Below are 49,566 nucleotides of genomic sequence, written 5' to 3' on the forward strand. Positions count from 1 at the left end.
ACCCACCCCCCCCCCCCCCCCACCCCGGCGCGGACATGGCCCCTACAACATAAAACTCCCCCCACCCCGGGCGCCCCCCCCCGCGCCCCCCACGAAGATGATTGCCGTGCGTTCCATCGGATCGGCGGCCAATTGCGCCTCGATGGTGGCCAGCGTGCCGGTCAGCACGCGCTCGTCCGGCCAGGAGGCACGGAAGACGACCGCGACCGGGCAGTCGGCGCCGTAATGCGGCGTCAGCTCGGCGACGACGCGGTCGATGGCGTGGATGGCAAGGTGGATGGCCAGCGTGGCGCCGGTGCGGCCGAAGCCGGCCAGCGTTTCGCCGGGCGGCATTTTCGAGGCGCGGCCGGAGATTCGGGTCAACACCAGGCTTTGCGCGACTTCTGGAATGGTCAGCTCGCGGCGCAGCGCTGCCGCCGCAGCGGCGAATGACGGCACGCCCGGCGTCAGCGTATAAGGAATGCCGTGCTTTTCCAGCCGGCGGATCTGCTCGGCAACGGCGCTCCACACCGAAAGATCGCCGGAATGCAGGCGGGCAACATCATTGCCGGCCGCGTGGGCGGCCAGATATTCGGCCTCGATCTCATCGAGCGACATCGGCGCGGTGTCGATCAACCTCGTTCCGGGCGCGCAGTGCTGTAACAGCTCCGGCGCGACGATCGATCCGGCATAGAGGCAGACGGGACAACTGCCGAGCAGTCGGCTGCCGCGCAAGGTGATGAGGTCGGCAGCACCGGGGCCGGCACCGATGAAGTGAACGGTCATGCCGCATCTCCGCTGATGGCGATGGCGCAAGTGACGGCACCGAGCACGGTGCGCGGCCCGAGCAGTTTTGCGCCTTTGCCGGCGGCGGCAAGCGCCGACGCTTCGGAAACCGACGGCGTGCCGGCATGCTCCTGCGATAGGTCGGAACGGCTGGTCGTAGATGCGGCTTTGAGTTCATCCTGCTCGACGACGATCACCGGAAGGCGGAGTTCGCGTCCGGCGGCGAAGATTGCCGCTTCATCCTGCTTGAGAGACGTGGTCGCGAGGGCTGAAAGCGCGGGCAGGGCAACCCCGTGCGCTTCCAGAGCGGTTTCTACCGCGGCAAGCACGTCGCGCGCGCTGACGCCTTTGCGGCTGCCGATGCCCGCGACCATCATGGCTTCACCCAGCTCCATTGGGTAACCGGCATGGCCGGCCGCCACGCCTGCATCGAACCGACCGGCGAAGCACGGGATACAGCGATGCGGGTGAGCTGGCCGCCGTGCGCGGCGTGACGGGAAAGCAGCAGCGCCTCCATCTCCAGGGTCACCGCATTGGCGACGAGGCGGCCGCCGGCAGGCAAGGCATCGATGGCTCCTTCCAGCACGCCGGCATCGCTGCCGCCGCCGCCGATGAAGATCGCCGCGGGCGTCTCCAGCCCGGCAAGAGCTTGCGGTGCCGAACCTTCGACGACGGTGAGACCGGGAACGCCGCAAGCCGCGGCGTTGCGTCGGATGCGCGCGGCGCGGGCCGGATCGGCCTCAACGGCGATCGCGCGCATGGAAGGATGGGCCAGCATCCATTCGATGCCGATGGAGCCCGATCCGGCGCCGATGTCCCACAGCAGTTCGCCGCGCCTTGGCGCGAGAGCGGACAGGGTGACGGCGCGCACTTCGCGCTTGGTGATCTGGCCGTCATGCTCGAACAGATGATCGGCAAGTCCCGCTGTCAGCGGCACGATGCGCGCTTGCGAAGTCGATTCAACTTCGATCGCGAGCACGTTGAGTGGGTTGATCTTTTCGAGGTCGAAGGCGCCGGCGCTCGCCGAGCGCAGCCCTCCGTTCGGTCCGCCCAGCGCCTCCAGCACCGTCAGCCGCGAAGCGCCGAAGCCGAGCTCGGTCATAAGACGGGCAATCGCTGTTGGCGCATCGCTGTCCGAGGTCAGCGCGAGAATGCGGGTGCAAGGATGCAGCAACGGCCGGATCAGGTCGAGTGAGCGGCCGTGCAGCGAAATGGTCTCGACGTCCTGCAACGCCCAGGCCAGGCGTGAGGCGGCCAGCGAAAAGGCCGAGGGCGCGGGGATCACCCGCATATCCTCTGCCGCGACCTTGCGGGCGAGGGTGACTCCGACACCGTGGAAGAGGGGATCGCCGGAGGCCAGCACGCAGACGCGTCTGCCGGAGAGCGCCAGCACGCCGCGCATCTCGGCATCGAAAGGTGTCGGCCAGGCGCGCGCTTCACCTTTGGCGAGCGACGCGACGAGGGCAAGGTGGCGCTTGCCGCCGAAGACGAATTCGGCCTCCGCGATCAACCGCTTGGCCTCGTCGCCGAGACCCGCTACACCGTCCTCGCCGATGCCGATGATCGTGAGCCACTTTGAGGTGAGCTTGGCGCCGCGCGGAGCTTCAGCAGGCATAATGACCCACCGCATACTGATCCTCGGCGGAACCACCGAAGCCCGGCAAATGGCCGGAAAGCTGGCCGCGCGCGCGGATATTTCGGTCATGCTGTCGCTGGCCGGCCGCACCGAAAACCCGGCCGCGCAGGGGGTGCCGGTGCGGGTCGGGGGCTTCGGCGGTGCCGGCGGGCTGGCGGCGTATCTCCGCCAGAACAAGATCGACCTGCTGATCGACGCCACGCATCCCTATGCGGCGCGAATCTCCGCCAATGCGGCGGAAGCAGCGCGCATGACCGGCGTGCCTATCGTTGCGCTCAGGCGTCCCGGATGGGAGGCGGTCGAAGGTGATCACTGGATGTTGGTCGACACCGTTGCCAGCGCGGTGACGGCTTTGGGACCGGTGCCGCGCCGCGTGTTCCTGGCGCTCGGGCGACAGGAGGTCGCTGCCTTCAAGGCCGCTCCCCAGCATCATTATCTCATCCGCAGTGTCGACCCGGTCGAGCCCAGGCTCGCTGTGCCCCGCGCGAGCTATCTCTTGGCGCGCGGGCCGTTTCGGGAAGTCGACGAACATGCACTGCTTCTGCAACACCACATCGAATTCGTTGTTTCCAAAAACAGCGGCGGCGAGGCGACCTACGGCAAGATCGCGGCGGCGCGAGCGCTGGGAATCGAGGTGGTGATGATCCGCAGGCCGGCGCTGCCGGACGTCACGTCGGCTGAGACCGTCGAATCTCTTGCCGCGATGGTCGATCATGTTCTGGTCGGTCATGTTCTTGGGCCCGCTGCCGAACGCGGCGTGTAGACCAGCGCGGCCTTGTCACCCCGCTTGATGATCCTGGTTTCCGGCGAGCCGATGATGATGCAGGTCGACATGTCGGCCTTCGCGGCATCGGCGTCGGCCAGCAGAAAAACCTCGATGCGCTCGTCGGGACGGCCGGCGGCACGGCCGAAGATCACCGGCGTGGTGCCGGGCAGGATCGCAGCAAGGCATTCGAAGGCGCGGCCTAGCTGCCATGGGCGCGCCTTGCTGATCGGGTTGTAGAGCGCGATTACGAAGCCAGCGCCGGCTGCCGCCAGCAGGCGTAGCTCGATCAGATCCCACGGCTTCAGATTGTCGGACAGGGAGATGGCGCAGAAATCATGGCCGAGCGGCGCGCCGATGCGGGCGGCGACGGCGAGCATGGCGGTGATACCGGGCACGATGGCGATGTCGACCGCGCGCCATTCGGGTGGGCCCGCCTCCATCGCCTCGCAGACGGCCGCGGCCATGGCGAAGACGCCGGGATCGCCGCCCGACACGACGGCGACATCGTGGCCTTCCGCAGCCTTGAGCAGCGCGTCCCTGGAGCGCGCGAGTTCCTCGCGATTGTCGGAAGCGACGCGAATCTGGTCGGGGCGCAGATCGAGCCGGTCGAGATAGGGTTTATAGCCGTAGAAGAATTTTGCCTCGGCAACGGCGCGGGTTGCCTCCGGCGTCACCTGGTCGGCGTTGCCGGGCCCGAGGCCGATGACAGTGAGGCGGCCGCTCATGCTTCGGCTTTCAATGCGCTTGGCCGGCCCGACCAGCCGGCCACCAGCACGATGGCGAAATAAGGCGCCTGGTCGTCCTTTTTATCGGCCAGCCGCATCGAGACGCCGCCCGGCATGGTGCCGCGCTCGACATAGATGGCCCGCGCCAGCTTGTCGGTTGCCTCCAGCGCGCGCCTGATCTTGGGCAGGTTGCGGCCGACCTTCATGATCACCGCAGCGTCGGTATCGGCGAGGCGACGCGTCAGCTCGAATTCGCTCATGGTGCCCGGCAGCACCGTCAGCACGTCGTCACCCTGGACGATAGGCAGGCCGGTCGCCGACCAGCAGCCGGACATGGCGGTGACGCCGGGAATGACTTCGCTCGGAAAGCGGTGCGCCAGCCGGACATGAAGATGCATGTAGGAGCCGTAGAAAAGCGGGTCGCCTTCCGAAAGCACAGCGACCATCCTGCCGGCGCTGAGGTGCGCGGCGACCTTTTCGGCCGATTGCTCGTAGAAATCGGTTATCTGCGAGCGGTAATCGCTGTGGTCCTTGTCGATCTCGGTCGTCACCGGGTAGAGCAGCGGCAGTTCGATCAGATCAGGGCGAAAATGCGCGCCGACAATGGCGCGCGCATTGCTGTTGTTGCCGCGCTTGGCGAAATGCGCGACGACATCGGCCTCGGCGAGCGCGCGCGCTGCCTTCAGCGTCAAGAGTTCCGGGTCGCCGGGTCCGGTGCCGACGCCGACAAGCCTGCCTTTTGCAATCGTATTCATAGGCCCGGCCTCGCCAATGCATTGAGTGCGGCGGCGGTCATGGCGCTGCCGCCCAGCCGGCCGCGCACGATGGCGTAAGGCACGCCATAGGAATTTTCGGCCAGCGCATCCTTCGATTCGGCGGCACCGACAAACCCGACCGGCATGCCGATGATCGCCGCCGGCTTCGGCGCGCCGTCGCGCAGCTTTTCCAGCAGATAGAAAAGGGCTGTCGGCGCATTGCCGATGGCGACGACCGAACCGGCCATGCGCTCGCCCCACAGGTCGATCGCGGCGGCCGAGCGGGTGTTGCCGATCTTTTTCGCGATGTCGGCGGTCCGCGGATCGCGCAGCGTGCAGATCACCTCATTGCCGGCCGGCAGCCGGGCGCGCGTGACGCCATGCGAGACCATCTGCGCATCGCAGAAGATCGGCGCGCCGGCCGCCAGCGCCGTGCGCGCGGCGGCGACGAAATCGCTCGAGAAAACGAAGTGCCTGCAAGCATCGACCTGGCCGCAGGCGTGGATCATGCGGATAGCGATTTCGGCCTCGGCTTCGGAAAAGCGCGAAAGGTCGGCCTCGGCGCGGATAATGGCGAAGGAGCGCTCGTAGATCGCCGTGCCATCATGGATGTAGTCGTAGGCGTTCTGGGCGGGCATGCTCATTCCTGTCGGTAGATTTCGGTGATGCCGGCCGCGCCGAGCCTTGCCAGGCAGGCGGCAGCAGTCTCGCCGGAATGTCGTGCGCTGCGGATCGCCGCTGCAACGCGGCCGATGCCGTGCGCGGCGTCGTAGCCCGGCCTGTATCCGGCGGGCAATGCCTTTGCCGTCCCGTCCACGACAAGTCCGGCTCCGTTTTCGCCACCGACCAGGGTCAGCGCCGCCGGACCGGGATGGGCACAGCCCTTGGCGCAGCCGGAGATGTGCAGCGTCAGCGAGGAATCAAGGATGTCGCGGTTTTCTGTAGCGATGATCTCGGCGATGTCGCGGGTGGCGATCCGGCCGGAGGCGCAGGCGGGTGCACCGGGGCAGGCGGCGATCCTGGTGCGCGGATCGGCTGCGTCGGTGACAAAGCCGAGGGCTGGGGCGGTTTTCTGGAGGGAAAGACATGCGGCTGGGGAGAGGCCAAGCAAAAGCAGCGCGCGACCCGGCGCCAGACGGATTTCGGTGGTGCCGAGGGTGAGGGCGTATTGGGTGAGATCGATAAGTTTTGGCGCTGGTATGCTGCCGAACGGCAGGCCGATGCCGAGGGAGGTACTGCCGGCTGCCAGATCGAAAATTCCGATGGGCCGGCGATCCGTCGCGCCCCCCTCTGTCCTGCCGGACATCTCCCCCTCCAGGGGGGAGATTGCGCCTTCGTCTCCGCTTTCGCCAATCGCCGAAGGTGCTGGGGGGAAGCCGCCGGCGAAGCTGCAGATCTCCCCCCTGGAGGGGGAGATGTCCGGCAGGACAGAGGGGGGCGCGACGGATCGCCAACTTGCGAGAGATCTCAGCTGCCTCGCCGTCAAATCCCGCGCATGGGCATCGCGGCCTTTTTCGGCAACCATCCTGAGAATGGCGACGGCGATGTCACAAGCCGCATCTTCCTCGGACATCGCCAGCGGCGTGGCACCCTGCGCATCTCCGGCGAGCGATACCCGCCACTTAATTCCGTCGGCGGCCCGCACCCCGACCAGTCTGACATCGGCCGTAACCGCATCCATTGTCAGCTGCCCGCGGCCGTCAACAATCACCGACACCTTCGGGCCAAGGCGTTGCGTAACACCGGCGTCCTCAATTGCCGCCCGAATCCGCTGCGCCATTGGGCGCGGGTCGGCTATCTCCTCCTGGTCGAGCCCGGCCAGCGGGCCGGTCTCGACCGGCACGCCGGTGCGCACCGCGATGCCGAGCACATCGACCTCCATCGCCAGCAGCCGCGCGCTTGCCGGGGTCAGGCCGCGGATCTGCAGGCTGCCGCGGGCGGTCACTTCCATGATGCCGTTGCCATGGCGCAAGGCGGATTCGCAGAGTCCGATCAACGACTTCGGCAACAGTCCTCCAGCGACCGGATTGAGCCGCACCAGCAGCCCGTCGCCGGTCTGCATCGGCGCGGACAAGGCAGGGCAGGCGCCACGGCGCGAGAAAGCGTTCATGCCGCCACTCCCAGAGCTTGCGCTTCGGCAATCAGTGCGGTGAGATCGTCATCGATCGAATTGCGCAGCGGATGCCAGAGCCCGCGCCGCCGTGCCGACAGCAAACGCTCGGCAATCACCTTTGCCGCCGCCGGGTTCTCGCGCAGGATGAAGGCGCGCACCACGGGGTCGCCAAGATAGGCGTCGTGCATCGCCTCGATCAGCGTGCCCGATATGGCATGGGTAGTCTCAGCAAAGCCGACCAGCCGGTCGACCGTCTCGGCGAATTCCGAGGCGCCGCGCGGGCCATGACGCATCTGGCCGGCGATGAAGCGCGGGTTGACCGCGCGTGCCCGCACGACGCGCGACACGGCCTCCCTGATCGAGCGCGGCTTCGGTCTTTGCGGGTCCGTGGTGTCGAGCACGATCACGTCGGCGTTCTTGCCGAGCGCGGCAAGCGCTGCCGAAAAGCCGCCGATGAAGGCGACGTCGGCCGAGCCTTCGAGGATGTCGCGGCCGGGGTCGTCGCCGGTATGAACCAGAAGGTCGGCCTCGGCGAGGCGATCCTCGAACGCGCCGGGCGCCGAAATGCCTTCGCCCTCGGAGCCGCCATAGGCGTGCGAGGTGGCGGCGAGATACGTGCGGCCGATCTCTTCGCGCGCGGCCCAGTCGCCGCTCGACAACAAGTCCTCGATGCCCGCGCCGTAAGTGCCCGGCGAGGTGCCGAAAATGCGCGGGCTGATCTTGCCGTCGATGCGGGTCCTAGCGGCGAGCGGGTTTTCCGAATCGTCCTCGTCGCGGGTCGCCACCGCGTTGGCCGCGGCGTCGATCAGCGCGATCTGGGTCGGGAACATGTCGCGGAACAGGCCCGATATGCGCCAGGTGACATCGATGCGCGGACGGCCGAGTGTTGCCGGCGGCAGCACGTCTATGCCGGTAATGCGGCCGGTGGCGGAATCCCATTGCGGCCGGCAGCCCATCAGCGCCAGTCCTTGCGCGATCTCCTCACCGCCGGTGCGCAGCGAGGCCGAGCCCCACAGGTCGATGACCAGCGAGCGCGGCCAGTCGCCATGCGATTGCATGTAGCTGCGGACCACTTCTTCCGCTGCCATCTTGCCCAGATCATAGGCGGTCGGCGTCGGCATGGTACGCGGGTCGGCGGTAAACAAATTACGGCCGGTCGGCAGCACATCGCTCCGGCCACGCGCCGGCGCACCGGCCGGACCGGCAGCGACGTGGCGGCCGTCGAGGGCGGCAAGCAGCGCGGTTTTTTCAGCTGCCGCGCTTTGCCGCCACAACGGATCAGCCTCGCCTTCCGGCGAGCGGCCGTAAATGTGCAGGCCGTCCTTGATGGCGAAATCCTTGAGATCGCAGAGCCAGGCGTCGATGCGGCGCAAAGCCTCGTCGGCCGCATCGGTCCTGGCGACGCCTGCCTCTGAGGCGAGGCCGGTCTTTTCCGCCGTCTCGACGATCAGCTTCGCCAGGCGGTCGCGGCGGCGGCGGTCGAGCCCGTCGGCCTGGGCATATTCGTCAACCAGTCGTTCAAGCCTGTGCTGGTTTTCGTCCAGCCCGGCGCCGGTCAGCGGCGGCGGCAGATGGCCGAGCGTGACGGCGGCAATGCGCCGCTTGGCCTGCGCTGCCTCTCCCGGGTTGGAGACGATGAAGGGATAGATGACGGGCAGGGGACCGGTGACTATCTCGGGAAAGCAGTTTTCGCTGAGCGCCACGGTCTTGCCGGGCAGCCACTCCAGCGTGCCATGGGCGCCGACATGGACAATTGCATGGATGCCGAGCGACTTGCGCAGCCAGAGCCCAAAGGCGACCAGCGCATGGCGCGGCGGCAGCGTCGGGTCGTGATAGTCGGCGCGGCGGTCGGCTGAGCGCCCGCGGTCAGGGGCGAGTGCCACGGTGACGTTGCCGAAGATGGCTGTGCGGAAGGCGAATTGTTTTTCGCTGACCAGCAGCGAAGGTTGGCGTTCTGTCGCGCCCCCCTCTGTCCTGCCGGACATCTCCCCCTCAAGGGGGGAGATTGCGCTGTTGTCTCTACTTTCGCCAATTACCGAGGGCCTTAAGGGAGAGCCGGTGGCGGAACTGCCAATCTCCCCCCTTGAGGGGGAGATGTCCGGCAGGACAGAGGGGGGTGCCTCGCACAAACCTGTCTCATCTTCTGGATTTCCCCATGCGGCTTCCACCGCAGCGATGGCCGACGGCGGCAATTCCGTCGAGAAGGTCAAATACTCCTTCAATGCCAGCCCATGGCCGCCCTTTTCCAGCGTCTCCAGCAACTCGCGCGGCGTTTGCGGAATGCTTTCAACGGCGTAGCCCTGTTCGCTGAGGTCGTGCAGCATTGCCAGGACGCTGGACGGCACGTCGAGACCAACCGCGTAGCCGGTGCGACCGGGGGCGCTCGGATAGTCGGGGATCAGGATGGCGAGCTTGCGCTCCGCACGCGGCGTCCGCTGCAGGCGCACGAAGGCCTCGACACGGTTCGCCACTTGCGCCACGCGGTCGGGCTCAGGCCGGTTGGCGAAGGCGCGGAAGGCCAGCGCCGGGTCGGTTTCGCTTTCGCCCTTGAATGAAATGGCGCCGGCCAGGATGCGGCCGTCGAGCTCGGGCAGGACGACATGCATGGCAAGGTCGGCGGGCGCCAGGCCGCGCTGATTGGTTTGCCAGATGTCGCGGCGGGTGGTTGCGACGATGACCTGGAACACGGGCACGCCGGCGCGGTCGAACAGGGTTTCAACGCCGGGCTCGGCACCCGAGGCGAAAGCTGTGGCGGTGATGATGGCGGCAGGCTTCAGGGTTGCGAGCGCGGTTGCGACAAAGGCGAGCGACGCCGGGTCCTTGAGGCTGGAGACGAACATAGGCACGGGAGCCATGCCGCGGTGGCGCAGGGCTTCGAAAAGCGCGTCGATGGGCGCGACATCGGCCGCGAGCAGCATCGAACGGTAGAAGAGAATTGGCACGACGTCCCCCTCCCCCTCGAGGGGACCCGCAGGGCCGGGTGGGGTCGTCACGGCAGTGCTCGACGTTTTGTGCAGGCGCGCTTCGGAGAGGACCCCACCCCCGGCCTGCGGCCGGGCCCTCCCCTCGAGGGGGAGGGGGACACCGCGTTCTACGACCCCCAGTCCCGGCTCGTAAAATCCCGCCTTTGGCACGCTAACAGGTTCGGCTACCGCCGCACCCGATCCAGCGAGACTTGCCAGCCTCTGCACCAGCGCCGTCATATTTGCCGGCCCGCCCTCGCGGAAGTAGCCAAGCAGGGCGTCCAACTCCTCGCGCGGCAGCGTCGAGCCTTCGATCAGCCGCAAATCCTCGTCGTGGCTCTCGCCCGGCAGCAGCGCCAGCTTGATACCGCGATTTCGCGCGATAGCGGCGAGCTGGTCGCAGCCATAGCGCCACCAGTCATAGCCGCCGAGGATGCGGACCAGAATGACCTTGGCGTGGCGGGCGACGCTGTCGATCCACAGGTCGACGGACATCGGATGGCGCAGGTCGCGCAAGGCGGCGAGCCGCATCGACGGCAGGCGGTGCGCATCTGCCTTCCACGCCGCCGCCAGCCCGGCCAGGTCGCTGTCGGTGAAGGACAGCGCCACGACATCCGCAGGCGTTTGCCTGAGATCGACAGGCTCGGCGAGATCGTCGAGCGAGGCGGATGTGGTGGTGAGGATGTGCATCGCGGCTCGTACCTGGGGTCAGCCGGCGAGGATACGCTCGATGGCCGGGCGGTTCAGCCCTTTCAGGCCGATGACGACGAGGCGCGAGCGGCGGTCGTCTTCAGCGGTCCAGGCGCGGTCGTAATAGTGGTTGACGCGCGGACCGACGGCCTGCAGCAGGAGCCGCATCGGCTTGCCGCCGACTTCGACGAAACCCTTGACGCGCAACACGTTTTCTTCCTCCGCCGCCGTGGCGACGCGTTGTGCGAGCTCGTTCGGGTTGGACACAGATGCGATGTCGATGACGAACGAGTCAAAATCGTCATGTTCGTGGTCGAGCTCGTCGTCGTGGTGGGTCTTGCGGTTCTCGATGTCGTCCTCGACGGCGAGGCCGAGGCCGAGCAGCACCGAAGGGTCGACCTTGCCTTGCGAAGTCGGTACGATCTTCACCGCCCGCGCAACGTGCTTGCCGATGACGGCATTGGCACGGGCCGAGCCGGCTGCGTCCATCAGGTCGCTCTTCGACAGGATGATCAGGTCGGCGCAGGCGAGCTGGTCTTCGAACACTTCCTCGACCGGATCGTCATGGTCGAGCGTCTCGTCCTGCGCCCGCTGCGCCTGCAGGGCGTCCATGTCGTTGGCTACGCGGCCATCAGCCAGCGCCGGTCCGTCGACCACGGCAATGACGCCGTCCACCGTCACGCGGCTTTTCACCGACGGCCACTGGAAGGCCTGGACCAGCGGCTTGGGCAAAGCGAGGCCGGATGTCTCGATCAGGATGTGGTCGACCCTCGGCGTCAGCGACAGGATCTGGTCCAGCGCCGGGACGAAATCATCGGCGACGGTGCAGCAGATGCAACCATTGGCCAGCTCGACGATGTTTTCCTCGGGGCAGGTGTCGATGCCGCAGCCCTTCAGGATCTCGCCGTCGATGCCGATGTCGCCGAACTCGTTGACGATGATGGCCAGGCGCTTGCCTTTGGCGTTTTCGAGCAAATGGCGGATCAACGTCGTCTTGCCGGCGCCGAGAAAGCCGGTGACCACGGTGCAGGGAACGCGCGAAAGGGAGGCAGCGGTCATGTCAGGTCCTTCAAAAGGTCAAGGGGAGGGATGCGGGCAACCAGGCCGCGCTTCAGGCAATCGGGACGGCCGCGCCATGGAATGAGCCCATCCGTCGAGGTGGCGAACAGCTTTGCCCCGGTGACGAGATCGGCGCCGCTGGTCGTGGTCAGATCACCGAAGACGTAACTCCAGCAGCCGTCGCGCAGCATGGCCGCGCTGAGCCGGCGCTTGCAATTGCCGAGGCATTCGACGGTGCGGATTTTGATGTTTTCGCTGGAAGCAGCGCGGCGCGTGTCCTCTGCGAGCAGTTCGCCAGCGCGCGGATGAGCGTCCGAACCGGTCTCGTCACGGCAGGACGAGCAGACGATGACGGTAACGCCGGCCGGGGAATCACCATGGCCGGACAATAAATCCGCTGTCTCAGCCGGAAAACTGCTGTCGCGTTCCAAATCAGGCTCCTTGCCCGGAAAACCCGCCAGGCGATCGGATTCTTAGGTCCTAGACGGCAGGTCTCCTGGCTCGCGGGTCATCGCCTGGGTGCCGCCTTCCCGGGAATATCCCAGTGGTTTTCGGCCTTGGCTCGTCGCTTACAGTTGCGGGGACAGCCGCGGATTTGAAATCGAGATTTCGCACCGCATTCCCTCTTGGCCCCTGCCGTTGCGGGCAGGGGACCGTCTGGAACGGATTTAGGCTTGTGGAGGCAGTTGTGTCAACGCACGTCTATGGCGCGGCGATATCCGCGAGCGGCCGGCCCAAATCGCCGGCAGCGGTCACCTCGATGCGTTCCAGGCCGAGCCAGCCCTGCATCTGCTTCAATTCCTTGAAGAGTTCGGCAGCGGTTTGTGGCGGGGCGCCGGGCTCCGCATAGGCGGCATGGACGCGCAATACGCCGGCCGGACGGTCGGCCCTGAGGTCAACGCGCCCGACGATGCTGTCGCCGAGCAGGAATGGCAGCACATAATAGCCATACCGCCGCTTTTCGGCCGGCGTGTAGATCTCGATGCGGTAGTGGAAGTCGAACAACCGCTCGGTGCGCGATCGTTCGAAGACGACAGGATCGAACGGCGCGAGCAAGGCGCGCGCCTCGATCCTGCGCGGCAAACGGGCGTCCTTGTGGAGATAGGCTGTTTTGTTCCAGCCGTCGACGCTCACCGGCAACAGCTCGCCGGCCTCGACCAGCTCCTCGATGCGGCCCTTGATGTCGGCGGGCGAGAGGCGGAAATAGTCGCGCAGGTCGCCTGCCGTGGCGATGCCGTGGGCACGGGCCGAGATGCGCAGCAATTCGCGGTGAGCGTCTTCGGGGGAGGGCGTTGGCAGACTCAGTATTGTTGGCGGCAGCACGCGCTCCGGCAGATCGTAGAACCGTTCGAAGCCGCGGCGATGCGCCGTGGTGATGCGGCCGGCCCAGAACAGCCATTCGAAGGCGTGCTTGGCATGGCTCCAGCCCCACCAGCCACCCGAACCCTTCTGCCCTTCGAAAGCCGACGCCGCGATCGGGCCTCGTTCGGCGACCTCGCGATAGATGTCTTCGATATAGGCGGCGTGCTCGCGGCCCCATTTGGCCAGTCCGCTGTACATTTCGTCGCCGCACTCGGCCCGCTGCATGCGCCAGCGCATCAGCGGATAGGTCTCGACCGGCAAGAAGGAGGCTTCGTGCGCCCAATATTCGAAGACCATGCGCTTGCGCGTTACGGCGGCGTCGTCGAGCAGCGCCAGCTTGTAGGGGCCAAGCCGCGAATAGAGCGGCATATAGTGGGCGCGCACCACGGCGCTGACGGAATCGATCTGCAGCAGGCCGGTACGGGCAAGCACGCGGGCCAGATGCCGGCGGTCAGGCGTGCCGGTGGGGCGCGGGTCATTGAATCCCTGTGCCGCGAGCGCAATGCGGCGGGCCATGGCGAGCGAGATTTTTTCCTTCATGAAGGCAGCATCCGGACGATTTTAGACAGAGAAAATGACCTGCGATTCCGTGCCATGCTAACAGGGTTTTGGCGGCATCCATGTCAGGAGAGAAAAGTGGAGTAAAAAGTGAAGGAAATCAAACAGGAGCGGATCGGACCAGTTTTCCCGGATATGCCGTCCAGCACCGCGATTTGAACAAGGTTTGACTTGCTTCGCCGAAAGCGCTGCGCTAACCCTCGCCGCGTTGCAGCATAGAGCCCCCTTAAAACGGTTCAGTGGTTAAACTGTCACGCTTCCGCAAGTGGGTCCGGTGCTGTAATCAGAGTGGATTGGCCGCCAACGGAAACTGCAGCATGAACGCACTTTTAGGTTCGTACCTGCCCATCGTCCTGTTCATCGGCGTGGCGCTGATCGTCGGGCTGGCGCTACTCGCCGCACCGTTCCTGGTGGCCTACCGCAACCCCGATCCGGAAAAGCTTTCCGCCTACGAGTGCGGCTTCAACTCGTTCGACGACGCCCGCATGAAGTTCGATATCCGCTTCTACCTGGTGTCGATCCTGTTCATCATCTTCGATCTGGAGGTGGCCTTCCTGTTTCCGTGGGCGGTGTCGTTCAGCCAGATCGGCATGCTCGGTTTCTGGTCGATGATGGTGTTTTTGGCGGTGTTGACCATCGGCTTTGCCTATGAATGGAAAAAAGGAGCGCTGGAATGGGATTGAACGACAGTTCCGGTACGCTCGTCGCGCCGAAGCCCAAGGGCCTCATCGATCCCAACACCGGCAGGCCGGTCGGGTCCGACGATCCATTCTTCCTGGAGATCAACAACGAGCTCGCCGACAAGGGCTTTCTCGTCACCTCGACCGAGGCGCTGATCACCTGGGCGCGCAGCGGCTCGCTGATGTTCATGACGTTTGGCCTCGCCTGCTGCGCCGTCGAGATGATCCACACGTCGATGCCGCGCTATGACAGCGAGCGCTTCGGCGTGGCGCCGCGCGCGTCTCCGCGCCAGTCCGACATCATGATCGTCGCCGGCACGCTGACCAACAAGATGGCGCCGGCGCTGCGCAAGGTCTACGATCAGATGCCGGAGCCGCGCTACGTCATCTCGATGGGCTCATGCGCCAATGGCGGCGGCTATTATCATTATTCCTATTCGGTGGTGCGCGGCTGCGACCGCATCGTGCCGGTCGACATCTACGTGCCCGGCTGCCCGCCGAGCGCTGAAGCGCTGCTTTACGGCATCCTTCTGCTGCAGAAGAAGATCCGCCGCACCGGCACGATCGAGCGGTGAGCGGCATGACCCAGGCGTTGAATGACCTCTCGACCTATCTCGGCGAGAAGCTGATCGGCCGGATCGGCGCGGCGGTGCTCGCCTATGGCGAACTCACTATCTCGGTCGAGCCGCGCGACCTGATCGAGGTGGTGACCTTCCTGCGCGACGACCCGAAATGCCAGTTCATTTCGATCATTGACGTTTGCGGCGCCGATTATCCGTCGCGGGCAAAGCGCTTCGATGTGGTCTATCATCTGCTGTCGCCGAGGCAGAATATCCGCGTCCGCATAAAGATCCAAGCCGACGAAGAGACGCTGGTGCCGTCGATCACCGGGATTTATCCCGGCGCCGACTGGTTCGAGCGCGAGACCTACGATCTTTACGGCGTGCTGTTTTCAGGCCATCCGGATCTGCGGCGGATTTTGACCGATTACGGCTTTGAAGGCCATCCGCTGCGCAAGGACTTTCCGCTGACCGGCTTCGTCGAGGTGCGTTACGACGACGAAGCCAAGCGCGTCATCTACGAGCCGGTGGAGCTCAAGCAGGAATTCCGCAATTTCGATTTTCTGTCTCCGTGGGAAGGTACGGATTACGTGCTTCCGGGGGATGAAAAGGCAAAGCAGTAAATGGCTGAAACCTCCGTTCGCAACTTCAACATCAATTTTGGCCCGCAACATCCAGCGGCGCACGGCGTTTTGCGCCTGGTGCTGGAGCTTGACGGCGAAGTCGTCGATCGCGTCGATCCGCATATCGGGCTGTTGCATCGCGGGACGGAAAAGCTGATCGAGCATAAGACTTACCTGCAGGCCGTGCCCTATCTCGACCGGCTCGACTATTGCGCGCCGATGAACCAGGAGCATGCCTTCGCGCTTGCCGCGGAGCGGCTGCTCGGCATCGAGGTGCCGAAGCGCGGGCAGTTGATCCGAGTTCTCTACTCCGAGATCGGCCGCATCATGTCGCATATCCTCAACGTGACGACGCAGGCGATGGATGTCGGCGCGCTGACGCCGCCGCTGTGGGGCTTCGTCGAGCGCGAAAAGCTGATGGTGTTCTATGAGCGCGCCTCGGGTTCGCGCATGCACGCGGCCTATTTCCGCCCCGGCGGCGTCCACCAGGACCTGCCGCAGAAGCTGATCGAAGACATCGGCAAGTGGATCGACCCGTTCCTGAAATCGGTCGACGACCTCGACTCGCTCTTGACCGGCAACCGTATCTTCAAGCAGCGCAATGTAGACATTGCCACCGTCTCCCTGGCGGACGCCTGGGCCTGGGGTTTTTCAGGCGTCATGGTGCGCGGCTCGGGTGCGCCATGGGATCTGCGCAAATCGCAGCCCTACGAATGTTATGCCGAGCTGGATTTCGACATTCCGATCGGCAAGAACGGCGACTGTTTCGACCGCTATCTCGTGCGCATGGAAGAGATGCGGCAATCGGCGAAGATCATGCGCCAGTGCATCGACCTTCTGCTCGGCAAGGAAGGCAGCGGGCCGGTGTCTAACCTCGACGGCAAGGTGGTGCCGCCGAAGCGTGCGGCGATGAAGCGCTCGATGGAAGCGCTGATCCATCACTTCAAGCTTTACACGGAGGGCTACCGCGTGCCGGCCGGCGAGGTTTATGCCGCCGTCGAGGCGCCGAAGGGCGAATTCGGCGTCTATCTCGTCTCCGACGGCACCAACAAGCCCTACCGCTGCAAGCTGCGCGCGCCCGGCTTTGCCCATCTGCAAGCCATGGACTTTTTGTGCCGCGGCCACATGTTGGCCGACGTCACCGCTGTGCTTGGCTCCCTCGATATCGTCTTCGGGGAGGTGGATCGGTGAAGATGCGGAGCGCCCTGCATGTTGCTGCCGGTTTTGCTGCCGGAGTGGCAGGCATGGGTGCCGTTGCCGCCTGGGGCAGCTCGGCGGAAGCCTATTGGGTGTCCTGCCGCCTTGAGGGCGTGAAGACAGATGTCATGTGCAGGGTAACCACGACGGGCCGACTTTGGGATCTGGATTCCGGTTGGTATCTTTATGCCGATACGGCATATCCGGATTGGAATGTGGCCCTTGGCGCGGATTGCTCGGATCGGTATCGCGAATATCGCGACTATGTCGACACTACCCGGGGAAAGATCGGAAACGATGAGAGTACCGCGGTCTTGGCCAGGTCCGACCCTCGTTTTTATTTCGACTGCTACAACAGAGTTAAAAGCTAAATGTCAGTCCGCCGTCTCGCAGAAGCCAGCCTCCAGCCAGCCTCCTTCGCCTTCAACCGGGCGAATGCGGCGGCGGCGAAGCAGTGGATCAAGAAATATCCGAAGGGGCGCGAGCAATCCGCGATTATCCCCTTGCTCATGCTGGCGCAGGAGCAGGAAGGCTGGGTGACCAAGGCGGCGATCGAGACGATCTCCGACATGCTCGACATGCCCTATATCCGTGGGCTGGAAGTCGCCACCTTCTATACGCAGTACCAGCTCAATCCGGTCGGTACCCGCGCGCATATCCAGGTCTGCGGCACCACGCCCTGCATGCTGCGCGGCTCGGAAGCGCTGATGGATGTGTGCCGCTCGAAGATCCATCACGACCAGTTCCACACCAACGACAAGGGCACGCTGTCGTGGGAGGAGGTCGAGTGCCTCGGCGCCTGCGTCAACGCACCGATGGTGATGATATTCAAGGACACCTATGAGGATTTGACGCCGGAGCGGCTTGCCGAGATCATCGACCTCTATGACGCCGGCAAAGGTGCTTCGGTGACGCCAGGACCGCAAAACGGCCGCATCACCTCTGAGCCGGCCAGTGGCCTGACGACCCTCAAGAGCGAAAAGGCGATCCTCAAGGCGACCCGCGACCGGGAAACCAGGGCGGCGACCAAGGCGGCCAAGGATGCAGAGCCGGCGGCTGCCGCCGCAGCATCAGTTCCGCCAGCTGCTCCTGCCGCGCCGGCGCCGGTTGCGCCCTCGAATGCCAGCAAGCCGAAGACCGACGCGGTCGAGACCAACCCGGCGCTGAAATCGCCGTCGGCGACGAAAGTCGCGCCCGCGGCGGAAAGGGCGGCGAGCGTCGCAGCGCCTCTGCATTCGGCCGCCAATGCCAACAAGGCCGAACCGCAGGTCGAGGACGTCTCGAAACAGCGCAAGGGCCCCAAGAACAAGGCCGAGCCGGCGTCTGCTTTCAAAGCGCCGGAGGCCAAGGTCAAACCGGCGAAGGCTGCCGCCAAGGCGGCCAAGCCGTCGCCCGGAAACAAGAGCCGGCCGACCGGCAAGAAGCCGGTCTGAGGAACGAGCAATGCTTCAGGACAGAGACCGCATCTTCAACAACATCTACGGCCGCTTCGACAAGTCGCTGGCCGGCGCCATGGCGCGCGGCGCCTGGGACAACACGCCCGGCATCGTTGCCAAGGGGCGCGAGTGGATCGTCAACGAGATGAAGGCATCGGGCCTGCGCGGCCGCGGCGGCGCCGGTTTCCCGACCGGGCTCAAATGGTCGTTCATGCCCAAGCAAAGCGACGGCCGGCCGAGCTATCTCGTCGTCAATGCCGACGAATCCGAGCCCGGCACCTGCAAGGACCGCGACATACTGCGCCATGACCCGCACACGCTGGTCGAAGGCTGCCTGCTTGCCGGCTTCGCCATGGGCGCGGTCGCCGCCTACATCTATGTGCGCGGCGAGTTCATCCGCGAGCGCGAGGCGCTGCAACGCGCCATAGACGAGGCCTATGCGGCCAAGCTGATCGGCAAGAACAATACCTCCGGCTACGATTTCGACATCTACATGCACCATGGCGCCGGCGCCTATATCTGCGGCGAGGAAACGGCGCTGCTCGAAAGCCTCGAGGGCAAGAAGGGCCAGCCGCGGCTGAAGCCGCCATTTCCGGCCAATGTCGGCCTCTATGGCTGCCCGACGACGGTCAACAATGTCGAGTCCATCGCTGTCGCGCCGACCATCCTGCGCCGCGGTGCCGCCTGGTTCTCGTCCTTCGGCCGGCCCAACAATGTCGGCACCAAGCTGTTCTGCATCTCCGGCCACGTTAACAATCCGTGCACCGTCGAAGAGGCGATGTCGATCCCGTTCCGCGAACTGATCGATACGCATTGCGGCGGCATCCGCGGCGGCTGGGACAATCTGCTGGCGGTCATTCCGGGCGGCGCCTCGGTGCCGCTGGTGCCGGCCGAGCAGATCATCGACGCGCCGATGGATTTCGACGCGCTGCGCGACCTGAAATCGGGCCTCGGCACGGCGGCTGTCATCGTCATGGACAAATCGACCGATATCGTGAAAGCGATCGCGCGGCTGTCCTATTTCTACAAGCACGAGAGCTGCGGCCAGTGCACGCCCTGCCGTGAGGGCACCGGCTGGATGTGGCGGGTGATGGAACGGCTGGTGCGCGGTGAGGCGCAGAAGCGCGAGATCGACATGCTGCTCGACGTGACGAAGCAGGTCGAGGGCCACACGATCTGCGCGCTGGGCGATGCGGCGGCGTGGCCGATCCAGGGCCTGATGCGGCATTTCCGCGGCGAGGTGGAGCGGCGCATCGACGAGTTTTCGCGCAACGCACACCGCGCCGAACCGGTGCTGGCGGCGGCGGAATAGAAGAATTCAAAAAATTGCGGGCGAATGCCCGAAACGAGGAAACGAGCGCGGGGCAGACGGAAACGACCAGGAGATCACCTATGTCGCTGTTTTCGACACCCGACGATTTTACGCCCGATATGGACCCGTTGTTGAAGATGAACCAGGATCTGACCAGGATGATGCCGAAGGAGATGGCCAATGCCGTCAATCTCCTGGCGCATCCTGTCGCGGGCGCGGCGGCGATGACGGCACTCGGCATCGGCCTTGCCAACCACGCCTTTGGTATCTGGATGGGCGTGCTTTCAGGCGCGGCCGAGACCTCGCAGCGGCTTTGGCAGCCGGTCGCCGAGGATTTCGAGGCGCGAACGGAACGCTTTTCCGCAACCGGCAAAAGCTCCTCGACAAAGGCGCGCGCGGCGACCAAAACCCTGATTGCCGAGGCGCAGTCCTTCGCCAATGATGTGACCGACATTGCGACGAGCACCGCGGCGCGGAGCTTGGCGAATGCGAGCACCGTTGCAGCGGATGCGTCGGCCGGGCTGATGCCGGAGGATTTCAAGCAGCCCAAGCCGATGGATCGGCCAGCCGAGCCGGCCGACCTCAAGGCGATATCGGGCATCGGGCCGAAACTGGAAAAGGTGCTGAACGGCCTTGGCATCTGGACATACGCCCAGATCGCCGCGTGGACGCCGCAAGAGATCGCCTGGGTCGAAGATTACCTGTCGTTGAAGGGCCGCATCGGCCGTGACGGCTGGATCGGTCAGGCGGCCGCGTTGGCCGGGGCCAAAAAGTGAATTCAATATCGTGCGCGGTCTCGGCTGCGCCCGGAAGGAAAGATTGCGGAACGTCCGCAGGGGTTTGAGGCGAAATGGCAAAGCTCAAGGTCGACGGGAAAGAGATCACTGTACCCGACCATTACACGCTGCTGCAGGCGGCCGAGGACGCCGGCGCGGAAGTGCCGCGCTTCTGCTTCCACGAGCGGCTGTCGATCGCCGGCAATTGCCGCATGTGCCTGATTGAGGTGAAAGGCGGCCCGCCCAAGCCGCAGGCGTCCTGCGCCATGGGCGTGCGCGACCTGCGCCCAGGCCCGAACGGCGAGCCGCCGGAAATCTTCACCAACACGCCGATGGTCAAGAAGGCGCGCGAAGGCGTGATGGAATTCCTGCTGATCAACCATCCGCTGGACTGCCCGATCTGCGACCAGGGCGGCGAGTGCGACCTGCAGGACCAGGCGATGGCGTTCGGCGTCGATTCATCGCGCTACCACGAGAACAAGCGGGCGGTCGAAGACAAGTATATCGGGCCGCTGGTCAAGACGATCATGAACCGGTGCATCCATTGCACGCGCTGCGTCCGTTTCACCACCGAGATTGCCGGCATATCGGAGCTCGGCCTGATCGGCCGCGGCGAGGATGCCGAGATCACCACCTATCTCGAAAGCGCGATGACTTCGGAACTGCAGGGCAATGTCATCGACCTTTGCCCGGTTGGTGCGCTGACCTCCAAACCGTACGCCTTCCAGGCACGGCCGTGGGAACTGACCAAGACCGAATCCATCGACGTGATGGACGCCGTCGGCTCCGCGATCCGCGTCGATAGCCGAGGCCGCGAAGTGATGCGCATCCTGCCGCGTACCAACGAGGCGGTGAACGAGGAGTGGATTTCCGACAAGACCCGCTTCATCTGGGATGGTCTGCGCACGCAGCGCCTCGACCGGCCCTATGTGCGAAAGGAGGGCAGACTGGCCCCGGCAAGCTGGGCCGAGGCTTTTGCCGCGATCAAGGAAGCGGTGTCGAATGCCGCACCCGAAAAGATCGGTGCCATTGCCGGCGATCTTGCCGCCGTCGAGGAGATCTACGCGCTGAAGCTTCTGATGGCTTCGCTCGGCTCGAAGAACACCGACTGCCGCCAGGACGGCGCCGCACTCGATCCGTCGCTCGGCCGGGCGAGCTATGTGTTCAACCCGACCATCGAAGGCATCGAACAGGCCGATGCGGTGCTGATCATCGGCGCCAATCCGCGCTTCGAGGCATCCTTGCTCAACGCCCGCATCCGCAAGCGCTGGCGGGCCGGCAATCTGCCGGTCGGCGTCATCGGCGATGTCGGCAATACGCGCTATGATTACGAGCAGCTCGGCGCCGGGCCGGAATCGCTGAAGGATCTGGCCGACGGCAATGGCAAGTTCTTCCAACTGCTGAAGAAGGCGACGCATCCGCTGATCATCGTCGGACAGGGTGCGCTGGCGCGTCCGGACGGGGCGGCCGTGCTCGGCCAGGCGGCGAAGCTCGCCGTCGCCGTCAACGCCGCCAGGGCCGACTGGAACGGCTTTGCCGTGCTGCACACTGCCGCGGCACGCGTCGGCGGCCTCGATGTCGGGTTTGTGCCGGGCGAGGGCGGCAGGAACGTCGCCGGCATGCTGGGCGAGACCGATGTGCTGTTCCTGCTCGGCGCCGACGAAATCGACATGGCAAAGACCGGCGGCGCTTTCGTCGTCTATATCGGCACGCATGGCGACAAGGGCGCACACCGCGCCAACGTCATCCTGCCGGGTGCCGCCTATACCGAGAAGTCGGGCACCTTCGTCAACACCGAGGGGCGCGTGCAGCAGACCAACCGTGCCGGCTTCGCGCCCGGTGAGGCACGCGAGGACTGGGCGATCCTTCGGGCACTATCGGATGTGCTTGGCAAGAAGCTGCCGTTCGATTCGCTGCCGCAGCTGCGCGCTAAGCTCTATGCGGAATACCCGCATCTTGCCCGCATCGACCATGTCGCGGCCGGCGACCCGGCCGACATCGCCAGGGTTGCCAAGCTCGGCGGGCGGCTGAACAAGGGCACCTTCACCTCGCCGGTCAAGGATTTCTACCTGACCAACCCGATCGCGCGGGCTTCCGCGGTGATGGCCGAGTGCTCGGCTTTGGCGAAGAACGGCTTCAGGCAGGCGGCGGAGTAGACATGGACACCTTCTTCTCCTTCTACGTGCTGCCGGCGCTGCTGATCCTTTTGAAGTCGGTCGTGCTGATCGTCGTTCTGTTGATCTTCGTCGCCTATGTGCTTTACGCCGACCGCAAGATCTGGGCGGCGGTGCAATTGCGCCGCGGACCGAACGTCGTCGGCCCGTGGGGCACGCTGCAGGCGTTCGCCGATCTGCTGAAATTCGTCTTCAAGGAGCCGGTCATCCCGTCCGGCGCCAACAAGGGCGTTTTCCTGCTGGCGCCCTTGGTGTCGGCGGTGCTGGCGATCTCTGCCTGGGCGGTCATACCGGTCAATGAAGGCTGGGCGATCGCCAACGTCAATGTCGGCATCCTCTATGTCTTCGCCATCTCCTCGCTCGAGGTCTATGGCGTCATCATGGGCGGCTGGGCGTCCAATTCGAAATACCCCTTCCTCGGCGCGCTGCGCTCGGCGGCGCAGATGGTGTCCTACGAAGTCTCCATCGGTTTCGTCATTGTCACCGTGCTGCTTTGCGTCGGCTCGCTCAACCTGTCCGACATCGTCTTGTCGCAGCAGGACGGGCTGGGCACGCGGCTCGGCCTGCCCAACACCTTCCTCGACTGGCATTGGCTGTCGCTGTTCCCGATGTTCATCGTCTTCTTCATCTCGGCGTTGGCCGAGACCAACCGGCCGCCCTTCGACCTTGTGGAAGCCGAATCGGAACTCGTCGCCGGCCATATGGTCGAATATTCCTCGACGCCGTTCCTGTTGTTCTTCCTCGGCGAATATGTCGCCGTCGTCCTGATGTGCGCGCTGGCCACCATCCTGTTCCTTGGCGGCTGGCTGCCGCCCTTCAACTTCGCGCCGTTCACCTGGGTGCCGGGGCTGATCTGGTTCGTGCTCAAGGTCTGCCTGGTGTTCTTCATGTTCTCCATGGTGAAGGCGTTCGTGCCGCGCTACCGCTACGACCAGCTGATGCGGCTCGGCTGGAAGGTCTTCCTGCCGATCTCGCTGTTCATGGTGGTCGCCACCGCCGCCTTCCTCAAGATCACGGGGTTTGCGTGATGGGCAGTCTGATCGTTGGTTTTCTAGGCGCAGCTGTCGGCGTGCTTGTTGCGCTCTTTGGCAACGTCGTTGTGCTGCCCTACGTTTTGCGGCAACAGGACCAAAGGTTGGCAGCAAACTACCGAGTGCCGGTGTTTGGCTGGGACAAGCAGATATTGGCGTCGATGACGAGACTTGCATACCGTTTCCTGATGCCTGTCTTTTTCGGATTTATCGGCGCAATCGCTGCAACACAGATCTTTGGGGGTGCTGAATGAGTACGCTATCCCAGGCCGCCAAGTCACTGCTTTTGCAGGACTTCGTCAGCGCTTTCTTCCTGTCGATGCGCCAATTCTTCGCGCCGAAGGAGACCATCAACTATCCGCATGAAAAGGGGCCGGTCAGCCCGCGCTTCCGTGGCGAACATGCGCTGCGCCGCTACCCGAACGGCGAGGAACGCTGCATCGCCTGCAAACTATGCGAGGCGATCTGCCCGGCGCAGGCCATCACCATCGAAGCCGGCCCACGTCGCAATGACGGCACGCGGCGCACCGTGCGCTACGACATTGATATGGTGAAATGCATTTACTGCGGCTTCTGCCAGGAAGCCTGCCCGGTCGACGCCATTGTCGAGGGCCCGAATTTCGAATTCGCGACGGAGACGCGCGAGGAGCTTTATTACGACAAGGACAGGCTCCTGGCCAATGGCGACCGCTGGGAGCGTGAACTGGCGCGCAACATCTCGCTGGATGCGCCTTACCGCTGATATTTGACGCATGGACGGGGCGAGGGCCCTCGTTTAAGGAACACGCAACTTGCCGACCGGAGGCGGTGGCAAAAAACAGGACGAACGTCCTGTTCTGACAGGAAACCCGGGGGAACCCATGCTGAGTGGACTAGAGGCGGCCTTTTTCTACCTCTTCGCCTTTGTCGCGGTGGCATCGGCGTTCATGGTCATATCGGCGCGCAATCCCGTGCATTCGGTACTGTTCCTGATCCTGACCTTCTTCAACGCCGCCGGCCTTTTCATGCTGACCGGCGCCGAGTTCCTGGCGATGATCCTGCTCGTCGTCTATGTCGGCGCGGTGCTGGTGCTGTTCCTGTTCGTCGTCATGATGCTCGACGTCGACTTCGCCGAAATGAAGGAAGGCGCCCTGCAATATGCACCGATCGGCGCGCTGGTCGGGCTGATCCTGGCGGCGGAGCTGATCGTGGTGCTCGGCGGCTATACATTCGCGCCGAAACTGGCGGCGACGGTCGCCAAGCCCATTCCGGACCTGGCCGCGCGCTCGAACACGGCAGCGCTCGGCGACATCCTCTATACGGATTACCTCTATTACTTCCAGGTGGCGGGGCTGGTGCTGCTGGTCGCCATGATCGGCGCCATCGTGCTGACGCTGCGCCACAAGCCGGGCGTCAAGCGGCAGTCGATCGCCGCCCAGGTCGGCCGCACGGCGGCAACCGGAGTGGAAATCCGCAAGGTCAAGACGGGCGAAGGAGTCTGAGATGGTCGTCGGCATCGCGCACTACCTGACCGTATCGGCGATCCTGTTCACGCTCGGCGTGTTCGGCATCTTCCTGAACCGCAGGAACGTCATCGTCATCCTGATGTCGATCGAGCTGATCCTGCTTGCCGTCAACATCAATTTCGTCGCCTTCTCGGCGGCGCTCGGCGACCTGGTCGGCCAGGTGTTCGCACTGTTCGTGCTGACGGTCGCGGCGGCCGAAGCGGCGATCGGCCTTGCCATTCTCGTCGTCTTCTTCCGCAACCGCGGCTCGATCGCGGTCGAAGACGTGAACATGATGAAGGGTTGACGGAACCACCATGTATCAGGCCATCGTCTTCCTTCCGCTGCTCGGCTTCTTGATCGTCGGCCTGTTCGGCACTTCGCTCGGCGCCAAGGCTTCAGAATACATCACCTCCGGCTTCCTGGTGATCGCGGCTGTGCTGTCGTGGGTCGCCTTCTTCTCGGTCGGCTTCGGCGGCGGCGAGGTGTTCACCGTGCCGGTGATGCGCTGGATCCAGTCGGGCGGGCTGGAGGCGTCCTGGGCGCTCAGGATCGACACGCTGACGGTGGTCATGCTGGTCGTCGTCAACACGGTGTCGTCGCTGGTCCATATCTACTCGATCGGCTACATGCATCACGATCCGGACCGGCCGCGCTTCTTCGCCTATCTGTCGCTGTTTACCTTCGCCATGCTGATGCTGGTGACGGCCGACAACCTCGTGCAGATGTTCTTCGGCTGGGAAGGCGTCGGCCTTGCCTCCTATCTGCTGATCGGCTTCTGGTACAAGAAGCCTTCGGCCAATGCGGCTGCAATCAAGGCCTTCGTCGTCAACCGCGTCGGCGATTTCGGCTTTGCGCTCGGCATCTTCGGCGTGTTCGTGCTGTTCGGCTCGGTCAATCTCGGCACCATCTTCGCCAATGCGGCGACGTTCATTCCGGCGGAAGGCGCGCCGCAAGGTGCGGCCGTGCTGACCTTCCTCGGCTATGCACTCGACAGGCAGGCTGCGATGACGGTCGTCTGCCTGCTCCTGTTCATGGGCGCCATGGGCAAGTCGGCGCAGGTGCCGCTGCACACCTGGCTGCCGGATGCCATGGAGGGCCCGACGCCGGTCTCGGCACTGATCCATGCCGCCACCATGGTGACGGCAGGCGTGTTCATGCTGGCGCGGTTGTCGCCGCTGTTCGAGCTGTCGCATTCGGCACTGACGGTGGTCACCTTCATCGGCGCTTTCACCGCCTTCTTCGCGGCGACAGTCGGTCTCGTCCAGAACGACATCAAGCGCGTCATCGCCTATTCGACCTGTTCGCAGCTCGGCTACATGTTCGTGGCGCTCGGCGTCGGTGCCTATGGCGCAGCGATTTTCCATCTGTTCACCCACGCCTTCTTCAAGGCGCTGCTGTTCCTCGGCTCGGGCTCGGTCATCCACGCCGTCTCCGACGAGCAGGACATGCGCAAAATGGGCGGCCTGAGGACGCTGATTCCGACGACTTACTGGATGATGGTGATCGGCACGTTGGCGCTGACCGGTGTCGGCATTCCGGTAACGATCATCGGCACGGCCGGCTTCTTTTCCAAGGACGCCATCATCGAAGCGGCCTTCGCCGGCCACAATGCGGTCGCCGCGTTTGCCTTCATATTGCTGGTCATTGCCGCCTGCTTCACCTCCTTCTACTCCTGGCGGCTGATCTTCATGACCTTCCATGGCGAGCCGCGGGCCAGCCACGAGGTCATGCACCATGTCCATGAATCGCCGCCGGTCATGCTGGTGCCGCTGTTCATCCTGGCGGCGGGCGCGCTGTTCGCCGGCGTGATCTTCCACGGCGCCTTCATCGGCGAGGGCTATGCCGAATTCTGGAAGGCGTCGCTGTTCACGCTGCCGGACAACCACATCCTGCACGAAATCCACGAAGTGCCGTTGTGGGTCGAGCTGTCACCGTTCATCGCCATGCTGATCGGCTTTGCGATTGCCTGGCAGTTCTATATTCGCGCGCCGGAAATGCCTCGGAGCGTCGCCGCCAACCATCGCCTGCTCTACGCCTTCCTGCTCAACAAATGGTATTTCGACGAGCTCTACGACTTCCTGTTCGTGCGGCCGGCAAAGCGCCTCGGCAGCTTCCTGTGGAAGACCGGCGACGGCACCGTCATCGACGGGCTCGGGCCGGACGGCATTTCGGCGCGCGTCGTCGACGTCACCAACCGGGTCGTCAAGCTGCAGACCGGCTATCTCTACCACTATGCCTTCGCCATGCTGATCGGCGTTGCCGCACTCGTCACCTGGATGATGCTCTGATGACCGCCTGGCCGATCCTATCTCTGGTCACCTTCCTGCCGCTGGTTGGTGTGCTGCTCATCCTTTTCGTGCGTGACGACAGCGAGAACGCGCGCCGCAACATCCGCGCCATCGCGCTGTTCACGACTGCGTTCACCTTCGTGGTTTCGCTGTTCATCTGGACCGGCTTCGACAATTCGCAGCCTGGCTTCCAGTTCGTCGAGAAGTTTGCCTGGCTGGATTCCGGCATCTCCTATCATATGGGCGTAGACGGCATCTCCATGCTGTTCGTCATCCTGACCACCTTCCTGATGCCGCTCTGCATTCTCGCCTCGTGGGAATCGATCGAGAAGCGCGTCAAGGCCTATATGATCGCCTTCCTGCTGCTCGAGACGCTGATGATCGGCGTGTTCTGCGCGCTCGACATCGTCTTGTTCTATGTCTTCTTCGAAGCCGGCCTGATCCCGATGTTCATCATCATCGGCGTGTGGGGCGGCAAGCGGCGCGTCTATGCCTCCTTCAAGTTCTTCCTCTATACGCTGGCCGGCTCGGTGCTGATGCTGCTCGCCATCATGGCGATGTTCTTCCAGTCCGGCACCACCGATATCCCGACGCTTCTGACGCATAACTTCCCGGCCAATATGCAGACCTGGCTATGGCTTGCCTTCTTCGCGTCCTTCGCGGTGAAGATGCCGATGTGGCCGGTGCACACCTGGCTGCCGGACGCGCATGTCGAAGCACCGACGGCCGGCTCGGTAATCCTGGCCGCCATCCTGCTCAAGATGGGCGGGTACGGCTTCCTGCGCTTTTCGCTGCCGATGTTTCCGATCGCATCCGAAATGTTCGCGCCGCTGATCTTCACGCTCTCCGTTGTCGCCATCATCTACACCTCGCTGGTGGCGCTGATGCAGGAGGACATGAAGAAGCTGATCGCCTATTCGTCGGTCGCTCACATGGGCTTCGTTACCATGGGCATCTTCGCGATGAACCAGGAAGGCGTCCAGGGTTCGATCTTTCAGATGCTGTCGCACGGCCTGGTCTCCGGCGCGCTGTTCCTCTGCGTCGGCGTCGTCTACGACCGCATGCACACGCGTGACATCGACGCCTATGGCGGGTTGGTCAACAACATGCCGAAATATGCAACCGTGTTCATGATCTTCACCATGGCCAATGTCGGCCTGCCCGGCACCAGCGGCTTCGTCGGCGAGTTCCTGACCATGCTCGGCGTGTTCCGGGTCAACACCTGGGTGGCGTTCTTCGCCGCCACCGGCGTCGTCCTTTCGGCGGCCTATGCGCTCTGGCTCTACCGCAAGGTGATCTTCGGCGCGCTGACCAAGGAAAGCCTGAAAGGCCTGCTCGACCTGTCGACGCGCGAGAAGGTGATCATCTATCCGCTGGTCGCGCTGGTCATCTTCTTCGGCGTCTATCCGGCGCCGATCTTCGACGCGACCGCCGAATCGGTCAAGGCGCTCGTTACCAATGTCACCGCATCCATCGGCGCCGCGCAGACCGCGGCGGCGAACTGACTGGGGGTTTGCGAACCATGACGCCGGACCTTCTCTCAAGCCTGTCGCTCTCGACGCCAGAGCTGATCCTCGCCATCGGCGCCTTGGCGCTGTTGATGCTCGGCGCCTATTCGCGCGCCAACACCACCGTCACGGTGAGCGGCCTTGCCGTCGCCGTGCTGGTGATCGCCGGCGCCTGGCTGGTCTTTTCGCCGGGACAGGGCAACGCCTATGGCGAAGCCTTCATCCAGGATCCGTTCGCCCGCTTCATGAAGGTGCTGGCGCTGGTCGGCTCGGCGGTGACGCTGGTCATGTCGGTCCGCTTTGCCCAGGCGGAGCGTTTCGACAAGTTCGAATATCCGGTGCTGATCCTGCTCTGCACGCTCGGCATGATGCTGATGATCTCGGCCAACGGCATGATCGGGCTCTATCTCGGCCTCGAGCTGCAATCGCTGGCGATCTACGTGCTGGCGGCGATCAACCGGGACAATCTGCGCTCGACCGAGGCCGGGCTGAAGTACTTCGTCCTTGGCGCGCTGTCGTCGGGCATGCTGCTTTACGGCATCTCGCTGGTCTACGGCTACACCGGCAACACCGGCTTCCAGGAGATCGCCGCGGCGCTGAGCGGCGGCGAGCGCCAGCTCGGCCTCGTCTTCGGCCTGGTTTTTGTGCTGGCCGGCCTTGCCTTCAAGATCTCGGCGGTGCCGTTCCATATGTGGACGCCCGACGTCTATGAGGGCGCGCCGACGCCGGTGACGGCTTTTCTGGCGGCGGCACCGAAGATGGCGGCGATGGCGCTGATGGTGCGCGTCACCATGGGCGCCTTCAAGCCGATCGCCGCCGACTGGCAGCAGATCATCGTCTTCATCTCGATCGCCTCGATGGCGCTTGGTGCCTTTGCGGCCATCGGCCAGACCAACATCAAACGGCTGATGGCCTATTCCTCCATCGGTCATATGGGTTATGCGCTGGTCGGCCTTGCCGCGAACAGCCAGGACGGCGTGCGCGGCGTCGCCATCTACATGCTGATCTATCTGGTGATGACGCTCGGCACCTTCGCCTTCATCCTCGCCATGCGGCGCAAGGAGGGCAATGTCGAGCAGATCAGCGATCTCGCCGGCCTGTCGGCAACCAATCCGATCATGGCGACGATCCTCACCATCCTGATGTTCTCGCTGGCCGGTATCCCGCCACTCGCCGGCTTCTGGGGGAAATGGTACGTGTTCCTCGCCGCCATCAATGCCAACCTCTACGCGCTGGCGATCATCGGCGTGCTGGCCTCTGTGGTGGGCGCCTATTATTATCTGCGCATCATCAAGATCATGTGGTTCGACGAACCGGTCGGCGGCTTCGTGCCGATGGCGACCGAACTGCGCGTCGTGCTCGGCGTCTGCGGCGCCTTCGTGCTGTTCTACGTGCTGATCGGCGGCCCGATCGGAACCTACGCCGCTGCCGCGGCCAAGACCTTCTTCTGACGGAATGACGTTCAGGCTGGCTCCAACCGCGGCTTCGGACGGGTTCCGGCTCGAGGCGCACGACACGGTCGGCTCCACCAATGCGCTGGCGCTGGAGCACGCGCGGGCCGGCGATCCGGGCAAACTCTGGGTCGTCTCAAAAAAGCAGGAAGCCGGGCGTGGCCGCCGTGGCCGCGCCTGGGCGACGCCCGAGGGCAATCTGGCAGCGACGCTGCTGGTGATCACCAACACCGAGCTTCGGCTTGCCGCGACGCTCGGCTTCGTTGCCGGACTGGCGCTGGCCGACGCGCTCGACGCTGTCGTGCCGAAGGGCAGGATCGCGATCGGCCTCGATGGTGCGAGCCAAGGCAAGAACCGTTTCGAACTGAAATGGCCGAACGATGTGCTTGCCTCGGGCGCCAAGCTCGCCGGCATCCTGCTGGAATCGGCGATGCTGGATGGCGACCGTTCGGCGGTGGCTGTCGGCATCGGCGTCAACGTGGTGGCTTATCCCAAGGATTTGCCTTATCCAGCGACGTCGCTCAGCGCGTTGGGGTCTGCTTGCGATGCCGAGACGCTGTTTCTGGCGCTGTCGGATGCCTGGAGCGAGAATGCGCGGCTGTGGAACGAAGGGCGTGGGCTTGCCGCCGTCAGGCGGCGGTGGCTGGCGCGTGCGGCGGGGCTTGGCGGGCAGGTTGCTGTCAGAATTGACGGTAATGTGGTGCGCGGCACCTTCGAGACCATTGACGAGGACTGCCGTTTCGTGATCCGCGACGATGAAGGTTCGGTTCTGACGATCGCCGCCGGCGACGTGCATTTCGGCGCGGTTGCCTCGGCCGGCGTTTGACCGGCCAATACGTTTGACTGGCCAGGTATTTGACCAGCTTGAATTTGACCGGCCGACAATTTTGACCGGCCCACAATTTTGACCGGCCCGCAATTTTGACCGGCAAGGAAGGAAAGACCATGGCGACAGCGGAAAACGCCGAACTTGTCTTCGTGCCGCTCGGCGGTGTCGGCGAGATCGGCATGAACTTCGCCCTCTACGGCTATGGGCCGGCCAATGCGCGCGAATGGATCGTCGTCGACGTCGGCGTCACTTTTCCCGATGCAACCCTGCCCGGCGTCGACCTGGTTCTGCCCGACACACGTTTCATCGAGGAGAATGTCGCCAATCTGCGCGGCATCGTCATCACCCATGCGCATGAGGACCATTACGGCGCGCTCCACGACATCTGGCCGAAGCTCAAGGCGCCGGTGTGGATGACGCCGTTCAGCGCCGGCCTGCTGGAAGCCAAGCGGCAGGGCGAGCAAGGGGCGCCGAAGATCCCGGTGACGATCTACCGGGCCGGCGAGAAATTCACCGTTGGCCCGTTCGAGATCGAGGCCATCCCTGTTGCGCACTCCATTCCCGAACCGATGTCGCTGGCGATCACGACGCCGGCCGGTGTCGTCATCCATACCGGCGACTGGAAGATCGATCCGGCGCCGACGGTCGGGCCGATGACCGACGAGGCGCGCTTCCGAGCCTATGGCGACAAGGGCGTGCTGGCGCTGGTCTGCGATTCCACCAATGCGATGCGGGAAGGGGAATCGCCGTCCGAAGTGGCGGTGGGCGAGGGCCTCAAGAGCGTCATCCAGAACGCCAAGGGCCGGGTCGCCGTCACCAGCTTCTCCTCCAATGTCGGGCGTATCGTCTCCATCGCCAAGGCGGCGCGGGATGCCGGCCGCCAGTGCCTGGTGATTGGCCGCTCGATGAAGCGAGTCATCGATGTGGCTGATGAACTCGGCTATATGGACGGGTTGCCGGAATTCATCGCCGAGGAGGATTACGGCTTCATCCCGCGCGAAAACCTCGTCATCATCTGCACCGGCAGCCAGGGCGAGCCGCTTGCCGCACTTGCCAAGCTGTCGCGCGACGAGATGAAGTCGGTGGCGCTGACGGCCGGCGACACGGTGGTGTTTTCCTCGCGCACCATTCCCGGCAACGAGAAGGCGATCCTCGAAATCAAGAACCGCCTGATCGATCTCGGCATCAAGATCATCGAGGACGGCGATGCGCTGGTGCATGTCTCCGGCCATCCACGCCGCAGCGAATTGCGCAAGATGTATGAATGGGTAGGGCCGCAGATCGGCGTTCCCGTGCATGGCGAAGCGGCGCATCTGGTGGCGCAGGGCTCGCTGATGTCGACGTCCGGCATCGGCCAGGTCGCGCAGGTGCGCGACGGCGACATGCTCAGGCTGTATCCGGGTGCCGCCGCCATCATCGACCAGGTGCCGTTCGGCCGCATCTACAAGGACGGAAGGCTGATCGGCAGCGACCAGGCGATGGGCATTCGCGATCGCCGCAAGCTGTCCTTCGCCGGCCATGTCGCCGTCAATGTCGTGCTCGACGACAAATACGAGCTTGCCGGCGATCCCGATCTGGTCGCCATCGGCGTCGCCGAGGCCGACGGCAGCGGCGAGAGCCTGGAAGACCTGATGATCGATGCGGCAATCGGCGCCGTGGACTCCATCCCCCGCCAGCGCCGAAAAGACCTCGACCTGGTCCAGGAGGCGGTGCGCCGCGCGGTGCGCGGCGCGGCCAACGAAGCCTGGGGCAAGAAGCCGCTGGTGACGGTGTTCGTCACGAGGTGACGAACAAGGGAGTAGGGGAGTAGGGCAGTAAGGGAGTAGGGAAGTAGGAAGTAGGAGCGCAAACAGATGCACTTCTAGATCCAGTTTTTCCCTACTCCCCTACTGCCTTACTCCCCTACTCCCCTAACCCGGGAGTACTCTATGCTCGGACGCCTCAACCATGTCGCGCTTGCGGTGCCGGATCTGGCCGCGGCTGCGGCGGTCTATCGCGATACGCTTGGCGCGCGCGTGACCGCGCCGCAGGCGCTGCCGGAGCATGGCGTTACGGTGGTGTTCGTCGATGTCGGCAACACCAGGATCGAGTTGCTCGAGCCGCTCGGCGAAGCCTCGCCGATCGCCGCATTCCTCGCGAAGAATCCGTCCGGCGGCATGCACCATGTCTGCTATGAGGTGGACGACATTGTTGCGGCGCGCGACCGTCTCAAGGCCAGCGGCGCGCGCGTGCTCGGCGACGGCAATCCGAAGATCGGCGCACATGGCAAGCCGGTATTGTTTCTGCACCCCAAGGATTTCTTCGGCACGCTGGTCGAACTGGAGCAAGCATGAGTTGGGTTTCGTTTATCGCCCTGTTCTTCGCCACATGGTGGGTGGTGTTGTTCGCCGTCCTGCCGTTCAGCATGCGGACGCAGGACGAGGATCGGGACGTGACGCTTGGCACGGTTCCGAGCGCACCGCGCGGACCGCACATGCTGCGCGCCGCGCTGCGCACGACGATCGCCACGCTGGTCCTCATGGGTATCTTCTACGGCATCACGAGAGGGCTTGGCCTCGGTATCGACGACATCCCGCACATCGTGCCGGATTTCAACCAGAGCCCAGCGCATTAGCCGGCTACCTATCGTGTCCGACTATCCCAGCCTAGCTGAGGCTCTGAAATCAAGCTGAGCCAGCAAGGTCAACCCAAAGTAAAGGCCGGGGCGGGTTTGGGCTGACGCAACGTCATGTGGTTTGATAATCTGTCGTGCTAACCAGATGATTGCACAAAAAAAATGCAAGGCGCGAGGCCTTGCAATTTAAACGCGTCCGATCTGTTTCCGGTGTCCGGCGGCAGCGAGTTACCGCGCCTAGATCGCATCCTCCCAAGACTTTGACCGCGTAGGAGGGCAGATTTTTCTCTACCCTCTCGGTTATGGGGGCACACTAGCCTAAGGCGGGTGAAAATGTCACGAAGAATTTTGCCCAGAAACAGGCAATCTCGTGCTGCAGTGCACAATAGTACGGCAGGCGTTGCTTGCGAAACGCCCAGCAAGCCGCGTGCGGCAATTGCGGCGCCTGTGCAGCGCCTGGGCCGGGTTTCCATTCCGCCATGAAATGGCTATGAAGCCGGGGCAAGCAAGCCTGCGCTGCGCCGATTCCGGCGCCGCCATCCTCTCTCACGGACCAGTTCATGCGTTTGTCGCGCTATTTCCTGCCCATCCTCAAAGAAAATCCGCGCGAGGCTGAGATCGTCTCGCATCGGCTGATGCTGCGCGCCGGCATGATCCGCCAGCAGGGGCAGGGCAGCTTTTCCTGGCTGCCGCTCGGCAAGCGGGTGCTGGACAAGGTCTGCCGGATCATTCGCGAGGAGCAGAATCGCGCCGGCGCACTCGAAATCCTGATGCCGACCATCCAATCGGCCGAGCTGTGGCGCGAAAGCGGCCGCTATGAAGACTACGGCAAGGAGATGCTGCGCATCAAGGACCGGCAAGACCGCGATATGCTCTACGGGCCGACCAACGAGGAGATGGTCACCGAGATCTTCCGCTCCTATGTCAAGTCCTACAAGGACCTGCCGCTCAACCTCTATCACATCCAGTGGAAGTTTCGCGACGAGGTGCGCCCACGCTTCGGCGTCATGCGTTCGCGCGAGTTCCTGATGAAGGACGCCTATTCCTTCGACCTCGATTATGAAGGCGCCAAGGCCGCCTATAACCGCATGTTCGTTTCCTATCTCAGGACGTTTACGCGCATGGGGCTGCAGGCCATCCCGATGCGCGCCGACACCGGGCCGATCGGCGGCGACCTCAGCCATGAGTTCATCATCCTGGCCGACACCGGCGAGAGCCAGGTGTTCTGCCATCGCGATTATCTTTCGCTGGCAGTGCCCGGCGCAGACACGGATTTTTCGAACGACGCCGAGATCGGCGGCATCGTCAAGACGTGGACGACGCCCTATGCCGCCACCGACGAGATGCATGACGAGGCGGCGTGGGAGAAGGTGCCCGCGAGCGACCGGGTCTCGGCGCGCGGCATCGAGGTTGGGCATATCTTCCATTTCGGCGACAAATATTCCAAGCCGATGGGCGCCAAGGTGACCGGGCCGGACGGCAAGGATCATTTCGTTTCTGGCGGTTCCTACGGCATCGGCCCGTCCAGGCTGGTCGCGGCGATCATCGAGGCCAGCCATGACGATAACGGCATCATCTGGCCGGAGGCGGTGGCACCGTTCGATGTCGGCCTGATCAACATGAAGGCTGGCGATGCCGAATGCGACCGCGTCTGCGGCGAGCTGCATGCCGCCTTTGCCGCCGCCGGCAAGGAAGTGCTCTACGACGACACCGACCAGCGGCCGGGCGGCAAGTTCGCCACCGCCGACCTGATCGGGCTCCCGTGGCAGGTGATCGTCGGGCCGCGTGGTGTCGCCGCCGGCGAGGTCGAGATCAAGAACCGCAGGACCGGCGAGCGCGAGACGCTGCCGATCGGTGACGTGAAGCAGCGCTTCGGTGCCGCCGCATGAACGAAGCGGCAGCAGCCAGACCTTCGGGGGCAGGACCCTTTTCCGGCTTCGAGCGTATGGTGGCGTGGCGCTATCTGCGCTCGCGTCGCAAGGAGACGGTGATCTCGGTGATCGCCTCGATCTCCTTCCTCGGCATCATGCTGGGCGTCGCCACGCTGATCGTCGTCATGGCAGTCATGAACGGCTTTCGCGCCGAACTGCTGACGCGCATCCTAGGCGTCAACGGGCACCTGATCGTGCAGCCGCTCGACATGCCGCTGGAGGACTATGCCCAGGTCGCTGGCCGCATCAACGGCGTGCCCGGCGTCAAATACGCCATCCCGCTGATCGACGGGCAGGTGCTGGCGCAAGGCAATGTCGGCGGCGGCACCGGCGCGCTGGTGCGCGGTATACGCGGCGAGGATCTCGGTAAGATCACCATCGTCGCCAACAACATCAAGGAGGGCTCGATCGTCGGCTTCGACACCGGCGAAGGCGTCGCCATTGGCAGCCGCATGGCCGAAAATCTCGGTCTTGTGCTCGGCGATACCATCACGCTGATCTCGCCCGAGGGTGACATCACGCCGCTCGGTACGACGCCGCGCATGAAAGGCTATCCGGTCACCGCGATCTTCGAGGTCGGCATGTCGGAATATGACAGTTCCATCGTCTACATGCCGTTTTCGGAAGGGCAGCTTTACTTCAACATGGACGGCCGGGCGCAGACGATCGAGATCTACGCCGACAATCCCGACAATATCGACGCGCTGAAGCCGAAGGTCGAAGAGGCGGCGCAGCGGCCGATCAGCCTTGTCGATTGGCGGCAGCGCAACAAGACGTTCTTCGACGCGTTGCAGGTCGAGCGCAATGTCATGTTCATGATCCTGACGCTGATCGTGCTGGTGGCGGCGCTCAACATCATTTCGGGCCTGATCATGCTGGTCAAGGACAAGGGCCACGACATCGCCATCCTGCGCACCATGGGCGCGACGCGCGGTGCCATCCTGCGCATCTTCCTGATGACCGGGGCTGCGATCGGCGTTGTCGGCACCATCGCCGGCGTGCTGCTCGGCATCGTGATCTGCCTCAACGTCGAGCGCATCCGCCAGTTCTTCTCCTGGCTGGCCAACGAGCGGCTGTTCAATCCCGAGCTTTATTTCCTAAGCCAGCTGCCGGCCCGCATGGATGCCAGCGAGACGATCTCGGTCGTTCTCATGGCTTTGGCGCTGTCATTCCTGGCGACACTGTTTCCGGCATGGCGCGCTGCCAGGCTCGATCCGGTCGAAGCGCTGAGGTACGAATGATGGCCGAGGCCATTATCGAGCTGAAGAGCGTCGAACGCCACTATGTACAGGGGCCGCGCAAGCTGACCATCCTGAACGGCGCCGATTTTTCGCTGAAGCGTGGCGAGATGGTGGCGCTTGTGGCGCCGTCGGGCACCGGCAAGTCGACGCTGCTCCACACCGCCGGGCTGCTGGAGCGACCGGACGCCGGCGACGTGATCCTAGCGGGGCGCGCCTGCGGCCGGCTTTCCGACGACGAACGCACGGCGATCCGCCGCAACGATGTCGGCTTCGTCTACCAGTTCCATCATTTGCTGCCTGAGTTTTCTGCTTTGGAAAACATCATGATGCCGCAGCTGATAAAAGGGCTGCCGCGCAAGGAGGCGGCCGAGCGCGCGGCGCAATTGCTCGACTATATGCAGATCGGCAAGCGGGCACAGCATCGCCCCTCCGAGCTCTCCGGCGGCGAGCAGCAGCGGGTCGCCATTGCGCGTGCCGTCGCCAATGCGCCGCTGGTGCTTTTGGCCGACGAGCCGACCGGCAATCTCGACCCGGTGACCGCTTCCTATGTGTTCGAGGCGCTGGCGGCACTGGTCCGGCAATCGGGCCTGGCGGCGCTCATCGCCACCCACAATCACGAGCTCGCCTCGCGCATGGACCGCCGCGTGACGCTGGCCGACGGCAAGGTCGTGCCGCTTTAGAGTGCGCTGCAATTGAGGCGATGACGGCCTGCGAGCTGCCGTGCGCCGTCCCGCCGCTTTCGCGCGCCTGTCGGCCGCGAAACGCTCGGCATTTCCCTCTCAACCCTTTCTTAACCCTGTCGAATTGACCGGGCGCAATTCCGGTGACACCCGGACTGCGATCGTTGACATTCGAACAAAATTAGAACAAAATACGAACATACTAACAACAGGAGAGAGTTATGACCGATCTTGTTCAGGATGTCGTCTCGCTGGTGTGCATGAGCACGTTCCTCATTTCCATGGCAATCTGGATCGGCGCGATGTGAGGATTGAGCTCAAGGGCGGGCTCGATGCTGATGAGCGAGGGCCGCCTTCGCATATTGGCGCAGGCATTGGGCGAGTGTTTCAGCCGGCCTTGCGGGACACTTCGACAGGCGACACCGCGGCGGGCCCGAACACGTCCTCGAAAGCGGATTTCAGCGCCAGGTCGAGGTCGGCCATGGTTACGGGAAGGCCGAGGTCGACAAGGCTGGTGACGCCGTGATCCTGGACGCCGCACGGCACGATGCCGCTGAAATGGCTAAGGTCCGGCTCGACATTGATGGCGATGCCGTGAAAGCTCACCCAGCGCCTCAGCCTGATGCCGATGGCGGCGATCTTGTCCTCGGCCGCCGAGCCGTCGGGCAAAGCGGGGCGGTCCGGCCGAACCACCCAGACGCCGACGCGGTCCTCGCGGCGTTCGCCGCGTACGTTGAAGGCGGCCAGCGAGCCGATGATCCATTGTTCGAGTGCGGCGACGAAGGCGCGGACATCCTCGCGCCGCCGCTTCAGGTCGAGCATGACGTAGGCGACGCGCTGGCCCGGCCCATGATAGGTGTATTCGCCGCCACGCCCGGCGGCAAAGACCGGGAAACGGTCCGGCTCGATCAGGTCCTCGATGCGGGCGCTGGTGCCGGCGGTGTAGAGCGGCGGGTGCTCGACCAGCCAGACCATCTCACCGGCGGCGCCGCTGCGGATTGCCTCGGCGCGCGCCTCCATCACGGCGAGCGCATCGGGATAGGCGGTGAGCCCGGGCTCGATGCGCCATTCGACCGGCGCCGAGCCGGGCAAGGGCAGGAACGACGTGGCGATCTGGCTGCGTTCTGTCATGATATCTCGTCTCGCCACTCATATGGCGGCAATCGGTACAAACGTCCAGTTCCGGCACGTTCGGCCCTTGAACAGTTATGCCGATGTCCGGCCGATTATTGCTGGCCGCGCACTTGTTTCACCGGAAACGATTTGCTACACGCCGCGGGCCGGTTGGTTCCGGCTCCTACCACGTGCGGTCGTGGCGGAATTGGTAGACGCGCAGCGTTGAGGTCGCTGTGGGGCAACCCGTGGAAGTTCGAGTCTTCTCGACCGCACCATTAAATTCGAAAGCGGAACCTCTAACCCGTTGAATTCGAGCACGGCGGGGAGCGTCCTTGTCAGGGCGCGAGGCTTTTTGCCTGGTTGCGATCACGAATGTGGCCCAGTGAAGAAGCAATCGGCGCGCGGAGCCATCTATGCGGTTGGCGTGCAAACTATTCGCGCACCAAGCGTCCGGTTGCCCACCAGATCACAAATACAACAACGATCGATGCGTAGCCGTTCACGGCATGGTGGCAGCCAGTGTACACCGATCCGTACAGGATCAGGGCTGCAAAGGTCCAACCGAGAACGAGCCGGCGCTGGGTGTGGTTCGAGGGGCAGCTCGATCTCGACGCTGATTGGATGGTTCATGGCCTATGGTCCAGCGACGATCGCAGCGAAAATAAGCACCTTTGCGCTTGCCTTGAAGGCATCCTATTCTGGCGGGTAGTATCCGCTCGTGGGCATAGAATGTCGGTACTGCCTTTCTTAAGAATTTACGCGCCGCTCAACGCGGTGCTGGCTGCGACTGGGCTTGTGGCGGTGGCTACGCTCACGACACCGGACCTGTCCGGACGAAGCAGACTGGCTTTGGCTGCCGTGCTGGCGGTCATTTGGGGCGTCTATCTCCTGGAATTGGCCGAGAAACTGCTCAAGCGCCGGGCGGGAGACGTTCGGGACAGGACGCCGGCAATCGCCATTGATGTGCTCGCGGTTTTGGTTCCACTCGCCGCATTTCTGCTCGTCGGCACGCCCGACCGGAGCCTCTACTGTGCTGTCTGGCTGCTGAAACCGCTGCGCGACTCAACTTTCTTCCCGCTGCTGGGCAGAATCCTGACCAACGAAGCGCGCAACCTGATCGGCGTCGCCACGGTCTTCGGCATCGTTCTTTTCGGTTTTGCGCTCGCAGCCTATGTCATCGAGCGCGACGTCCAACCGCAACAGTTCGGCAGCATCCCCCAGGCAATGTGGTGGGCGGTGGTCACGCTGTCCACCACCGGCTATGGCGACGCTATTCCGGAAAGCTTCACCGGCCGCGTCCTTGCCGGGGCGGTCATGATGAGTGGCATCGGCATCTTCGCGCTCTGGGCTGGCATTCTTGCCACCGGCTTTTATCAAGAAGTCCGTCGCGAGGATTTCGTCCGCAATTGGCAATTGGTCGCCGCCGTGCCGTTGTTTCAGAAGCTCGGCCCGGCCACACTAGTCGAGATCGTGCGCGCATTACGACCTCGCATCGTGCCGGCGGGCGCTGTGATCTGCCGCAATGGCGAGACCGGTGACCAGATGTTCTTCGTCGTGGAGGGGCGCGTCAGCGTCGCGACGCCGAACCCGGTGGATCTGGGCCCTGGCGCCTTCTTCGGCGAGATGGCGCTGATCACCGGCGAACCGCGCTCGGCGACCGTCAGCGCCACAACGGTGGTCTCACTCCTGTCGCTACACTCGGCGGATTTCCAGATGCTGTGCAGCAGCAGCCCGGAGATCGCAGAAACCATCCGCAAGACCGCGCTCGAGCGGCGCGGCGCGGCAGCTAAGGGTTGACCGTACTAGGTGTTCGTCAGAGGAGGATGTGATGGCAAGGCTGCCAGCTGCCTGCCGATGGTGGCTGGCCGGAACTACATGCTTTGCCGCTGCCGAACCATCCTCAATACAGGTCGCCACGGAATCGTAGAAAAATGGCTTAAAATCAACGCGGGAGGCGTTGCGGCGCGGCATCTCGACCGCACCATCAAATTCGAAAGCGGAATCTCTTGCCCGTTGAATTCGAGCACGGCAGGGAGCGTCCTTGTCGGGGCACGTGCTTTTTGCCTGATTGCGGTCGCGAGTTTGGCTTATGCGAAGTGGCCATCGGCAGGCATGGCCATCTATCGACAAGCGCACATAACTATTCGCGCACCAGGCGTCCGGTCGCCCACCAAATCACCGACACAACAACGATCGATGCGTAGCCGTCCACGGCATAGTGCCAGCCAGTGAACACCGATCCGTACAGGATCAGGGCTGCAAAGGTCCAACCCAGAACGCCAAGCCAGCGATTGATCGATGACAGCAAATAGGCGTTCAATGCGGCAAAGGCGACATGCATGCTTGGCATGGCCGAGATGCCGCCGCCAAGACTTGGCCGGCCGCTTTGGTAAGCCATCAGGAGATATGCCGCGGGTTCCCGCACCATGTAACTATGGTCCAGCCTGTCCAGGGCCGCATTCAATCCGTGGAAGCGATCCACGCCGACAAAGTGGTGGTAGTAAACCGGTCCGACCGATGCCAGCGCCACGGCCAAGACCGTTCCGAGGACGGACAACGTCAGCGCTGCTGCGCAGAGATAGCGGATGCGGGCAATCTCGTCCGACCAGAGCGACACGAAAAGGATGGCGCCGAACCACTGGTAAAACCAAATGACTTCATAGCTGTTGAAGACGACGAACGACCAATTGTTGCTGTCGAGCTTATGGACGATCTCCCATGGCGGCATCCCGTGCAGCCATTCATCAGCGTCGGCCAACCAGTTGTCGGCATAGTATGGGACGACGGACGGGATGGCGATCTTGTAGGTAGAGAACGCGGTCAAGCTGGCAAAGAAGAACAGCAGCACCAGCAGACAACCGCGCCAGCGCCCTTGAACCAAATCCAGTGCGTAGCGAACCGGTTGCCGCCGGCCATGGATTAGCGCGGCACAGCAGACGCCACCGATAAACAACACCGGAATGCCAACAAGAAACTTGTGAGAATAGATTAAGGCGGACGTATAGAATATTTCTGGATATAGTGCAGATGCGCCTAAAACGTATGTCGCCATGAACAAGGAGAGGCGCAATTGCCATATGGCGGAGGGCCTGTAGCGAGAGGCTTCCGTGGTTAGGGCCAAACCAATTTACCTGTTCTTAACGTTTCGCCGGAGAGACACATACACCGGTAAGGTAAAAACCTTGCCGCCAGGTTTACTTTTCGCCGGTGGTCGACATTTGCCGGCCGGCCCGCATGCGGTGGATCGATTCCCTGAGCAGTCTTGCATCCGCATCGCTGTCCATGCCCCCGCGTGAAGGAATTGCCCCGGAGCCTCGGGGCCGAGCCGGCCGGTTGCTTGAACACGGGCCCGCCACGCCCTCAGTTGACATATCATAAGTTTTAGCTTATCATAAGTCATGATTTATGATTATGCAGGAATGGTGGCCTTGGCCGATCCGACGCGCCGAAAGGTGTTCGAGCTCATCGCCGATCGGCCACGCTCGGTCATCGATCTGACGCGAGTGCTTCCGGTCTCGCAGCCGGCGGTATCGCAGCACCTCAAGGTCTTGAAGGAAGCCCGGCTGGTCCGCGCAGAGCCGAAAGGTGCCAGCAACATCTATCATCTCGACCCGCATGGGCTCGGCGAGATGCGCGCCTGGCTTGACCGCATGTGGGGCGATGCGCTCGACGCCTTCAAACGGGAAGTCGACAACAGCAAGGAGAACAGGAAATGACGACCATGATCAAGCCCGCGCCGGTCAGGAAGTCGGTGACGGTGGAGGTGCCGCTCGACAAGGCGTTCGATGTGTTCACCACAGGATTCGGGCGCTGGTGGCCGGCTTCGCATTCGATCGGCAAATCCGCCCTGACGACCGCGGTGATCGAACCGAAAGCCGGCGGCCGCTGGTACGAGATCGGCGAGGATGGGTCACAATGCGATTGGGGCGAGGTTCTCGCCTGGGATCCGCCGTCCAGGCTGACGCTCGCCTGGCGGATTGGAGCCGGCTGGCGCTACGATCCGGCATTGCTGACCGAAGTCGAGATCCGCTTTGTTGCGCTCGGCGAGAACGCGACGCGCGTGGAACTCGAGCACAGGCTTCTGGAGAACATGGGCGAAACCGCAGAGGCGATGCGCGAGGCCTTCGAATCGGAGGGTGGCTGGAGCGGTCTCCTGGAGCGCTATGCGGCTGAGGCCAAGCGCCACGCCGCCTGATCGGGAAGCCGTTAAGTCCAATATCCAGCGAGGCCGTCGCACCGTCGGCCTCGCCGTTTTTGAATCAGTGTCGATCTGCCCATCTGGTTGACCGGGGCAGGGAGATACGCTGCCCTTTACCTGCCGCCGCGAAGGTTTGCAGCGCCGCAGGTTTGTAGAACGCCTCTCCTCCTACCATCCGGTATGCGCCGCGTCGTTTGGACGCGCGAACGGCGCTGTAGCAATTTGTCGTTGTGCATGGTCCTTTCGCAAAATCGATTCCGATTGTCAGGATCATGGTCTAGACCTGACAGGCACCTTATCCGGAAATCCGATGGCGGGAGGCGCTGGTGGAAGGCCAGGACGAACAGATGACCGGCGCCCGGGCGGCCGAGGAGCGCCGCGCCGACATCTATGACGAGGACGGCGTCATCCTGTCGTCGTTCCTCGCCCAGATCGGTGCCGCGATCGCCGATCGCGATACGCTGACGCTGAAGCGCGAAGTCGACGATCTGCACCAGTCGGAACTCGGCCACCTGCTCGAGGCCCTGCACCCGGAACAGCGACGCGCGCTGGTCGAATTGCTGGGCAAGGATTTCGATTTTTCCGCGCTGACCGAGGTTGACGAGGCGATCCGCCGCGACATCGTCGACAGTCTGCCCAATGCGCAGATCGCCCAGGCGGTGCAGGATCTCGATTCCGATGACGCGGTCTACATTCTCGAAGACCTCGACCAGGAGGACCAGGACGAGATCCTGTCGCAGCTGCCGTTCACCGAGCGGATCAGGCTGCGGCGTTCGCTTGACTATCCCGAAGAGACCGCCGGCCGCCGCATGCAGACCGAGTTCGTCGCGGTGCCGCCGTTCTGGACGATCGGCCAGACCATCGACTACATGCGCGAGGACAACAATCTTCCCGACCGTTTCAGCCAGATCTTCGTCATCGATCCGAGCTTCAAGCTGCTCGGCGCCATCGACCTCGACCAGATCCTGCGTACCAAGCGCTCGGTCAAAGTCGAAGAGGTCATGCATGAGACCAGGCATGCCATCCCGGCCACCATGGACCAGGAGGAGGCGGCACGCGAATTCGAACAATACGATCTTCTGTCCGCCGCCGTCGTCGACGAGAACGAGCGGCTGGTCGGCGTGCTGACCATCGACGACGTCGTCGACGTCATCCAGCAGGAGGCCGAGGAAGATCTGCTGCGCATGGGCGGCGTCGGCGACGAAGAACTCTCGGACAGCATCTTTTCGACCTCGCGCTCGCGCGTGCCCTGGCTGCTGGTCAATCTTTTGACGGCTTTCCTGGCGGCCTCGGTGATCGGCCTGTTCGACCGCACCATCGAGCATATCGTGGCGCTGGCGGTGCTGATGCCGATCGTCGCCGGCATGGGCGGCAATGCCGGCTCGCAGACCATGACGGTCACGGTGCGGGCGCTGGCGACCAGGGACCTCGACATCTACAATGCCGGCCGCATCATCCGCCGCGAAATTGGGGTGGGCTTCATCAACGGCATCATCTTTGCCATCCTGATCGGCCTCGTGGCTGCTGCCTGGTTCCACGATCGCAATCTCGGCGGCATCATTGCGGCTGCGATGATCATCAATATGTTCGTGGCGGCTCTGGCGGGCATCCTTATCCCGCTGCTGCTCGACCGCTTCAAGATCGATCCGGCTGTGGCTTCGGCGGTTTTCGTCACCACGGTCACCGATGTCGTCGGTTTCTTTGCCTTTCTCGGGCTCGCCACATGGTGGTTCGGTGTGCGCTGAACGTCACCTCAATTGACTTTTACGTAAATGCCATGCGAGGCTTTGAAATGTGCCTTGTCCGCCGATTCTGGCACGCGCCTGGGCGCCGGCGGCGCCGGCCAGTTGGAACTCGCGGCGTGGCCGGGGCATTGGAGTGACGATGCGGGAATATTATTCGATCACGGAGCTGACCCGCGAATTCGACGTGTCGACGCGGACGTTGCGCTTCTATGAGGACGAAGGGCTGGTACAGCCGGTAAGACGCGGCCGCACGCGGCTGTTCCGTCCGTCGGACCGGCATCTCATCCGCCAGATCATGCGGGGAAAAAGACTCGGCTTCTCGATCAACGAGATCCGCGAAATCATCCAGATGTACAGGGAGCCGCCCGGCGAGGTCGGCCAACTCAAATTGATGATCAAGCGCATCGAGGAAAAGCGCGAGGATTTGCGCCAGAAACGCCGCGACCTCGAAGAGACGCTGGCCGAGCTCGACCAGGCCGAGGAATCCTGCGTCGAGCGGCTGGTGGAGCTCGGCGTCACCACCTAAGCCGATGTCAGCCTCGGCTCAGATCCAGCGCCGCACCCTTTTGGCGTAGTCCCGGTATTTCTTACCGAATTTGGCCGTCAGCACCTTCTCCTCGCTCTCGATCGTCAGCTTCTGCGTCAGGAACGCCGCGATGACCGCCAACGGCAGGAACCAGGCGATCCCAGTGACAAAGGCGAGGCTGACCAGCAGCAGCGTGTTGGCGAGGTAGATCGGGTTGCGGCTGACGGCGAAGGGTCCGGTGGTCACCAGATGGTCAGGCACGCCGTTCGGGTTGAGCGTCGTCTTGGCGCGGATCATGGTGCGGATTGCCGTGAACCAGAGCGCGGTAACCGCCACCAACCCCACAAGGCCGGCGGCGAACAGGATGTCGCCGAGAAGATCGCCGATCCACGGCAGCGGATAGAACAGCCCTAGCGCGACGCTGACGATGATGGCGGCGATATAGATCAGCGGCGGCCATGGGATGTGCCCCAGCTTCGGCTGCCCAGGATTTTGCTGCACGGGTTTCGGGTGACTGTCGCTCATTATTGTCCTCCCTCGATTAGCGCGTTCCCGGTTCCGCCGCCTCGGTTTGGGCGGTGCAGGTGCCGGCGAGCTCGCCAATATGCGCCTTCCACTCCGGGGACTGGTCGTCGCTGTAGAGCCGGTCAAGCGAGGCTTCGCCCTGGAGAGTGTCCAGCATGCAGGCACAATAGCTGGAGCAGAACTCGGTGTCGCGTGCCTGCTCACAGGATATCTGGCAGGATTTCAGAAAACTCACCTCCCTGGTTTCGGCCCGCGCCGGCATGAATTGCGAAAACAGCCAGACCGAGCCGATCAGCACCGGCTGATGGATCAGGTAGAAGGCAAGGCTGTGCCGGCCGATGAAGACCAGCGGATTTGCCCAGCGGCCGGGCGCCAAGGCCGACAGCCGCGTCAGCGCGCCGGAGGTGGCAGCGAGCTTGGTAACCGCGATGCCGGCAAGTACGGCGCCGAACCAGGGCAGCAGCGGAACGTAGTCGTTGGAGCGCGGGTTGGTCGCCGACAGGCCGACCCACCACAAAGCCGGATGATCGAAAAGCTCGGATCGCAGGTAGAAAGGCGCAGCGACGACGAATACGGCGACAAGCAGCGTCAGCAGCACCGGCAGGCGCAGGAACGCCAGGCCGAGCAGGCTGGCGAGCGCGATCTCATGCAATATGCCGAAGAAGATGAAGCCGTCGGGCGTGGCGACGCGGGTGACCAGCGATATTGCGAGCGCTGCCCCGGCAACCATGGCGAAGCGCTTCCAGAAGCCGGTCCAGCGGATTTTTTTGCCATGGGCGAGATAGAGGCTGATGCCGACCAGGAACAGGAAGCTCGAGGCGATGCAGCGCGCGTAGATTTTCCACCAGCCGAAGGCGGTGAGGCCGGGATCGGTGTAGCCGAAGAATTCGAGGTCCCAGGTGAAATGATAGCTCGCCATGGCAAGCAAAGCGATGCCGCGTGCAATGTCGATAACGGCGATGCGCTTCGACTTCGGTTGATCCTGAACGGCTGCGGTCGGCGTGTCGATGCTCATGGTCTCGCTGTCTTGGTTCAGCCCCGGCAAGACGACTATCACGGTTGCCACCGTCAAAAGAAGCTGGGCCTTGCGTCGTGTTGGCGCCGGTCGGCATCAGGGCTGCTTTAGGCCACAGCCGGAAAGCCTTTGGCCGGCGTGGCCTGCGGCTTCGTCACCTGGCGTTATCTGCCCAAATCGCTTTGATGTGCGAGCGCCGCATGGCGCTCGCGCACCCAGTTGTGGAAGCGGTGCAAGTCGTATTCCTCGGGCATCAGCACGCCGGCCTTATGGCGCATCGAGCGCAGGCCCATCTGGTTGACCTCGCAGATATCAGCATCCTCCTCCAGCACCTGGGTACCGAACGCGACGATGTTGTCGATATCGGCGGCCGGATCGGCGAGCGCTTCGCGTCGCGGCAGACGAGCAGCCAGTTGCGATACCAGATGGCCTCGAGATCGCGCTGATAGGCCGCGATGTCCCAATAGGCTGTTGACGGCAGCGTCGGCTCGGGCCGCGTCAGGCCGTTGTAGGGATCGCTTGTTCGGGCTGGGTTGCATGCCCGGCTTCCTCTCCATCCGCCAGCCGACACCCGGCTGCGAAAATTGTCAATCGCGGCGCCGGTCTGCGAACTTGGCGAGGCGGCGCATTCGCCACACGATCCGGCGGAATTTGGTTTGCCGGGCGCGGCGATTCTGCCTATAGTCGCTGATGTCGTCGGTTCCGTTTGGAACCAAGAGGGAATGCGGTTAGGGCAAGTTGTTTGCCTAATGCCGCGGCTGCCCCCGCAACTGTGTGCGGTAGTCCTCTCCATATGCCACTGAAGGTTCGCCTTCGGGAAGGTGGGGAAGGGCGCTGATCCGCGAGCCAGGAGACCTGCCGGCGACAGGAAACTGACTTCTATGCCCTCGGGTGGAGGGCGAAAGGACAAGACATGAATACCGCTTCCGTTTCGCTCGGCGCTTCCGCCTCCTCGCAGTCGCGTCTCATGCAGCTGGCGCTTGCTGCATTCCTCGGCATTTTCGTCATGGGCTTTGTCGGCTTCTCGCATATCGATGCGGTCCACAATGCCGCGCACGACTATCGCCATTCGATGGGCTTTCCCTGCCACTAACAAGGGGCTGACATCATGACACTGTTTCGCAACGTCGTGTTCATCGCGGCGATCGCAGGGCTTGTGGCCGGCGTGGCTCTCGCCTGCATGCAAGCCTATGCCACGGTGCCGCTCATCCTGAAGGCGGAAGTCTACGAACAGGCCGGCGGCGGCCATGACCATGCCGCGGCACCTGCGGCACCGGCCGAAAGCGCCGCGGGCACGACGGCTATGAGCAGCGCCGCGCCGGCACCGGCTGAAGCAATGGCTCCGGCGGAAGACGAAGGCTGGGCGCCGGCCGACGGTTTCGAACGCTTCGGCTTCAGCGTCGTTGCCAATATCGTCACCGGCATCGGCTTTGCGCTGGTCCTGGTTGCGGTTTCGGAATTCGCCGGCGGCATCGGCAACTGGCGCCAGGGCGTGTTCTGGGGGCTTGCCGGCTTTGCCGTGTTCACGCTGGCGCCGGGCCTCGGCCTGCCGCCGGAATTGCCGGCGATGCCGGCGGCCGACCTTGTCCAACGCCAGATCTGGTGGTGGGCAACAGTGGTGGCGACCGCCGCCGGGCTCGGCCTTATCGCCTTCCGCAGATCGTTGCCGCTGGCGATCCTTGCCGTAGCGTTGATCATGGCGCCGCATATTGTCGGCGCGCCGCAGCCCGATAGCTTCGAGACCGCGATCCCGGAAGGCCTGCACCACCAGTTCGTGGTGGCGGTGACGCTGACCAATCTGGTGTTCTGGCTGGTGCTCGGCGCGGTCGTCGGCGTGGTGCGCGGACGCTTCACGGGCACGGCGACCAGCCTGCGCGACAGCTTTGCCTGAGCGGGCTGCCGGGGCACTGACCGTGGTCATCGGGGGGGGGCGCGCCGGAAAGTGCGCGCATGCCGAGAGCCTGGTGACGGTCGGCCCGCCGCCTTGGAGCTATATCGCCACGGCGCAAGCCTATGACGAGGAGATGCGCCAGCGCATCGCGCTGCACCGCTCGCGCCGCGGCGCCGGCTGGACGACCATCGATGCGCCGCTCGACCTTGCCGGCGCGATCGAGGCGCTGCCTGACGGCCAGCCGGTGCTGATCGATTGCCTGACGCTGTGGCTGACCAATCACATGCTGGCCGACCATGATGTCGAGGCCGAATGCCGGAGGCTGGCCGATGTGCTGTCGCGGCCGCGTGGGCCGTGGTTCGTGGTGTCCAACGAGGTCGGCCAGGGCATCGTGCCGGACAATGCGCTGGCAAGACGGTTTCGCGACGCCGCCGGCCGGCTGAACCAGGACGTCGCGGCCGTTGCCGGCACCGTGCTTTTGATGGTGGCGGGGCTGCCGCTCAAGGTGAAATGACATGGCTGATACTATCGATCCCAAGGACGAGGAACGCCACCGCGCCAAGATGGCCAAGCGCAAGGCGGTGCAGGACGCCGAGGTCGCGGCCAAGACGATCGAGAAGGGGCTGCTGATCGTCAACACCGGACCGGGCAAGGGCAAGACCACGGCCGCCTTCGGGCTGGCGCTCAGGATGCTCGGCTACGGCAAGCGCGTCGGCGTCGTTCAGTTCATCAAGGGCAAATGGCACACCGGCGAGAAAGACGCCTTTACCGCCTTCGGCGACCGTGTCGTCTGGCACGCCATGGGCGAAGGCTTTACCTGGGAGACACAGGACCTGAAGCGCGACATCGCGGCGGCCGAGGCTGCCTGGGCGAAAGCGCTGGAGCTGATGGCCGACCCATCGATCAGCCTCGTGGTGCTCGACGAGCTGAACATCGCGCTGCGCTACGACTACCTCGATCTCGAAAAGGTGGTCGCGGCGCTGAAGGCGCGTCGCGAAGGCCTGCATGTCGTCGTCACCGGCCGCAACGCCAAACCGGTATTGGTCGAGGCGGCCGACCTGGTCACCGAGATGGGCGTGACCAAGCACCACTTCTCCGCCGGCGTGAAGGCGCAGCAGGGGATCGAGTTCTGAGGGGTGTTGCTGGCGCCTCTTCTTCCTTCTCCCCTTGTGAGATCTTTGCACAGAAGCCGATCAGTGATTCTGTTGTGAGGTTGGAGCAGGGAGATTCGCGATGGTGGATCGTGTTCTGGGTCAGTTGAGTCTGGCGGACGGTCTTGCGGTGTCGGATGAGACGATCTTCGACCTGATTGCGAAAGAGCTGGACTGGGAGCCGATCAG

The 49,566-nt window shown here is 63.9% G+C and carries 50 protein-coding genes, 1 tRNA gene and 2 riboswitches; of the genes, 35 read left to right on the forward strand and 16 right to left on the reverse strand.

The annotated features are described in order from the left end of the window. Positions 1-42: 42 nt before the first annotated feature. The 3 genes from cobM to cbiE are packed head-to-tail and all read right to left on the reverse strand — an operon-like array spanning position 43 to position 2,380. Positions 43-765 carry a precorrin-4 C(11)-methyltransferase gene (gene cobM / locus NKH49_RS29560; protein ID WP_502907961.1) on the reverse strand — a complete coding sequence of 241 codons (723 nt, stop codon included), beginning with the start codon at positions 763-765 and terminating at the stop codon, positions 43-45. Further along, a complete protein-coding gene (locus NKH49_RS29565; protein WP_352929068.1) occupies positions 762-1,142 on the reverse strand; it encodes a cobalamin biosynthesis protein in 381 nt (126 codons plus the stop codon). Before NKH49_RS29565 ends, cobM begins: the two co-directional genes overlap by 4 nt. Next, on the reverse strand, positions 1,139-2,380 hold the full coding sequence (gene cbiE, locus NKH49_RS29570; RefSeq protein ID WP_352929070.1) for a precorrin-6y C5,15-methyltransferase (decarboxylating) subunit CbiE: 1,242 nt from the start codon (positions 2,378-2,380) through the stop codon (positions 1,139-1,141). The genes NKH49_RS29565 and cbiE overlap by 4 nt, the downstream gene beginning before the upstream one ends. Before the next feature lies 1 nt (position 2,381). On the opposite strand from cbiE, the gene NKH49_RS29575 reads away from it, so the two are divergent. Then, positions 2,382-3,164 carry a cobalt-precorrin-6A reductase gene (locus tag NKH49_RS29575; RefSeq protein WP_352929072.1) on the forward strand — a complete coding sequence of 261 codons (783 nt, stop codon included), beginning with the start codon at positions 2,382-2,384 and terminating at the stop codon, positions 3,162-3,164. Here the strand turns inward: NKH49_RS29575 and NKH49_RS29580 are convergent. From NKH49_RS29580 to NKH49_RS29615, 8 genes are all read right to left on the reverse strand, one after another. Continuing rightward, on the reverse strand, positions 3,128-3,892 hold the full coding sequence (locus tag NKH49_RS29580) for a precorrin-3B C(17)-methyltransferase (RefSeq protein WP_352919440.1): 765 nt from the start codon (positions 3,890-3,892) through the stop codon (positions 3,128-3,130). The genes NKH49_RS29575 and NKH49_RS29580 overlap by 37 nt on opposite strands. Next, entirely contained in the window at positions 3,889-4,647 is a 759-nt protein-coding gene (locus NKH49_RS29585; protein ID WP_352817140.1) for a precorrin-2 C(20)-methyltransferase, read from the reverse strand. The genes NKH49_RS29580 and NKH49_RS29585 overlap by 4 nt, the downstream gene beginning before the upstream one ends. Continuing rightward, positions 4,644-5,291 (reverse strand): precorrin-8X methylmutase, encoded by a 648-nt coding sequence (locus NKH49_RS29590; protein WP_502893717.1) that lies wholly within the window; start codon positions 5,289-5,291, stop codon positions 4,644-4,646. The genes NKH49_RS29585 and NKH49_RS29590 overlap by 4 nt, the downstream gene beginning before the upstream one ends. After that, positions 5,288-6,757 carry a precorrin-3B synthase gene (gene cobG, locus NKH49_RS29595; RefSeq protein ID WP_352929074.1) on the reverse strand — a complete coding sequence of 490 codons (1,470 nt, stop codon included), beginning with the start codon at positions 6,755-6,757 and terminating at the stop codon, positions 5,288-5,290. Before cobG ends, NKH49_RS29590 begins: the two co-directional genes overlap by 4 nt. Then, complete coding sequence (locus tag NKH49_RS29600) at positions 6,754-10,413, reverse strand: cobaltochelatase subunit CobN (protein WP_352929076.1); 3,660 nt, start codon at positions 10,411-10,413, stop codon at positions 6,754-6,756. The genes cobG and NKH49_RS29600 overlap by 4 nt, the downstream gene beginning before the upstream one ends. Before the next feature lie 18 nt (positions 10,414-10,431). Next, positions 10,432-11,472, reverse strand: coding sequence for a cobalamin biosynthesis protein CobW (cobW, locus tag NKH49_RS29605; protein WP_352539612.1), 1,041 nt, complete (start codon positions 11,470-11,472; stop codon positions 10,432-10,434). After that, the gene (locus NKH49_RS29610; RefSeq protein ID WP_352458247.1) at positions 11,469-11,903 is read right to left on the reverse strand and encodes a DUF1636 family protein; all 435 of its coding nucleotides are present in this window, start codon (positions 11,901-11,903) and stop codon (positions 11,469-11,471) included. Before NKH49_RS29610 ends, cobW begins: the two co-directional genes overlap by 4 nt. Before the next feature lie 38 nt (positions 11,904-11,941). Beyond that, a riboswitch (cobalamin riboswitch) is annotated at positions 11,942-12,145 on the reverse strand. Between the two features lie 29 nt (positions 12,146-12,174). Next, positions 12,175-13,374 (reverse strand): winged helix-turn-helix domain-containing protein, encoded by a 1,200-nt coding sequence (locus NKH49_RS29615; RefSeq protein ID WP_352470229.1) that lies wholly within the window; start codon positions 13,372-13,374, stop codon positions 12,175-12,177. A 335-nt stretch (positions 13,375-13,709) separates the two neighbouring features. On the opposite strand from NKH49_RS29615, the gene NKH49_RS29620 reads away from it, so the two are divergent. From NKH49_RS29620 to NKH49_RS29735, 24 genes are all read left to right on the forward strand, one after another. Further along, positions 13,710-14,075 (forward strand): NADH-quinone oxidoreductase subunit A, encoded by a 366-nt coding sequence (locus NKH49_RS29620; RefSeq protein WP_023676631.1) that lies wholly within the window; start codon positions 13,710-13,712, stop codon positions 14,073-14,075. Beyond that, entirely contained in the window at positions 14,066-14,647 is a 582-nt protein-coding gene (locus NKH49_RS29625; protein ID WP_023670824.1) for a NuoB/complex I 20 kDa subunit family protein, read from the forward strand. The genes NKH49_RS29620 and NKH49_RS29625 overlap by 10 nt, the downstream gene beginning before the upstream one ends. A 5-nt stretch (positions 14,648-14,652) precedes the next feature. After that, positions 14,653-15,255 (forward strand): NADH-quinone oxidoreductase subunit C, encoded by a 603-nt coding sequence (locus NKH49_RS29630; protein WP_352929078.1) that lies wholly within the window; start codon positions 14,653-14,655, stop codon positions 15,253-15,255. Next, positions 15,256-16,446 carry an NADH-quinone oxidoreductase subunit D gene (locus NKH49_RS29635; protein ID WP_352817117.1) on the forward strand — a complete coding sequence of 397 codons (1,191 nt, stop codon included), beginning with the start codon at positions 15,256-15,258 and terminating at the stop codon, positions 16,444-16,446. Then, positions 16,443-16,823, forward strand: coding sequence for a hypothetical protein (locus NKH49_RS29640; protein ID WP_352539617.1), 381 nt, complete (start codon positions 16,443-16,445; stop codon positions 16,821-16,823). Before NKH49_RS29635 ends, NKH49_RS29640 begins: the two co-directional genes overlap by 4 nt. Further along, positions 16,824-17,885: an NADH-quinone oxidoreductase subunit NuoE gene (nuoE, locus tag NKH49_RS29645; RefSeq protein ID WP_352929080.1), complete on the forward strand. Its 1,062-nt coding sequence runs from the start codon at positions 16,824-16,826 to the stop codon at positions 17,883-17,885. It begins immediately after the preceding gene. A gap of 10 nt (positions 17,886-17,895) precedes the next feature. Continuing rightward, entirely contained in the window at positions 17,896-19,200 is a 1,305-nt protein-coding gene (gene nuoF, locus NKH49_RS29650) for an NADH-quinone oxidoreductase subunit NuoF (protein WP_352539619.1), read from the forward strand. Between the two features lie 80 nt (positions 19,201-19,280). After that, on the forward strand, positions 19,281-19,976 hold the full coding sequence (locus tag NKH49_RS29655) for a helix-hairpin-helix domain-containing protein (RefSeq protein WP_352458243.1): 696 nt from the start codon (positions 19,281-19,283) through the stop codon (positions 19,974-19,976). 74 nt (positions 19,977-20,050) lie between these two features. Continuing rightward, positions 20,051-22,132, forward strand: a complete 2,082-nt coding sequence (gene nuoG, locus NKH49_RS29660) for an NADH-quinone oxidoreductase subunit NuoG (RefSeq protein ID WP_352929082.1) — start codon at positions 20,051-20,053, stop codon at positions 22,130-22,132. Positions 22,133-22,134: 2 nt separating this feature from the next. Then, positions 22,135-23,178: an NADH-quinone oxidoreductase subunit NuoH gene (gene nuoH, locus NKH49_RS29665; RefSeq protein WP_292663045.1), complete on the forward strand. Its 1,044-nt coding sequence runs from the start codon at positions 22,135-22,137 to the stop codon at positions 23,176-23,178. Continuing rightward, complete coding sequence (locus tag NKH49_RS29670) at positions 23,178-23,435, forward strand: hypothetical protein (RefSeq protein ID WP_352745070.1); 258 nt, start codon at positions 23,178-23,180, stop codon at positions 23,433-23,435. The genes nuoH and NKH49_RS29670 overlap by 1 nt, the downstream gene beginning before the upstream one ends. Beyond that, the gene (gene nuoI, locus NKH49_RS29675; protein WP_352745068.1) at positions 23,432-23,923 is read left to right on the forward strand and encodes an NADH-quinone oxidoreductase subunit NuoI; all 492 of its coding nucleotides are present in this window, start codon (positions 23,432-23,434) and stop codon (positions 23,921-23,923) included. The genes NKH49_RS29670 and nuoI overlap by 4 nt, the downstream gene beginning before the upstream one ends. 118 nt (positions 23,924-24,041) lie before the next feature. Beyond that, the gene (locus NKH49_RS29680; RefSeq protein WP_023676621.1) at positions 24,042-24,662 is read left to right on the forward strand and encodes an NADH-quinone oxidoreductase subunit J; all 621 of its coding nucleotides are present in this window, start codon (positions 24,042-24,044) and stop codon (positions 24,660-24,662) included. Position 24,663: 1 nt separating this feature from the next. Beyond that, positions 24,664-24,972, forward strand: a complete 309-nt coding sequence (gene nuoK / locus NKH49_RS29685) for an NADH-quinone oxidoreductase subunit NuoK (protein ID WP_023676620.1) — start codon at positions 24,664-24,666, stop codon at positions 24,970-24,972. 10 nt (positions 24,973-24,982) lie between these two features. Then, positions 24,983-26,956, forward strand: a complete 1,974-nt coding sequence (gene nuoL, locus NKH49_RS29690; protein WP_352817111.1) for an NADH-quinone oxidoreductase subunit L — start codon at positions 24,983-24,985, stop codon at positions 26,954-26,956. After that, positions 26,956-28,461 carry an NADH-quinone oxidoreductase subunit M gene (locus tag NKH49_RS29695; protein ID WP_352681670.1) on the forward strand — a complete coding sequence of 502 codons (1,506 nt, stop codon included), beginning with the start codon at positions 26,956-26,958 and terminating at the stop codon, positions 28,459-28,461. The genes nuoL and NKH49_RS29695 overlap by 1 nt, the downstream gene beginning before the upstream one ends. Positions 28,462-28,478: 17 nt before the next feature. After that, positions 28,479-29,915: an NADH-quinone oxidoreductase subunit NuoN gene (gene nuoN / locus NKH49_RS29700; protein ID WP_352470239.1), complete on the forward strand. Its 1,437-nt coding sequence runs from the start codon at positions 28,479-28,481 to the stop codon at positions 29,913-29,915. A gap of 4 nt (positions 29,916-29,919) precedes the next feature. Next, a complete protein-coding gene (locus NKH49_RS29705; protein ID WP_352768816.1) occupies positions 29,920-30,741 on the forward strand; it encodes a biotin--[acetyl-CoA-carboxylase] ligase in 822 nt (273 codons plus the stop codon). Between the two features lie 119 nt (positions 30,742-30,860). Beyond that, the gene (locus NKH49_RS29710) at positions 30,861-32,531 is read left to right on the forward strand and encodes a ribonuclease J (protein WP_352929085.1); all 1,671 of its coding nucleotides are present in this window, start codon (positions 30,861-30,863) and stop codon (positions 32,529-32,531) included. Between the two features lie 141 nt (positions 32,532-32,672). Next, a complete protein-coding gene (gene mce, locus NKH49_RS29715; RefSeq protein ID WP_352450005.1) occupies positions 32,673-33,077 on the forward strand; it encodes a methylmalonyl-CoA epimerase in 405 nt (134 codons plus the stop codon). Beyond that, on the forward strand, positions 33,074-33,358 hold the full coding sequence (locus NKH49_RS29720; RefSeq protein WP_352470241.1) for a DUF1467 family protein: 285 nt from the start codon (positions 33,074-33,076) through the stop codon (positions 33,356-33,358). The genes mce and NKH49_RS29720 overlap by 4 nt, the downstream gene beginning before the upstream one ends. Before the next feature lie 560 nt (positions 33,359-33,918). Then, complete coding sequence (proS, locus tag NKH49_RS29725; protein ID WP_352929087.1) at positions 33,919-35,247, forward strand: proline--tRNA ligase; 1,329 nt, start codon at positions 33,919-33,921, stop codon at positions 35,245-35,247. Further along, positions 35,244-36,530: a lipoprotein-releasing ABC transporter permease subunit gene (locus tag NKH49_RS29730; protein WP_352929088.1), complete on the forward strand. Its 1,287-nt coding sequence runs from the start codon at positions 35,244-35,246 to the stop codon at positions 36,528-36,530. Before proS ends, NKH49_RS29730 begins: the two co-directional genes overlap by 4 nt. Continuing rightward, on the forward strand, positions 36,527-37,210 hold the full coding sequence (locus tag NKH49_RS29735; protein ID WP_254818120.1) for an ABC transporter ATP-binding protein: 684 nt from the start codon (positions 36,527-36,529) through the stop codon (positions 37,208-37,210). Before NKH49_RS29730 ends, NKH49_RS29735 begins: the two co-directional genes overlap by 4 nt. Before the next feature lie 387 nt (positions 37,211-37,597). Here the strand turns inward: NKH49_RS29735 and lipB are convergent, their stop codons facing one another. Next, a complete protein-coding gene (gene lipB / locus NKH49_RS29740; protein WP_352450002.1) occupies positions 37,598-38,341 on the reverse strand; it encodes a lipoyl(octanoyl) transferase LipB in 744 nt (247 codons plus the stop codon). 175 nt (positions 38,342-38,516) lie between these two features. On the opposite strand from lipB, the gene NKH49_RS29745 reads away from it, so the two are divergent. Then, positions 38,517-38,601 (forward strand) — tRNA-Leu (locus NKH49_RS29745). Positions 38,602-39,055: 454 nt separating this feature from the next. Further along, positions 39,056-40,123, forward strand: coding sequence for a cyclic nucleotide-gated potassium channel (locus tag NKH49_RS29750; protein WP_352929090.1), 1,068 nt, complete (start codon positions 39,056-39,058; stop codon positions 40,121-40,123). A 343-nt stretch (positions 40,124-40,466) separates the two neighbouring features. Here the strand turns inward: NKH49_RS29750 and NKH49_RS29755 are convergent, their stop codons facing one another. After that, positions 40,467-41,378 (reverse strand): phosphatase PAP2 family protein, encoded by a 912-nt coding sequence (locus NKH49_RS29755; RefSeq protein WP_352539759.1) that lies wholly within the window; start codon positions 41,376-41,378, stop codon positions 40,467-40,469. Positions 41,379-41,724: 346 nt separating this feature from the next. On the opposite strand from NKH49_RS29755, the gene NKH49_RS29760 reads away from it, so the two are divergent. The 4 genes from NKH49_RS29760 (at position 41,725) to NKH49_RS29775 (ending at position 44,795) form a co-directional block, all read left to right on the forward strand. Beyond that, positions 41,725-42,042 carry an ArsR/SmtB family transcription factor gene (locus NKH49_RS29760; protein WP_352449974.1) on the forward strand — a complete coding sequence of 106 codons (318 nt, stop codon included), beginning with the start codon at positions 41,725-41,727 and terminating at the stop codon, positions 42,040-42,042. Then, positions 42,039-42,521, forward strand: a complete 483-nt coding sequence (locus tag NKH49_RS29765) for an SRPBCC family protein (RefSeq protein WP_352929092.1) — start codon at positions 42,039-42,041, stop codon at positions 42,519-42,521. Before NKH49_RS29760 ends, NKH49_RS29765 begins: the two co-directional genes overlap by 4 nt. A 350-nt stretch (positions 42,522-42,871) precedes the next feature. Next, entirely contained in the window at positions 42,872-44,269 is a 1,398-nt protein-coding gene (gene mgtE, locus NKH49_RS29770; protein ID WP_502894205.1) for a magnesium transporter, read from the forward strand. A gap of 139 nt (positions 44,270-44,408) precedes the next feature. Continuing rightward, a complete protein-coding gene (locus NKH49_RS29775) occupies positions 44,409-44,795 on the forward strand; it encodes a MerR family transcriptional regulator (RefSeq protein WP_023676566.1) in 387 nt (128 codons plus the stop codon). An 18-nt stretch (positions 44,796-44,813) separates the two neighbouring features. Here NKH49_RS29775 and NKH49_RS29780 read toward each other — a convergent pair whose 3' ends face one another. From NKH49_RS29780 to NKH49_RS29790, 3 genes are all read right to left on the reverse strand, one after another. Beyond that, positions 44,814-45,320 (reverse strand): methyltransferase family protein, encoded by a 507-nt coding sequence (locus tag NKH49_RS29780; RefSeq protein ID WP_352929094.1) that lies wholly within the window; start codon positions 45,318-45,320, stop codon positions 44,814-44,816. A 16-nt stretch (positions 45,321-45,336) separates the two neighbouring features. Beyond that, positions 45,337-46,335, reverse strand: a complete 999-nt coding sequence (locus NKH49_RS29785; protein WP_352929096.1) for a heparan-alpha-glucosaminide N-acetyltransferase — start codon at positions 46,333-46,335, stop codon at positions 45,337-45,339. A gap of 164 nt (positions 46,336-46,499) precedes the next feature. After that, the gene (locus NKH49_RS29790; RefSeq protein ID WP_352929098.1) at positions 46,500-46,874 is read right to left on the reverse strand and encodes an SRPBCC family protein; all 375 of its coding nucleotides are present in this window, start codon (positions 46,872-46,874) and stop codon (positions 46,500-46,502) included. 141 nt (positions 46,875-47,015) lie between these two features. Beyond that, positions 47,016-47,212, forward strand: a riboswitch (cobalamin riboswitch). Positions 47,213-47,248: 36 nt separating this feature from the next. On the opposite strand from NKH49_RS29790, the gene NKH49_RS29795 reads away from it, so the two are divergent. Genes NKH49_RS29795 through cobO form a run of 4 tightly spaced genes read left to right on the forward strand, consistent with a single transcriptional unit; the run spans position 47,249 to position 49,359 of the window. Beyond that, positions 47,249-47,428, forward strand: a complete 180-nt coding sequence (locus tag NKH49_RS29795) for a CbtB domain-containing protein (protein ID WP_023676561.1) — start codon at positions 47,249-47,251, stop codon at positions 47,426-47,428. A 15-nt stretch (positions 47,429-47,443) separates the two neighbouring features. After that, a complete protein-coding gene (locus tag NKH49_RS29800) occupies positions 47,444-48,226 on the forward strand; it encodes a CbtA family protein (RefSeq protein ID WP_352929100.1) in 783 nt (260 codons plus the stop codon). Further along, a complete protein-coding gene (cobU, locus tag NKH49_RS29805; RefSeq protein WP_352929102.1) occupies positions 48,219-48,740 on the forward strand; it encodes a bifunctional adenosylcobinamide kinase/adenosylcobinamide-phosphate guanylyltransferase in 522 nt (173 codons plus the stop codon). Before NKH49_RS29800 ends, cobU begins: the two co-directional genes overlap by 8 nt. A gap of 1 nt (position 48,741) precedes the next feature. Beyond that, entirely contained in the window at positions 48,742-49,359 is a 618-nt protein-coding gene (gene cobO / locus NKH49_RS29810; protein WP_352929103.1) for a cob(I)yrinic acid a,c-diamide adenosyltransferase, read from the forward strand. Positions 49,360-49,566 lie beyond the last annotated feature (207 nt).

Origin of the sequence: Mesorhizobium sp. M1088, from assembly GCF_040318575.1 — a bacterium.
In the GTDB taxonomy this organism is placed as follows: Bacteria; Pseudomonadota; Alphaproteobacteria; order Rhizobiales; family Rhizobiaceae; genus Mesorhizobium.

Coding starts and splice junctions, on each gene's coding strand:
- NKH49_RS29695 (WP_352681670.1), top strand. CDS start 26,956: ATGACCGCCTGGCCGATCCTATCTCTGGTCACCTTCCTGCCGCTGGTT.
- NKH49_RS29615 (WP_352470229.1), bottom strand. CDS start 13,374: ATGAAGGAAAAAATCTCGCTCGCCATGGCCCGCCGCATTGCGCTCGCG.
- NKH49_RS29705 (WP_352768816.1), top strand. CDS start 29,920: ATGACGTTCAGGCTGGCTCCAACCGCGGCTTCGGACGGGTTCCGGCTC.
- cobG (WP_352929074.1), bottom strand. CDS start 6,757: ATGAACGCTTTCTCGCGCCGTGGCGCCTGCCCTGCCTTGTCCGCGCCG.
- NKH49_RS29635 (WP_352817117.1), top strand. CDS start 15,256: ATGGCTGAAACCTCCGTTCGCAACTTCAACATCAATTTTGGCCCGCAA.
- NKH49_RS29760 (WP_352449974.1), top strand. CDS start 41,725: ATGATTTATGATTATGCAGGAATGGTGGCCTTGGCCGATCCGACGCGC.
- NKH49_RS29795 (WP_023676561.1), top strand. CDS start 47,249: ATGAATACCGCTTCCGTTTCGCTCGGCGCTTCCGCCTCCTCGCAGTCG.
- NKH49_RS29625 (WP_023670824.1), top strand. CDS start 14,066: ATGGGATTGAACGACAGTTCCGGTACGCTCGTCGCGCCGAAGCCCAAG.
- NKH49_RS29680 (WP_023676621.1), top strand. CDS start 24,042: ATGCTGAGTGGACTAGAGGCGGCCTTTTTCTACCTCTTCGCCTTTGTC.
- lipB (WP_352450002.1), bottom strand. CDS start 38,341: ATGACAGAACGCAGCCAGATCGCCACGTCGTTCCTGCCCTTGCCCGGC.
- proS (WP_352929087.1), top strand. CDS start 33,919: ATGCGTTTGTCGCGCTATTTCCTGCCCATCCTCAAAGAAAATCCGCGC.
- nuoG (WP_352929082.1), top strand. CDS start 20,051: ATGGCAAAGCTCAAGGTCGACGGGAAAGAGATCACTGTACCCGACCAT.
- NKH49_RS29735 (WP_254818120.1), top strand. CDS start 36,527: ATGATGGCCGAGGCCATTATCGAGCTGAAGAGCGTCGAACGCCACTAT.
- NKH49_RS29670 (WP_352745070.1), top strand. CDS start 23,178: ATGGGCAGTCTGATCGTTGGTTTTCTAGGCGCAGCTGTCGGCGTGCTT.
- NKH49_RS29755 (WP_352539759.1), bottom strand. CDS start 41,378: ATGGCGACATACGTTTTAGGCGCATCTGCACTATATCCAGAAATATTC.
- mce (WP_352450005.1), top strand. CDS start 32,673: ATGCTCGGACGCCTCAACCATGTCGCGCTTGCGGTGCCGGATCTGGCC.
- nuoF (WP_352539619.1), top strand. CDS start 17,896: ATGCTTCAGGACAGAGACCGCATCTTCAACAACATCTACGGCCGCTTC.
- NKH49_RS29630 (WP_352929078.1), top strand. CDS start 14,653: ATGACCCAGGCGTTGAATGACCTCTCGACCTATCTCGGCGAGAAGCTG.
- NKH49_RS29780 (WP_352929094.1), bottom strand. CDS start 45,320: ATGAGCGACAGTCACCCGAAACCCGTGCAGCAAAATCCTGGGCAGCCG.
- NKH49_RS29600 (WP_352929076.1), bottom strand. CDS start 10,413: ATGCACATCCTCACCACCACATCCGCCTCGCTCGACGATCTCGCCGAG.
- cobW (WP_352539612.1), bottom strand. CDS start 11,472: ATGACCGCTGCCTCCCTTTCGCGCGTTCCCTGCACCGTGGTCACCGGC.
- NKH49_RS29750 (WP_352929090.1), top strand. CDS start 39,056: ATGTCGGTACTGCCTTTCTTAAGAATTTACGCGCCGCTCAACGCGGTG.
- NKH49_RS29655 (WP_352458243.1), top strand. CDS start 19,281: ATGTCGCTGTTTTCGACACCCGACGATTTTACGCCCGATATGGACCCG.
- NKH49_RS29790 (WP_352929098.1), bottom strand. CDS start 46,874: ATGCAACCCAGCCCGAACAAGCGATCCCTACAACGGCCTGACGCGGCC.
- NKH49_RS29730 (WP_352929088.1), top strand. CDS start 35,244: ATGAACGAAGCGGCAGCAGCCAGACCTTCGGGGGCAGGACCCTTTTCC.
- cbiE (WP_352929070.1), bottom strand. CDS start 2,380: ATGCCTGCTGAAGCTCCGCGCGGCGCCAAGCTCACCTCAAAGTGGCTC.
- NKH49_RS29785 (WP_352929096.1), bottom strand. CDS start 46,335: ATGAGCATCGACACGCCGACCGCAGCCGTTCAGGATCAACCGAAGTCG.
- NKH49_RS29585 (WP_352817140.1), bottom strand. CDS start 4,647: ATGAATACGATTGCAAAAGGCAGGCTTGTCGGCGTCGGCACCGGACCC.
- NKH49_RS29710 (WP_352929085.1), top strand. CDS start 30,861: ATGGCGACAGCGGAAAACGCCGAACTTGTCTTCGTGCCGCTCGGCGGT.
- NKH49_RS29775 (WP_023676566.1), top strand. CDS start 44,409: ATGCGGGAATATTATTCGATCACGGAGCTGACCCGCGAATTCGACGTG.
- nuoN (WP_352470239.1), top strand. CDS start 28,479: ATGACGCCGGACCTTCTCTCAAGCCTGTCGCTCTCGACGCCAGAGCTG.
- NKH49_RS29765 (WP_352929092.1), top strand. CDS start 42,039: ATGACGACCATGATCAAGCCCGCGCCGGTCAGGAAGTCGGTGACGGTG.
- NKH49_RS29575 (WP_352929072.1), top strand. CDS start 2,382: ATGACCCACCGCATACTGATCCTCGGCGGAACCACCGAAGCCCGGCAA.
- cobM (WP_502907961.1), bottom strand. CDS start 765: ATGACCGTTCACTTCATCGGTGCCGGCCCCGGTGCTGCCGACCTCATC.
- NKH49_RS29565 (WP_352929068.1), bottom strand. CDS start 1,142: ATGATGGTCGCGGGCATCGGCAGCCGCAAAGGCGTCAGCGCGCGCGAC.
- NKH49_RS29720 (WP_352470241.1), top strand. CDS start 33,074: ATGAGTTGGGTTTCGTTTATCGCCCTGTTCTTCGCCACATGGTGGGTG.
- nuoL (WP_352817111.1), top strand. CDS start 24,983: ATGTATCAGGCCATCGTCTTCCTTCCGCTGCTCGGCTTCTTGATCGTC.
- NKH49_RS29590 (WP_502893717.1), bottom strand. CDS start 5,291: ATGAGCATGCCCGCCCAGAACGCCTACGACTACATCCATGATGGCACG.
- nuoE (WP_352929080.1), top strand. CDS start 16,824: ATGTCAGTCCGCCGTCTCGCAGAAGCCAGCCTCCAGCCAGCCTCCTTC.
- NKH49_RS29800 (WP_352929100.1), top strand. CDS start 47,444: ATGACACTGTTTCGCAACGTCGTGTTCATCGCGGCGATCGCAGGGCTT.
- mgtE (WP_502894205.1), top strand. CDS start 42,872: ATGACCGGCGCCCGGGCGGCCGAGGAGCGCCGCGCCGACATCTATGAC.
- nuoK (WP_023676620.1), top strand. CDS start 24,664: ATGGTCGTCGGCATCGCGCACTACCTGACCGTATCGGCGATCCTGTTC.
- NKH49_RS29580 (WP_352919440.1), bottom strand. CDS start 3,892: ATGAGCGGCCGCCTCACTGTCATCGGCCTCGGGCCCGGCAACGCCGAC.
- NKH49_RS29620 (WP_023676631.1), top strand. CDS start 13,710: ATGAACGCACTTTTAGGTTCGTACCTGCCCATCGTCCTGTTCATCGGC.
- nuoH (WP_292663045.1), top strand. CDS start 22,135: ATGGACACCTTCTTCTCCTTCTACGTGCTGCCGGCGCTGCTGATCCTT.
- nuoI (WP_352745068.1), top strand. CDS start 23,432: ATGAGTACGCTATCCCAGGCCGCCAAGTCACTGCTTTTGCAGGACTTC.
- cobO (WP_352929103.1), top strand. CDS start 48,742: ATGGCTGATACTATCGATCCCAAGGACGAGGAACGCCACCGCGCCAAG.